Origin of the sequence: Streptomyces sp. NPDC050315 (genome assembly GCF_040655775.1) — a bacterium.
Lineage (GTDB): Bacteria > Actinomycetota > Actinomycetes > Streptomycetales > Streptomycetaceae > Streptomyces.
Window position 1 is genome coordinate 1 of sequence record NZ_JBFAKN010000009.1, and the last position, 55891, is coordinate 55891.

The window sequence follows — 55891 nt, forward strand, 5'->3', positions numbered from 1 at the left end:
GGCGCGGACGCCATCCACCCCGGCTACGGCTTCCTCTCCGAGAACGCCGAATTCGCCCAGGCCGTCCTGGACGCCGGACTGATCTGGATCGGCCCCCCGCCGCAGGCCATCCGTGACCTGGGCGACAAGGTCGCCGCCCGGCACATCGCCCAGCGCGCCGGCGCCCCGCTGGTGGCGGGCACCAAGGACCCGGTCTCCGGCGCCGAGGAGGTCGTCGCCTTCGCCGAGGAGCACGGCCTGCCGATCGCCATCAAGGCCGCCTTCGGCGGCGGCGGCCGCGGCCTGAAGGTCGCCCGCACGCTGGAGGAAGTACCGGAGCTGTATGACTCGGCGGTGCGCGAGGCCGTCGCCGCCTTCGGCCGCGGCGAGTGCTTCGTCGAGCGGTATCTCGACCGGCCGCGGCATGTGGAGACCCAGTGCCTGGCCGACAAGCACGGCAACGTCGTGGTCGTCTCCACCCGGGACTGCTCGCTGCAGCGCCGCCACCAGAAGCTGGTCGAAGAGGCCCCCGCGCCGTTCCTCTCCAAGGAGCAGAACGCCGAGCTGTACCGCGCCTCCAAGGCCATCCTCAAGGAGGCCGGCTACGAGGGCGCCGGCACCTGTGAGTTCCTGGTCGGGCAGGACGGCACGATCTCCTTCCTGGAGGTCAACACCCGTCTCCAGGTCGAGCACCCGGTCACCGAAGAGGTCACCGGCATCGACCTGGTCCGCGAGATGTTCCGCATCGCCGACGGCGAGGAGCTCGGCTACGAGGACCCGGCGGTGCGTGGGCACTCCTTCGAGTTCCGCATCAACGGCGAAGACCCGGGCCGTAACTTCCTCCCGGCCCCCGGCACGGTGACCAAGTTCGAGGGCCCCAACGGCCCCGGCGTGCGCCTGGACGCGGGCGTGGAGTCCGGCTCGGTCATCGGCCCCGCCTGGGACTCGCTGCTCGCCAAGCTCATCGTCACCGGCGCCACCCGCCAGCAGGCGCTGCAGCGCGCCGCCCGTGCGCTGAACGAGTTCACCGTCGAGGGCATGGCCACCGCCATCCCCTTCCACCAGACGGTCGTGAAGGACCCGGCGTTCGCGCCGGAGCTGACCGGCTCGGCCGAGCCGTTCCAGGTGCACACGCGCTGGATCGAGACCGAGTTCGTCAACGACATCAAGCCGTTCACCGCGCCCGGCGCGGACGAGGCCGAGGCGGACACCCGCGAGACGGTCGTGGTCGAGGTCGGCGGCAAGCGCCTGGAGGTCTCCCTCCCGGCCTCGCTCGGCATGCCGCTGGCGCGCGCCGCGGTCGCCGGCGGCGCCAAGCCCAAGCGCAAGGCATCCAAGAAGTCCGGCTCCGCCGCCTCCGGCGACGCGCTCGCCTCGCCCATGCAGGGCACCATCGTGAAGATCGCGGTGGAGGAGGGCCAGGAGATCAAGGAGGGCGACCTGGTCGTCGTCCTGGAGGCGATGAAGATGGAGCAGCCGCTGAACGCGCACCGCTCCGGCACCGTCAAGGGGCTGACCGCCGAGGTCGGCGCCTCGCTCACCGCCGGCGCCGTCATCTGCGAGATCAAGGACTGAACGGGCGACCGGTCCGCCGACCGGTCTCAGAGGCTCCCGCACCCACCGGTGCCGGGAGCCTCTCCCGTACCGGGGCACTCGCGTCGTACGGACAGTGGCATCCTGGACCCATCACAGCAGGGAGGACGGCGATGGCGACCGACACGGCGCAGGACACGGCCGCACGCCCCATGCGTGCCGACGCGCGCCGGAACTACGAGCGGCTGCTGGCGGAGGCCCGTACGGCCTTCACCGAGCGCGGCACGGACACCTCTCTGGAGGACATCGCGCGCCGCGCCGGCGTCGGCATCGGGACGCTCTACCGCCACTTCCCCAACCGCACCGCGCTGATGGGCGCCGTCTTCCAGGGGGAGGTGGACGCCCTGCTGTCCCGCGCGCGGGAGCTGGGGGACGCGCCGCAGCCCTGCGCGGCGCTCGTGGAGTGGCTGCGCGCGATCATCACGCACGCCAGTACCTACCGCGGCCTGTCGCGCGCGCTGATGGCGGCGCCGGCCGACGAGAGCTCCGGGCTGGCGCGGTGCAGCCGACCGATGCGGGAGGCGGGCGATGTGCTGCTCACCCGCGCCCAGCGGTCCGGTGCCGTACGGCCCGATGTGGACATCCGCGACCTGATGCAGCTGACCAACGGCATCGCGCTGGCCGCCGAGGAGTCACCGGACGACCCGGAACTGGCCGACCGGCTGCTGACACTCACCCTGACCGGCCTGAAGGCCGGCCGGTGAGCGACGGCGTACGAACTCTGCTGTGAGCGGCGTGCGCATTCGGTTGTGAGGCGGCAGCGCGTGCCGAGCGGCTGGGACCCCGCGGTTCCCAGTGCTCAGCGCCTGCGCGGTGCCAGGTCGGCGACCCGGCCGCCTTGTGGATCGGCGGTCAGTGGGGCCGAGCGCAGCTGTGGCGCGGCGCCGGGCCCCGCCGTCGGATGGCTGCGGCGCTGACCGGGCAGTGGTACCTCCCTTCTCGGCCCCCGGCGGTCGGCCGCCGGGGTACCCTCCGCGCCTCCCTGGCCCTGGGCGGCCGCGGCCGCGGCCCCGCCGGCCACCGTGATCTGTACGCCCTGGTCGGCCAGGGCCTGCAGTTCGGTGGCGGCACGGTCGTCGTGGCCGGGTGGCTCGTCGGTCACCAGGCGGGTGATGACATCGGTCGGCACGGTCTGGAACATGGTGTCCGTGCCGAGCTTGGTGTGGTCGGCGAGGACGACCACCTCCGCCGCCGCCTGCACCAGCGCTCTGTCGACGCTGGCGGAGAGCATGTTGGAGGTGGAGAGTCCGCGCTCGGCGGTCAGGCCGCTGCCCGACAGGAAGGCACGGGACACCCGCAGCCCCTGAAGGGACTGCTCGGCGCCGCTGCCGACCAGCGCGTAGTTGGAGCCCCGGAGCGTGCCGCCGGTCATCACGACCTCGACGCGGTTGGCGTGCGCCAGGGCCTGGGCGACCAGCAGGGAGTTGGTCACCACGGTCAGCCCCGGGACCCGGGCGAGCCGGCGGGCCAGCTCCTGTGTGGTCGTCCCCGCGCCGACGACAATGGCTTCGCCTTCTTCGACGAAGCCCGCGGCGAGATCGGCGATGGCCGTCTTCTCCGCGGTTGCTAGATGGGATTTCTGCGGAAAGCCGGATTCGCGGGTGAAGCCACCCGGCAGCACCGCACCGCCGTGCCGGCGGTCGAGCAGTCCTTCGGCCTCCAGTGCCCGCACGTCCCGCCGTACGGTCACTTCTGAGGTCTGGACGACACGGGCGAGCTCACGGAGCGAAACCGCTCCGTTCGCTCGCACCATTTCAAGGATCAATTGGCGACGTTCTGCAGCGAACACGAAACTGACAGTAACGCCAACGACCGTCTGTTTTCAGCAGGTTGCACCAATTATCGGAAGTTGTTCGTCTGCGGTACCCGCGAGTGATATAGGGCGGGCGTCCGTGCGAATGTGTTCGCGACGGACGCCCGGACTCACTCCCCGGCGCTCTTGCGTGTGTGCAACTGCCGTGCGACCTCGGCTATCGAGCCGGAGAGGGAGGGGTAGACCGTGAAGGCGCTGGCGATCTGCTCGACCGTCAGGTTGTTGTCGACCGCGATCGATATCGGATGAATCAGTTCGCTCGCGCGCGGTGATACGACCACACCGCCCACGACGATGCCCGTGCCGGGGCGGCAGAAGAGCTTGACGAAGCCGTCGCGGATGCCCTGCATCTTGGCGCGCGGGTTGCGCAGCAGCGGCAGCTTCACGACGCGGGCGTCGATCTTTCCGTTGTCGACGTCGGCCTGGCTGTAACCGACCGTGGCGATCTCCGGGTCGGTGAAGACGTTCGCGGAGACCGTCTTGAGGTTCAGCGGGGCCACCGCGTCGCCGAGGAAGTGGTACATGGCGATACGGCCCTGCATGGCGGCGACCGAGGCGAGCGCGAAGACGCCGGTGCAGTCGCCGGCCGCGTACACGCCGGGCGCCGAGGTGCGGGAGACCTTGTCGGTCCAGATGTGGCCGGAGTCCTTGAGCTTGACGCCGGCCTCCTCCAGACCGACGCCGGCGGTGTTCGGGATCGAGCCGACGGCCATCAGGCAGTGCGTGCCGGAGATCGTCCGACCATCCGAAAGGGTGACCTCGACGCGGTCGCCGACGCGCTTGGCGGAGGCGGCGCGGGAGCGGGACATGACGTTCATGCCGCGGCGGCGGAAGACGTCCTCCAGGACGGCGGCGGCGTCCGGGTCCTCGCCCGGGAGCACGCGGTCGCGGGAGGAGACGAGGGTGACGCGGGAGCCGAGGGCCTGGTACGCGCCGGCGAACTCGGCGCCGGTCACACCGGAGCCGACCACGATGAGCTCCTCGGGGAGCTCGTCCAGGTCGTAGACCTGCGTCCAGTTCAGGATGCGCTCGCCGTCGGGCAGCGCGTCGGGGATCTCGCGCGGGTGGGCGCCGGTGGCGATCAGTACGGCGTCGGCGGTGAGCGTCTCCTCCGTACCGTCGGCGGCGGTCACCGTGACCTTGCGGGAGCCGTCCGTGGCCTGGCCCGGCTCCAGCCGTCCGCGGCCGCGCACGACCCGGCCGCCCGCACGGGTGACGGAGGCGGTGATGTCGTGGGACTGGGCGAGCGCGAGGCGCTTCACACGGCGGTTGACCTTGCCGAGGTCCACGCCGACGACGCGCGCGGGGCGGTCGATGTGCGGGGTGTCGTCCTCGACGATGATGCCGAGCTCTTCGTACGACGAATCGAAGGTGGTCATCACCTCGGCCGTCGCGATCAAGGTCTTAGAAGGCACGCAGTCGGTGAGCACCGATGCGCCGCCGAGGCCGTCGCAGTCGACGACGGTCACCTCCGCGCCGAGCTGGGCGCCCACCAGCGCCGCCTCGTAGCCGCCAGGTCCGCCACCGATGATCACGATCCGAGTCACGTACTCCATTGTCTCGCACGCTCCTCTCGCGGTCAGCGTGGGGGCCGCCGTACGGACCGCGCGCCTCATGACCGCAGGCCGGACGCGGTGGCCCCGGCGGATCCACGGGACGCGGCCCGCCCTCCCGTACTCTCTGACCCATGTCGCTCTACGCCGCCTACGCCGGCAACCTCGACGCGCGGCTGATGTCCCGCCGCGCTCCCCACTCACCACTGCGCGGCACCGGCTGGCTGAACGGCTGGCGGCTCACCTTCGGCGGGGAGCAGATGGGCTGGGAGGGCGCGCTCGCCACGCTCGTGGAGGCGCCGCGCTCCCAGGTCTTCGTCGCGCTGTACGACATCGCTCCGATGGACGAGGAGTCGATGGACCGCTGGGAGGGCGTCGGGATGGACATATACCGCCGGATGCGGGTGCGGGTGCACACCCTGGACGGCGACGAGGCGGCCTGGCTGTACGTCCTGAACGGGTACGAGGGCGGGCTGCCCTCCGCCCGGTACCTCGGTGAGATCGCCGACGCCGCGGAATCTGCCGGCGCGCCCCACGACTACGTGATGGAGCTGCGGAAACGGCCTTGTTGAGGGGCTGACGGGGCCCGGTTCATAGGAAGACACAAAAGGGACCACCGCAGGTCCGTGACGAGACACATCTACGCGCGTAGGCGATTACCGGCTACTCTCGTCCGCGTGAACGCATCAGTTACCCCGGACCTGGCGAGCGACCCCCGTACCGCCGCCGCAGACGCCGCCGACCGCCTCCGCGAGCTGACCGGCGCCGAGACCCACGACGTTGCCCTGGTCATGGGCTCGGGCTGGGCCCCGGCCGCCGAGGCGCTGGGCGAGCCCGAGCACGAATTCCTCGTCACCGAGCTGCCGGGCTTCCCGCCCCCGGCCGTGGAGGGCCACGGCGGCAAGATCCGCTCGTACGCCCTCGGCGACAAGCGCGCACTGGTCTTCCTCGGCCGGACGCATTACTACGAGGGCCGCGGAGTGGCGGCGGTCTCGCACGGCGTCCGTACCGCCGTGGCCGCCGGCTGCAAGACCATCGTGCTCACCAACGGCTGCGGCGGCCTGCGCGAGGGCATGCGCCCCGGCCAGCCGGTCCTCATCAGCGACCACCTGAACCTCACCGCCACCTCCCCCATCGTCGGCGCGAACTTCGTCGACCTGACCGACCTGTACTCGCCGCGGCTGCGCGCGCTGTGCAAGGAGGTCGACCCGACCCTGGAGGAGGGCGTCTACGCCCAGTTCCCCGGGCCGCACTACGAGACCCCCGCCGAGATCCGCATGATCCGTACGCTGGGCGCCGACCTGGTCGGCATGTCCACCGTGCTGGAGGCCATCGCCGCACGTGAGGCGGGCGCCGAGGTGCTGGGCCTGTCCCTGGTGACCAACCTCGCCGCGGGCATGACCGGCGAGCCGCTCAACCACGAAGAGGTGCTCCAGGCCGGCCGCGACTCCGCGACCCGCATGGGCAGCCTGCTCGGCCAGGTGCTCACCAAGATCTGACCCGTTCGGCACGGGACCGGCCGGTGTGGCCGGTTCCCGCCGTCCGCACCGGGCGCGGGGTATGGGTGACGAACCGGGGCACGCGCCGCCCCGTACGCCTTGGGCACGCGCCGCCCCCGTACGCCTGGGCGCGCGCCGTCCCCGTACGCCTGGGTACGCGCCGCACGCGGGTATCCCCGGAAGGGAACCAGGGCGCACGCCGGCCCGTCCGTAGGGCACGCACGCCCCGGCCCCGTACCGCACCCGCACCGCACCCACAGGCACCCCTCACGCACCCACAGGCAGGAGCATCACCGTGGCAACCGTCCCCGAGGAGCTGGCCGGCCGGGCGAAGGTCTGGCTGGCCGAGGACCCCGACCCGGAGACCCGCGAAGAGCTGGCCAAGCTCATCGCGACCGAGGACACCGACGAGCTGGCGGAGCGGTTCGCCGGCACCCTGCAGTTCGGCACCGCGGGGCTCCGCGGCGAGCTGGGCGCCGGCCCGATGCGGATGAACCGCGCCGTCGTCATCCGCGCCGCGGCCGGGCTCGCCGCGTACCTCAAGGACCAGGGCCGGGGCGACGGCCTGGTCGTCATCGGCTACGACGCGCGCCACAAGAGCGCCGACTTCGCCCGGGACACCGCCGCGGTGATGGTGGGCGCCGGCCTGAAGGCCGCGCTGCTCCCCCGCCCGCTGCCCACCCCCGTACTCGCCTTCGCGATCCGCCACCTGGGCGCGGTGGCCGGCGTCGAGGTCACCGCCAGCCACAACCCGCCCCGCGACAACGGCTACAAGGTCTACCTCGGCGACGGCTCGCAGATCGTGCCGCCCGCCGACGGCGAGATCGCGGCCCGCATCGCCGCGGTCGGCCCGCTCGCCGACGTGGCGCGCCCCGAGGACGGCTGGGACGTGCTCGGCGAGGACGTCCTGCGGGCCTACCTGGCCCGTACGGAGGCGGTCCTGACCCCCGGCACGCCGCGCGACACCCGCGTCGTCTACACGCCGATGCACGGCGTCGGCCGCGACGTCCTGGTGGCCGCGTTCGAGCGGGCCGGATTCCCGGCACCGGTGGTCGTGGCCGAGCAGGCCGACCCCGACCCGGACTTCCCGACGGTCGCGTTCCCCAACCCCGAGGAGCCGGGGGCGATGGACCTGGCCTTCGAGACGGCCCGTACGGCCGCCCAGGCCCCCGACATCGTCATCGCCAACGACCCGGACGCGGACCGCTGCGCCGTCGCCGTACCGGCCCCGGAGACGCCCTCGGGCTGGCGGATGCTGCGTGGCGACGAGGTCGGCGCGCTGCTCGCCGCCCACGTGGTCGGCTCGGGCGCCCAGGGCACGCTCGCCACGACGATCGTCTCGTCCTCGCTGCTCTCCCGGATCGCCGCGGCGGCCGGCCTGCCGTACACCGAGACGCTGACCGGCTTCAAGTGGCTGGCCCGCGTCGACGGCCTGCGGTACGCGTACGAGGAAGCCCTCGGGTACGCGGTCGACCCCGCCGGGGTGCGGGACAAGGACGGCATCACGGCCGCCCTGCTGATCACCGAGCTCGCGGCCGTCCTCAAGCGGGACGGCCGCACGCTGACCGATCTGCTGGACGACCTGGCCGTGCAGCACGGGCTGCACGCCACGGATCAGCTCTCCGTACGCGTCGAGGATCTGTCGGTGATCGCCGATGCGATGCGCCGACTGCGCGAGCAGCCGCCGACCACGCTGGGCGGCCTCGCGGTGTCCGCGGCGGAGGACCTGTCCCAGGGCACGGACGCGCTTCCGCCGACGGATGGGCTCCGGTACACGCTGTCCGGGGCGGGCTCCGTCGCCGCAGGCCGAGTCGTCGTCCGGCCCAGCGGGACCGAGCCGAAGCTCAAGTGCTACCTGGAGGCTGTGGTCCCGGTCGCGTCGCGGGAGGACCTCCCGGAGGCGCGCCGCACGGCGGACGCGGCGTTGGTCGCGGTGAAGGCGGACCTGTCGGCGGCCGCCGGGCTCTGATCGCCCGGGGGGGGCGGGCCGCCGGGTTTTTCTCCCCGGCCCCGCCCCTTCCCGAAAACCGGGGGCGCTGCCCCCGGACCCCCGGTCCTCAATCGCCGGACGGGCTGGAAAATCCAGCCCGTCCGGCGCTTGAGGACGAGCCCGCAGGGCGATCAGGGGGGTCCAGGGGGCGAAGCCCCCGGTTTCGGGAAGGGGCGGGTCCGGGGCACATTTCCCTCCCGCCGCGCCTACAGCGCGACCAGTACCGCCAACGCGACCCCGCCGACCACGATCGGCGCGATGACCTCGTACGCCCAGCGCACCGAGACGGCCCCCCGTGGCGCCTCCCCAGACGCGCCCCGCTCCCGCAACTCCCGCAGCTCATCCAGCGCCTGATCCGCCGAAGCCCGCCGCACCTCGACCGGCTCCCCGCCGCGCCCAGCGGCCCCCGCGGCCTTCGCAGACGCGCGATTCGCCCGCTTGCGCTGCCGCAGCGAGACCGGGATCGACCACAGCTGGTACTTCGTATCCGCCGTGAAGACCTCACACGAGAAGGACGCGCGCAGGTCCTCGACGGCGCCCCAAGGCAGCACGATCGTACGGAACGGATTCCGCACCGTGAGCCGCTCCTCGTTCGCACGGACCACCGGCCGCAACGTAAACGCGGCCACCAGCGGCACCGCAAACACCAGCCCCGCCACCGCCAACAGCCGGGTGCGCCCCGCGCCATGCACCAGCGCGTCAATGCCCAGCCAGGCGAGCAGCGCAAGCAGCAGGACGCCGCCGACAAGCGCGGCGGGCGACCGGTAACTGCGGTCCGCGTAGGACTGCGCGGGCGTACTGGAGGAGTTGTCCGGGCTCGTCATAGAGGCGATTGTGCCCGAGAGTCCGGCATTCGGACGTTGCGGTCCGGCATCGATGCACAACGGCCCCACGGCGGGGGTGTCCTGTCACTACGCGCGTAGATATGCTCCCCTCGTGACCATGCCCACCACAGTTCCCGCATACGGCAAAGAGGCCGCGGGGCGTCTGGCGACGATGGCGGACGTGACCGCCGACGACCGGGCGCTGCGCCGCTTCCTGCACGGACTCCCCGGCGTCGACGCGGTAGGGCTCCAGGCCCGCGCCGCCGCGCTCGGTACCCGCTCGATCAAGAACACGGCGAAGGCGTACGCCATCGACCTCGCCATCTCGATGATCGACCTGACGACGCTCGAAGGAGCGGACACCCCGGGCAAGGTCCGGGCCCTGTGCGCCAAAGGCGTCAGCCCCGACCCCACGGACCGCACGGTGCCGCAGGTCGCCGCGATCTGCGTGTATCCGGACATGGTGGCGACCGCCAAGGACGCGCTCGGCGCCTCCGGCATCCATGTCGCCTCCGTGGCCACCGCGTTCCCCGCGGGCCGCGCCGCGCTGCCGGTGAAGCTCGCCGACACCCGGGACGCGGTCGCGGCCGGCGCCGACGAGATCGACATGGTGATCGACCGGGGCGCGTTCCTCTCCGGCCGGTACCTGGAGGTCTTCGAGGAGATCAAGGCTGTCAAGGAGGCCTGCGTCCGCGCGGACGGCAGCGCCGCGCACCTCAAGGTCATCTTCGAGACCGGCGAACTCCAGACGTACGACAACGTCCGCCGCGTCTCCTGGCTCGCGATGCTCGCGGGCGCCGACTTCATCAAGACCTCCACCGGCAAGGTGGGCGTCAACGCCACTCCCCCGGTCACCCTGCTGATGCTGGAGGCCGTACGCGACTTCCACGCCCAGCTCGGGGTGCAGGTCGGCGTGAAGCCGGCCGGCGGCATCCGCACGTCCAAGGACGCGATCAAGTACCTGGTCATGGTCAACGAGACGCTGGGCGAGGAGTGGCTGACCGCGGACTGGTTCCGCTTCGGCGCGTCCAGCCTCCTCAACGACCTGCTGATGCAGCGCCAGAAGCTCAGCAGCGGCCGGTACTCCGGCCCCGACTACGTGACGGTGGACTGAGAGCCATGGCAATGGACAAGCAGATTTTTGAGTACGCGCCCGCGCCCGAGTCCCGCGCGGTCGTCGACATCGCCCCGTCGTACGGCCTGTTCATCGACGGCGAGTTCGCCGAGGCGGCCGACGGCAAGGTCTTCAAGACCGTCTCGCCCGCGAACGAGGAGGTCCTCTCCGAGGTCGCGCAGGCCGGCGCCGCGGACGTCGAGCGCGCCGTGAAGGCCGCGCGCAAGGCGTTCGAGAAGTGGTCCGCGCTGCCCGGTGCCGAGCGCGCCAAGTACCTCTTCCGGATCGCGCGCATCATCCAGGAGCGCTCGCGCGAGCTGGCGGTGCTGGAGTCGCTGGACAACGGCAAGCCGATCAAGGAGTCGCGCGACGCCGACCTGCCGCTGGTCGCCGCGCACTTCTTCTACTACGCGGGCTGGGCCGACAAGCTCGGCCACGCGGGCCTCGGGCCCGACCCGAAGCCGCTGGGCGTGGCCGGGCAGGTCATTCCCTGGAACTTCCCCCTCCTCATGCTGGCGTGGAAGATCGCCCCGGCGCTGGCCTGCGGTAACACGGTCGTCCTGAAGCCCGCCGAGACCACCCCGCTCTCCGCCCTCTTCTTCGCGGACGTCTGCCGCCAGGCGGGGCTCCCCAAGGGCGTCGTCAACATCCTGACCGGTGACGGCTCGACCGGCGCCGAGCTGGTCGCGCACCCGGACATCAACAAGGTCGCCTTCACCGGCTCCACCGAGGTCGGCAAGGCCATCGCCCGTACGGTCGCGGGCACGGACAAGAAGCTCACCCTGGAGCTGGGCGGCAAGGCCGCGAACATCGTCTTCGACGACGCGCCGATCGACCAGGCGGTCGAAGGGATCGTCAACGGGATCTTCTTCAACCAGGGCCATGTGTGCTGCGCGGGCTCCCGGCTGCTGGTCCAGGAGTCCGTCCAGGACGAGGTACTGGACGCGCTCAAGCGGCGTATGCAGACCCTCCGGGTCGGCGACCCGCTGGACAAGAACACCGACATCGGCGCGATCAACTCCGCCGAGCAGCTCGGCCGCATCAAGGAGCTGGCCGCAGCGGGCGAGGCCGAGGGCGCCGAGCGCTGGGCACCGGCCTGCGAACTGCCCGGCGAGGGGTACTGGTTCGCGCCGACCCTGTTCACCGGCGTCACGCAGGCGCACCGCATCGCGCGCGAGGAGATCTTCGGCCCGGTGCTGTCGGTGCTGACCTTCCGTACGCCCGAGGAGGCCGTGGCCAAGGCGAACAACACGCCGTACGGCCTGTCGGCGGGCATCTGGACCGAGAAGGGCTCCCGCAGCCTCTGGATGGCGGGCAAGCTGCGCGCGGGCGTCGTCTGGTCCAACACGTTCAACAAGTTCGACCCGGCCTCGCCCTTCGGCGGCTACAAGGAGTCCGGTTTCGGGCGTGAAGGCGGTCGGCACGGTCTGGAGGCTTACCTCGATGTCTGATCGACTCTCAGTTCTCAAGACCTACAAGCTGTACGTCGGGGGCAAGTTCCCCCGGTCCGAGAGCGGGCGGGTGTACGAGGTGACCACAGCGACATCAGCCACTGACGCGGCGGGAAAGGGCAAGTGGCTCGCCAACGCCCCGCTCGCCTCCCGCAAGGACGCCCGCGATGCGGTGGTCGCCGCCCGTAAGGCGTTCGGCGGCTGGTCCGGCGCCACCGCGTACAACCGCGGGCAGATCCTGTACCGCATCGCCGAGATGCTGGAGGGCCGCCGCGAGCAGTTCGTCGCGGAGGTCGCCGACGCCGAGGGGCTGTCGAAGTCCAAGGCGGCGGCGCAGGTGGACGCGGCGATCGACCGCTGGGTCTGGTACGCGGGCTGGTCCGACAAGATCGCCCAGATCGCGGGCGGCGCCAACCCGGTCGCAGGCCCGTACTTCAACCTCTCCACGCCCGAGCCGACCGGCGTGGTGGCCGTCCTCGCGCCGCAGGAGTCCTCGTTCCTGGGGCTGGTCTCGGTGATCGCGCCGGCGATCGTCACCGGCAACACCGCCGTGGTGGTGGCGAGCGAGCAAGCCCCGCTCCCCGCGCTCTCCCTGGCCGAGGTGCTGGCCACCTCCGACCTGCCGGGCGGCGTGGTGAACGTACTGTCGGGCCGTACCGCGGAGATCGCCGGGCCGCTGGCCGCGCACCAGGACGTCAACGCGATCGACCTCGCGGGCGTGTCCGGCGACGCGACGGAGGCGACCGCGCTGGAAACCGCCGCGGCCGACAACCTGAAGCGCGTCCTGCGTCCACAGGCTGTGGACTGGTCCGCAGACCCCGGCACCGGCCGCATGCTGGCCTTCCTGGAGACCAAGACGGTCTGGCACCCGATGGGCGTCTGAGGACGCCGCACGGCGCACGTGAGGCGCCCGCAGCCGTACGTACGTACCGACGGCTGCGGGCGCCCTTTCGTGTAAGCCGCCGGGCTATCCCGGCAGGGCCTGCGTCAGCTGGCCCACCACGGGCAGCTGGCTCAGCGACGCGCCACTGGCCAGCGGGGCGGTCAGGACTGCCGTGCTGATCGGCTTGAAGTCGGCGATCTGGGTGCCGACGGCGTTGTTCAGCGGGTCGGTGCCGGTGCCCGCGAGGGGGTTCAGACGGAGGTTCTTGACCGTGCCCAGGCCGCTCGCGGTGGCCTGGTTCAGCGCGCCGACCGTGGATTTCGTGGCCGCCCGGATGTCCTCCAGGCTCGCCGGGTCGGACTTCCCGTCCCCGTCGGCGGCGGTGGCGGACGGGGCGGCGACGGCGAGTGCGGCGCCCGCCACGGACACCGCCAGCCCGGCGCGCAGCAGCAGCCCGCGCGCGGTGCGGCTCTGGTGGGGAGGACGTGCGTGAGAGGCCATGAGCACCTGCCTGGGGATCGCGTGGCGGCGGCGATGCCGACCACCGCACCGCCGCCGGTGTCCTGATCGTACGTAATGGGTCGGATGCGCAGAGTAGTTGACGGATGTGTCCACATTCCACCTTGTGCGGCCGGGGTAGCTCACACGGGCGAATGCGGGACAATGAGTGCCCGTGAGCTTTCTCCTCGGTGAACCGTGCGCGCGCGTCATCCTGCTGACCGGCCCCTCCGGCTCCGGAAAGTCCTCCCTCGCCGCCCGCACCGGCCTGCCCGTGCTGCGCCTGGACGACTTCTACAAGGAGGGCACGGACGCCTCCCTGCCGCAGCTCCCGGACGGCGGCGGCGCCGACTGGGACTCGCCGCTCTCGTGGGACGCGGCCGCCGCGCTCGCGGCCGTCGAGGAGCTCTGCCGTACGGGCCGCACGGCCGTCCCCGACTACGACCTCGCCAGCAGCTCCCGGGTCGGCGAGGGCAAGCTGGAGCTCGCGGGGGCGCCGCTCTTCATCGCCGAGGGCATCTTCGCGGCGGAGATCGTCGCGGGCTGCCGGGCGGCGGGCGTACTGGCCGACGCGCTGTGCCTGCGCGGCAGGGCCACCACGACCTTCCGGCGGCGGCTGCTGCGGGACCTGCGCGAGGCCCGCAAGCCCGCGGGGTATCTGGTGCGCCGGGGGCTGCGGCTGCTGCGCGCCGAGCGGTCGGTGGTGGCGCGGCAGACCGCCCTGGGCGCGTACGCCTGCGCGAAGCCCGAGGCGCTGGCCCGGATAGCGGCGGCGGACGGGGCCGACGCGCGGGCGGCGTAGGGCGCAGGCCATCCAGCGGACAGCATGAAAGAGCGGGAATCGGCAGACCCCCCGACTGCCGGTTCCCGCTCCTTCTTCCCCCGTGTTCTCCCCCGTTTTCCGGCCCCCCTCGGGCCGGTCCCTCAGGCCACCAGCTCGCCGAAGGACTCCTCCTGGTCGCGGCCGAAGCTGAGGACCTCGTCCTCGCGCAGCCGCCGCAGCGAACGCCAGATGCTCGACTTCACCGTGCCGACGCTGATGTTCAGTATGTCGGCGATCTCCGGGTCCGTCCGGCCCTCGTAGTAGCGCAGGACGAGCATCGTGCGCTGCGTCTCGGGCAGCTTGGCCAGCGCCTGCCACAGCACGGCGCGCAGCTCGGTGCCGCGCATCGCGTCGGTGTCGCCGGCCGTCTCCGGCAGCTCCTCGGTCGGGTACTCGTTCAGCTTCCGCCGACGCCAGGCACTGATGTGCAGGTTGGTCATCGTGCGGCGCAGGTACCCGCCGACCGCCCCCTTGTCGCTGATCCGGTCCCACGCCCGGTAGGTCGAGAACAGCGCGCTCTGCAGCAGGTCCTCGGCCTCGTGACGGTCGCCGGTCAGGTGGTAGGCGGTGGCGTACAGGGAGGCGCGGCGCTCCTGGACGTAGGCGGTGAACTCGGCTTCGCTGTCCACCGCCGGCGACGCGGCGCTCCGCTCCTCCGTGACCTCCCCGTACGCGCTTCCCCCGTCGCTTCCCCTGTCATTTCCCCCCACGACGGTGTCAACGGCCTCGACCGGCGTCACGAAGAACGCGGTCTGGCGCTGACGTCCGGTGCCGCGAGCGCACCCCCGCCCGATCGCGGCACCGGACTTCTCCCCGGCCCGTACGACATCGTGGAGCCGCGTGATTACTGCGCTGTTGGCGGTGCTGTGCAGTGTGTTCATCTCGCGCCCCCCGTCGGTAGAGCCGGCTCGTTCAGCTGCGTCCCGGGCCGTCTTTCCCACCCGGTGCCAGAAACTCTGCCGCGGCAGTTTCATCGCGTTGTCCGCCGACTGTCACAGCCCTGTCACAGGGAGCCGCGCGAGGTTCACAACGCCCGCTTCCGGCGTACGCCGGTGCAGGTGGGGCGCCTGTGCGGCGGTGCGGGGGCCGCCGCCGGTCGAAGTCCGGCCTTGCCATGCGCCAGAATGGCGCACGTGCCTTTCCTGTTGCTGATCGAGGACGACGACGCCATCCGCACGGCCCTCGAACTCTCGCTGTCGCGCCAGGGTCACCGTGTGGTGACCGCGGCGACGGGCGAGGACGGCCTGAAACTGCTGCGCGAGCAGCGCCCCGACCTGATCGTCCTGGACGTGATGCTGCCGGGGATCGACGGTTTCGAGGTGTGCCGGCGGATCCGCCGTACGGACCAACTGCCCATCATCCTGCTGACCGCACGCAACGACGACATCGATGTGGTCGTCGGACTGGAGTCCGGCGCCGACGACTATGTCGTCAAGCCGGTGCAGGGGCGGGTGCTGGACGCCCGCATCCGGGCGGTGCTGCGCCGCGGCGAACGCGAGTCGAGCGACTCGGCGACGTTCGGGTCGCTGGTCATCGACCGTTCGGCGATGACCGTCACCAAGAACGGCGAGGACCTGCAACTGACGCCGACCGAGCTGCGGTTGCTGCTGGAGCTGAGCCGCCGGCCCGGGCAGGCGCTGTCCAGACAGCAGCTGCTCCGCCTGGTGTGGGAGCACGACTACCTCGGCGACTCGCGCCTGGTGGACGCGTGCGTGCAGCGGCTGCGCGCCAAGGTGGAGGACGTACCGTCCTCGCCGACGCTGATCCGCACGGTCCGCGGGGTCGGTTACCGGCTGGACACCCCGCAGTGAGCGAACCGGCCCCGGGCCGGCTGCGCGGTGTCGCCTCGGGCCTGCTGCGCTGGACGAGCCTGCGGCTGCGGCTGGTCGTGGTCTTCGCGCTGGTGGCGCTGACCGCCGCGGTCTCGGCGTCCGGCATCGCGTACTGGCTCAACCGCAACACCGTGCTGGACCGCACGCAGAACGCCGCGCTGAAGGACTTCCGCACCCAGCTCGCGGAGCGCACGCGGTCGCTGCCGCTCCACCCGGCCTGCGAGGAACTGCGGGACGCCGCGCGCCAGATGGCCGCGGGGCCGCAGAACTACGCGGTACTGCTGATCGCGGAGGACGGCACGGGCAAGCCCTGCACCGCCACCACCGACAAGGAACTGCTCAACCTCACGACCGTGCCGAAGTCGCTGCAGAAGGCCGTGGAGCAGCGCCGGCCGGTGGACGCGTCGAACAAGTCGGCGTACCACCTGTACTGGCAGCGGCAGGAGATCGACGACAACCCGTACTTCGTGGCCGGGGCGAAGCTGAACGGCGGCGGCCCGACCGGTTACATGCTGAAGTCGCTGGCCACGGAGCGCCAGGACCTCAACTCGCTCGCCTGGTCACTGGGGGTGGCGACGCTGCTCGCGCTGGTCGGCTCGGCGCTGCTGGCGCAGGCCGCCGCGACGACCGTGCTGCGGCCCGTGCAGCGGCTCGGGACGGCCGCGCGGGAGCTGGGCGAGGGCAAGCTGGACACCCGGCTGCGGGTGACCGGCACCGACGAGCTGGCCGATCTCTCCCGTACGTTCAACCGGACCGCCGAGCGGCTGCAGCAGCGGGTGGAGGAGCTGAGCGCCCGGGAGGCCTCCTCGCGGCGGTTCGTCGCGGACATGTCGCACGAGCTGCGGACGCCGCTGACCGCGATCACGGCCGTGACGGAGGTCCTGGAGGACGAGGCCGACGCGCTGGACCCGATGATCGCGCCCGCGGTGCAGCTCGTGGTCAGCGAGACCCGGCGGCTGAACGACCTGGTGGAGAACTTGATGGAGGTCACCCGCTTCGACGCGGGGACGGCGCGGCTGGTCCTGGACGACGTCGACGTCGCCGACCAGGTGACCGCGTGCATCGACGCGCGGGCCTGGCTGGACGCGGTGGAGCTGGACGCCGAGCGCGGCACCATGGCGCGGCTGGACCCGCGCCGCCTGGACGTGATCCTGGCGAATCTGATCGGCAACGCGCTCAAGCACGGCGGGTCGCCGGTACGGGTGGCCGTCCGTACCGAGTCCCGCGCGGACGGGGACTGGCTGCTCGTACGGGTACGGGACCACGGGCCCGGCATCCCCGAGGAAGTCCTGCCGCACGTCTTCGACCGGTTCTACAAGGCCAGCGCCTCCCGGCCGCGCTCGGAGGGCTCGGGCCTGGGCCTCTCCATCGCCATGGAGAACGCACACATCCACGGCGGCGAGATCACGGCCGCCAACTCCGAGGAGGGCGGGGCGGTCTTCACACTGCGGCTTCCTCGGGACGCGTCGCGGCTGACGGCGGATGGGGACGGGAAATCCGGCTCCGGCTCCGGAGCGTCCGCCGAGCGGAAGCAGCCGGACGACGACGGCGGTACGGCTGCGGAGGGTGAGCGATGAGGCGGGCCACCGGGCGACCGGTCCGGCGGGCCGCCGCGCTCCTGGCGCTCGCCCTCACGGCCGCCGGCTGCGGCATCCGCGGCACGACGGTGCCGGTGGACGCGGGCGGCGCGCCCTCGCGGGTGAGCTGCCGGGCCGAGGAGCCGGCCGGGGTGCCCGAGGTGCCGGTCGGCGACCCGGTCCGGATCTACCTGGTGTGCAGCTCGGCGCTGGTCCCCGTGGAGCGGACCGTGTCGCTGCCCAAGGGCGGTACGTCCGAGGACCGGCCGGAGGTGGCCCGTACGCTCCTGGACGAGCTGCGGCAGCGGCCCGCGCCCGGCGAGGAGGACGCGGGCTTCGACACGGCGGTACCGGACGATCTGGCGGTCTCCGGGCCGCGTGCGGACGACCCGGACGATGCCCTGCGGCTGAACATCCGCCCCGAGGACCTGCCGTCGTTCGCGCTCGCACAGCTGGTGTGCACGTACGGGACGCGGCTGCCGGTGGACGGGAAGCGGGCCGCGGTACTCGGCGGCCCGGACGACGCGACGCCGCGCCACTACGACTGCTCCGACGCCGTCCTCCGCCACCCGGACATCACCCAGCACACCGACTGGGGCAGCCCGGTGTGACCTCCCGCACGGAACCGCCGCCGCCGGTCACGGCGTCTGGGCGGGTGTGCAGCGTCATGGCCCCGGCGGGATGGCCGGTTTCCGTATGCGCGCCGCGGGCTTCGTCCTCCTTCTGGCGCACCTGTCGATCGTCTACTCGGTGATGCTGCGTCCACGCGCGGTGCCCTGGGTACCCGCCGCCAATCTCCGGCCCCTGGAGACGATCCGCGCCGCGCTGGCGCTGGGGCCCTGGGAGGCCGTGCACCAGCTGGGCGGCGCGGTGCTGCTGATGGCGCCGCTGGGCGTGCTGCTGCCGCTCGCGGGCGGCCGGCTGACCGCCTCGGCGCTGGGCTCCTTCACCCGTACCGTCTTCACGGGCGCGATGATCGCGTTCGCCGTGGCGGTGCTGCAGAGCACGGTGCCGGGGCGGGTGCCGGACGTGGACGTGGTGCTGCTGAACACGCTGGGGGTGGCGTTGGCGCACCTGTTGGTCGTCCCTGTGGTCAGGGCCCGGCTCCGCCGTCGGGAGTACGCGGGGGCGGGGCCGACCCCGAGGATCGCCAGGGTCGGTCTCGCTCCGCAGGCCGACGCCCTGTCGGGCTCGCGGACCTAGCGTGGAGATATCGGGTCGCACCGGAAGCGGACCCGGAAACCGAGCAAGGAGTCGAGCCCCATGGCCGCCGCACTGGTCCGCCCCCGCAACAACAGGATGATCGCCGGAGTCTGCGCGGGTCTGGCCCGGCGCTTCGGCACGACCCCCACCACGATGCGCGTGATCTTCGTGCTGTCGTGTCTGCTGCCCGGCCCGCAGTTCCTCGTCTACCTCGCGCTGTGGATCTTCCTCCCGACGGAGAAGAAGTACAGCGAAGCCTGGTGATCCGCGCGCCGGCCCGCCGCTACGGCCGGCCGCGCGCCGCAGTACCCGGGCAGAGCCGCGCCCCGGTCCGTACGGATGCGTACGGACCGGGGCGCGGTGCGTGGCGGTGCCTCAGCCGCCGAGGGGGAGGCCGCCGCCCAGCCCCTTGGTGACGCCGCCGGCCGGCAGTCCGCCGAGGAGGTTGCCCTTGGCGTTCGTGGTGCTCTTGGTGCTGCCGTCGCCGGAGGACGGCGCGGCCTGGCCCGTGAGGCTCTGCAGCGGGCCGTTGGCGGCACCGGTGACCGGCTCGGCCACGGAAGCGGCGGAGGCGGTGCCGGCCGCGGTGGCGGCGAAGGCCGCTCCGAGGGCCGCGGCACCGATGATCTTGACGGTTCCCTGCTTCATCAACTTTTGTCCTCGTGACGGGGTTTTGTCCGGCACTTGACGCTAAAGACATGATCGCCCAAGCCGCAAACATCCCACATGCCCGGTTCGGCGCCTCGACGGGCATCCCGAACTCCCCGCCCCAGCACCTCACTCAGCGTCAGGACGCCCAGCTCACGCGGACCCCGCGAGGCCCTTCGGGAAGAGCCATTCCGACTTCAGTTCGGCGTAACCGGGCTTGATCACGTCGTTGATCATGGCCAGACGTTCATCAAAAGGAAGGAACGAGCTCTTCATCCCATTGACGGTGAACCACTGCATGTCGTCGAACGTGTAGTGGAACGTCTTGACCAGGTGCTCGAATTCGCGCGACATGCTCGTGCCGCTCATCAAGCGGTTGTCCGTATTGACCGTCAGCCGGAACTGCAGCCGGCGCAGCAGCCCGATCGGGTGCTCGGCGTACGAACTGGCCGCGCCCGTCTGGAGGTTGGAGGTCGGGCACATCTCCAGCGGGATGCGCTTGTCGCGTACGTACGACGCCAGCCGGCCCAGCTTCACGCCGCCGTCGTCGTCGACCTGGATGTCATCGATGATCCGCACGCCGTGCCCGAGCCGGTCGGCGCCGCACCACTGCAGCGCCTGCCAGATGGACGGCAGCCCGAACGCCTCGCCCGCGTGGATCGTGAAGTGGTTGTTCTCGCGCTTGAGGTACTCGAACGCGTCCAGGTGGCGGGTGGGCGGGTAGCCGGCCTCGGCGCCCGCGATGTCGAAGCCGACCACGCCCAGGTCGCGGTAGCGATTGGCCAGTTCGGCGATCTCCAGGGCGCGCGCGGCGTGCCGCATCGCGGTGAGCAGGGCCCCGACGCGGATGCGGTGGCCGTTGGCCCGCGCCCGCCGCTCGCCCTCCCGGAAGCCCTCATTCACCGCCTCGACGACCTCTTCGAGGCTGAGCCCCTTCTCCAGGTGCTGCTCGGGCGCGTACCGGACCTCCGCGTAGACGACGCCGTCGGCGGCCAGGTCCTCGGCGCACTCGGCGGCCACCCGGGCCAGCGCGTCACGGGTCTGCATGACGGCGCAGGTGTGCGCGAAGGTCTCCAGATAGCGCTCCAGCGAGCCGGAGTCCGCGGCCTCGCGGAACCAGATGCCGAGCTTCTCGGAATCCGTCTCGGGCAGGCCGTCGTACCCCGTCTCACGGGCGAGTTCGACGATCGTGGCGGGACGCAGACCGCCGTCGAGGTGGTCGTGGAGCAGCACCTTCGGCGCGCGGCGGATCTGCTCTGCGGTCGGGAGATTGCTGGTCTGGCTCGTCATTGCGGCACTGTAGCCCCTACGCGCGTAGAACGCACTAGCGATTCGGCCGCGTCTTGGTGGCCCCTCGGCCCGCCTCCGTACGGCGCACGGCCGTGCCCGGCACCGATACGGAACAGTGACCCGTACACGGGGTGGGCCACCGACCCCCGGTCTGCCATCGTTCTGCTCATGGATGGGCAATCGTTGTCCGGGCGCACGGCCCGGCTGGGGAAACGACTGGGAGCGGGCACGGGACCGGCGGGCGGCGCGGTGAACGCGGTCGCCCTCTTACTGCCCGAGGGCGGCGAGACGGGCACCGGGCGCCTCTCGCCGGTGGCCACACTGACGGCCCGCGCGCTGGCCACGGGGCTGGCGCGGGCCGGCCGCAGGGACGGGCTGACCACCCACGTCCTGCACTTCCGCTGCCGCGGCTGGAACGGGGACGCGGCGCACCCCGCGCGGGACGCGGAGTGGGCGGTGGCCGAGATCGTCCGCCGCTACGGTGACGTACCGCTCTGCCTGGTCGGTACGGGCACGGGCGCCCGCGCCGCGCTGCTCGCCGCCGGCCACCCGGCGGTCAACTCCGTACTGGGCATCGCCCCCTGGCTCCCGGCCGGCCCGTCGGCTGCCCCGCCCGACCCGGTGAAACAGCTCGTCGGCCGCCGCGTACTGCTCGTACACGGCACCAACGACGAACGCGTCGACCCCGACCTGTCCTACCGCTACGCCGAGCGCGCCAAGAAGATCAACCGCGACACCTGCCGCTTCGAGGTCCACACCGATGGCCACGGCCTCCACCAGTACCGCTCCGAAGTCCGCTCCCTGGCCGCCGACTTCGTACTCGGCTCCCTCTTCCACCGCACCTACTCCCGCCCCGTCCAGGACGCCATGGCCGCACCCCCACCACTGGGCCTCCGAATGCCCTTGGCCGCGGGCTTCGGGGCGACACTGCAGGGGTGAGCCGGCTCGGGCCGGATTGTCAGTGGTGCGCGGTAACTTCGGGAGCAGTGTGGCGGAGGTGGGGGAGGGACCTCGTCACCGGGCTCCCGGGGCGCTGTCCCTCGCGGGGAGAGGGAGGGGCCCTGCCAGGAAACAAGCGAGCCGCCCCCACCGCCCCTCCCCCGTCGCCCCTCCCCCGCCCCACCCTCAATCCAGCAACTGCCCCCGTCGGCTGAGCAAGAACTTCTTGAAGGCAGCTACCGGCGGGGTGTCCACGTGGCCGTCGAGCCACGCCACGCCGATTTCGCGGACCGCGCGTGGGGCCGTGACGGTCAGTTCGACGACGCCCGGGCGCGGGACCGGTGGGGGTGGGAGCAGGGCTACGCCCAGACCCGCGGCGACCAGGCCGCGCAGGGTCTCGGCCTCCTCGCCCTCGAAGGCGACCTTCGGGGTGAAGCCGGCCTCGGCGCACAGCGCGTCGGTGATGCGGCGCAGCCCGAAGCCCGCTTCGAGGGTGACGAACAGCTCGTCGGCCGCCTCCGCGAGGCGGATGCGCTTGCGGGTGGCGAGGGGGTGGTCGTCGGGGACGACGAGCCGCAGCTTCTGTTCGTCCAGGCGGCGGGCGACCAGCTCGGGCGCGTCCGGCACCGGCGAGGTCAGGCACAGGTCCAGATCACCCGCCCGCAACCGGTCGAGCATCGCCTCGCCGTAGGTCTGTACGAGCTGGAAACGGACCTTGGGGTGGTCGACGCGGAAGGTGCGCAGCAGGCCCGGTACGGTCTCGGAGCCGAGGGTGTGCAGGAAGCCGAAGGCGACCTTGCCGGCGGTCGGGTCGGCGTCGGCGCGTACGGACTCCGCGGCCCGTTCGATGTCGGTCAGGGCGCGCTCGACGGAGCCGAGAAAGGCGCGGCCCGCCGGGCTGAGGGAGAGCGTACGGCCGTGCCGGGCGAAGAGGGCGACGCCCAGCTCCTCCTCCAGGCGGACGATCGCGCGGCTGAGGGTCGGCTGTGGCATGCCCAGTTCGTACGCGGCGCGCGTCACATGTTCGTGGCGCGCGACGGCCTCGAACTGGGCGAGGCGTGGCGCGAGAGCGAGCGCCCAGGACGAATCGGGGATGTCTTTTCTGTTGCGAAGCTGCAACAGGGGCCGCTGTGAGCTGTGATCATGCCGCATGGAATCGATTATCGCGTTTCTATGCATTGGACGCATGAAACTGATCGCCGTACGTTCGAGCCATGCCTCCTGCTGATACCAGGGCGTCCGCCGAAACCCGCGCGGACGCCTCTGCCCAGTCGTCCACCACTGCCGATTCCGCCGCCACCGCTGCCGACCCCGAGGCCGGCAAGCTGCGGCCCGGGGGCCCCGGCTATCGCCGGATGAGCTTCGCCCTCTTCGCGTCCGGCATCTCCACCTTCGCCCTCCTGTACTCCACGCAGGCGCTGCTGCCCGCCATCTCCGACGACCTCGGGGTGACGCCGGACCAGGCCAGCTGGACCGTGTCGGCGGCGACCTTCGGACTCGCGCTCGCGGTGCTGCCGCTGAGCGCCTGTTCCGAGCGGTTCGGCCGGCGCACGATGATGACGGTCTCGTTGAGCGTCGCCGCCGTGATCGCGATGCTCGTGCCCTTCGCGCCCTCCCTCGGGGCGCTGATCGCGCTGCGCGGCCTCCAGGGCGTGGCGCTGGCCGGCGTCCCGGCCTCGGCGATGGCCTTCCTGGCGGAAGAGGTACGGGCCAAGGCGCTGGTTGCCGCGGTGGGCCTGTTCGTCGCGGGCAACAGCATCGGTGGCATGTCGGGCCGGATCGTGACCGGCTGGGTGGCGCAGGCGTGGGGCTGGCGTGCGGCGCTGGCCGCGGTCGGGCTGCTGGCCGTGGTGTGCGCGGTAGTCTTCCGGATGCTGGTGCCGAAGGCGCGGCACTTCGTACCGAAGGCGGTCGGCCCGAAGGCGCTCGGCCGGACCATCCTCGGCCACCTCTCCGACCCGCTCCTGTGCCGTCTGTACGCCATCGGCGCGCTCTTCATGACGGTGTTCGGCGCGGTGTACACGGTGATCGGGTACCGCCTCGTCGGCGAGCCGTTCTCGCTGCCGCAGGGCATCGCGGGCTCGGTCTTCCTGGTGTACCTGGTCGGTACGGTCTCCTCGGCCGCGGCGGGCCGCCTGGTCGGCCGCCTGGGCCGGCGCGGCGCGCTGTACCTGGCGGTGGGCACGACGGCCACGGGCCTCCTCCTCTCCCTCGCCGACGTCCTGGTCCTGGTCGTCCTCGGCCTGGTCCTGATCACCGCGGGCTTCTTCGCGGGCCACGCGGTGGCGTCCTCGGCGGTCAGCCGCACGGCCAAGACGGCCCGCGCGCAGGCGTCGGCGCTGTACCAGAGCGCGTACTACCTCGGCTCCAGCGTGGGCGGCGCGCTCGGCGCGGCCGCCTTCCACGCCGGCGGCTGGCCCGCCACGGTCGCCCTCGGCCTCCTGGCCATGGTCGCGGCGGCGTCGGTCACCCTGTACGCGACCCGCAAGGCAGTCGCGGAGCGACGCGTACTGCACATGCAGAAGGCCGCGTAACGGCGCGCAAGCGCCACCTCAAGCCCGAAGGGGCCGCCCCGCCACCTGTCCTGGCGGGACGGCCCCTTCGTCTTCGGTACCCGCGGTCAGTCACCGCCGAAGGGGAACAGGCTGGTGTCGATGGTGAGGTCGAAGGGGGCGGGAAGGCGGACGGACTCGCCGAACTTCACCTTCTGGAGCTCGCGATAGACGTTGCCCTGCGGATCCCCGAAGAGCGTGACGGTCGGCCCGGGCGGGGCGAAGCGATCGATGAGGAGGTACAGCGGGACTGCTGCCTGCGCATAAGCAGCCGCCTTGTTGATCCGGTCGTAGCTCGCGTTGGGCAGCGAGGTGACCTCGACGACCAGTTCAGCAGCCGTGAGCGGTACGGCGTTGCCCCCTTCCACCTCGTCCACGGCGGCATGAGGGACCACGACAAGGTCTGGGATGTAGAGGCGCCCGTACGGGGGATGTGCGACCCCGAGAGTCTCGTAGGCCCCCCAATCCGCAGGCAGCACTGTGTACATCAAGCGATGGAGCGTCTCGGCAATGCGGTTGTGCGGCGCAGCGGGCGGTGGTGACACAACGATGATCCCCTCGATGATCTCCACCTTGCTGCCCTCGGGCCAGTCCGACTCCTCCCAGAAGCGGAGAAGCTCGTCCCAGCGCCGGCCCGGAGCAGGGTCGACGGGGAGTGCACTCATGGCGGTCTCCTAACTCGGTGCGTCACCGATCCCAGCATGCCGAACAGGACCCGAACCGGTCCACCGATCCCGTTCACCCGTACGAGGAAACCGCAGGTCAGGCGATACGTTCCAGCACGACGGAGGCCGGCGTGGCGGGGGGCGCCTCGGGGGCGATCAGTACGCCGCCGTCCAAGGCCTCGATGGCGGACGGGAACTTTTCCGGGGTGTCCGTGTGGAGGGTGAGGAGGGGCTGGCCGGCCCGGACCTCGTCGCCCGGCTTGGCGTGGAGTTCTATGCCTGCGCCGGGCTGGACCGGGTCCTCCTTGCGGGCGCGGCCGGCGCCCAGGCGCCAGGCGGCGAGGCCTACCGCGTAGGCGTCGAGGGTGGTGAGGACGCCGGAGGCCGAGGCGTTCACAACGTGCTGTTCGCGGGCTACCGGGAGGGGCGCGTCGGGGTCGCCGCCCTGGGCCTGGATCATGCGGCGCCATACGTCCATCGCGGAGCCGTCGGCGAGCGCCTTGGCGGGGTCGGCATCGCCCAGACCTGCCGCGTCCAGCATTTCGCGGGCCAGGGCGAGGGTGAGGTCGATGACGTCGGAGGGGCCGCCGCCCGCCAGGACCTCGACCGACTCGCGGACTTCGAGGGCGTTGCCGGCCGTCAGGCCCAGTGGCGTGGACATGTTGGTGAGGAGGGCGCGGGTGCGTACGCCGTGGTCGGTGCCGAGTTCGACCATCGTGGCGGCGAGTTCGCGGGCGTCGGTGAGGTTTTTCATGAAGGCGCCGGAGCCGACCTTGACGTCCAGGACCAGGGAGCCGGTGCCCTCGGCGATCTTCTTGGACATGATGGAGGAGGCGATGAGGGGGATCGACTCGACCGTGCCGGTCACGTCGCGGAGGGCGTAGAGCTTTTTGTCGGCGGGGGCGAGGCCCGCGCCTGCCGCGCAGATGACGGAGCCGACATCCCCAAGGATGTCCAGCATCTCGGGGTTGGTGAGCGACGCGCGCCAGCCGGGGATCGCCTCCAGCTTGTCCAGCGTGCCGCCGGTGTGGCCGAGGCCGCGGCCGGAGAGCTGGGGTACGGCGGCGCCGCAGGCCGCGACCAGGGGGGCCAGCGGGAGGGTGATCTTGTCGCCGACGCCGCCGGTGGAGTGCTTGTCGGCGGTGGGGCGGGGCAGGGAGGAGAAGTCCATCCGCTCGCCGGATTCGATCATCGCCGCCGTCCAGCGGGCGATCTCCTTGCGGTTCATGCCGTTGAGGAGGATCGCCATGGCGAGGGACGACATCTGCTCGTCGGCGACCTCACCGCGGGTGTAGGCGTCGATGACCCAGTCGATCTGGTCGTCGGTCAGCTCGGCGCGGTCGCGCTTGGCGCGGATGACGGAGATGGCGTCCATCGGCGTCCTTTCACAGCGGAAACGGTCAGCGGGACAGGTGCTCAGGGCCGAAGGCGTCCGGGAGGAGTTCGGAGAGCGGGCGGATGCCGGACTCGGTGTCGATGAGGAGGTCCGGGCCGCCGTGTTCGTACAGGAGCTGGCGGCAGCGGCCGCAGGGGATGAGGACCTTGCCGTACCGGTCGACGCACGCGAACGCGGTGAGCCGGCCGCCGCCGGTCGCGAACAGCTCGGAGACCAGGCCGCATTCGGCGCACAGGCCGAGGCCGTAGGAGGCGTTCTCCACGTTGCAGCCGGTGACGGTGCGGCCGTCGGCCACGAGGGCCGCCGCACCGACGGGATAGCCGGAGTAGGGCGCGTAGGCCCGGGACATCGCGTCCCGGGCCCGTTCGCGCAGCTTCTCCCAGTCGGGAGTCACGTACGCCGGCCCCCTCGGGTTCCACAGACCTCGTTCGTCACTTGCCCTGGCCCCTTCGGTACGCCTTGCCGATGGCTTTCGGTGCCCGCAGCCGCTGTGCGGCCAGCGACAGGACCAGCAGCGTAGCGATGTACGGCGCCACGGAGACGATTTCCAGCGGGACCGTGTCGGTCGTGGCGTACCAGACCGCCAGCAGGGCCGCGACGGCGATGCTGGCGATGCCCTGGATGCGGTGGCCGCCGCGCAGCTTCCAGATCGCGAGGCCGACCAGCAGCACCGCGAGCAGGAGGAGCAGCGCGTGCACGGTCGTGCCGCCGCCGCGCAGCTGGAAGGCGTCCATGAAGCCGAAGAGGCCCGCGCCCATGGCGACGCCGCCGGGCCGCCAGTTGCCGAAGATCATGGTGGCGAGGCCGATGTAGCCGCGCCCGCCGGTCTGGCCGTCCTGGTAGATGTGCACGTAGATGGCGAGGAACGCGCCGCCGAGGCCGGCCAGCGCGCCGGAGACGATCACCGCCGCGTACTTGTACGTGTACACGTTGACGCCCAGCGACTCGGCCGCGACCGGGCTCTCGCCGCAGGAGCGCAGCCGCAGTCCGAAGGACGAGCGCCACAGGACGAAGAAGCTGAGCGCGAAGACGGCCGCGGCCAGTACGGCGAGCCAGGAGACATTCGTGACCAGCGAGCCGAGGATGCCGGCCAGGTCGGAGACCAGGAACCAGTGGTGCTTCTCGATGGACAGCAGCCAGTCGGAAAGGCCGGGGACGGTGAAGGTCGGCATGTCGTCCATCGGCGGGGACTGCTTGTCGTTGCCGCCCGCCTGGGCAGCCGCGCTGCCCTCGGCGCCGAACCACAGCTTGGCCAGGAACTGCGTCAGGCCGAGCGCCATGATGTTGACGGCGACGCCGGAGATGATGTGGTCGACGCCGAAGGTGACGGTGGCGATCGCGTGGATCAGGCCGCCGAGCGCGCCACCGAGGACGCCGGCCAGCGCCGCCGCCCAGGGCCCGTACTCCCAGCCGACGAAGCCGGCGGAGAACGCGCCGAGCATCATCATGCCTTCGAGGCCGATGTTGATGACGCCGGAGCGCTCGGCCCACAGGCCACCGAGGCCCGCGAGGCCGATCGGTACGGCGGCGTTGAGGGCGGCCGTGTACTGGCCGGAGCCGGTGAGGTCGGTCGCGCCCGTGACGGTGCGCAACACCGAGAGCAGGACGAGGGCGCCCGCGATGATCAGCAGGACCTTGGGGTAGGTCAGCTTCGCGCGGGCGGCGGCGAGCTTGCCGCCCTTGCCGCCGGGGTCCTTCGCGACCGGGGCCGTGAGGTTCTGGCTCACGCGGACACCTCCGCCTTGTCGGTCTTGCGGGCCTGCGCGGCGAGTTCCTCGCCGACCTTGCGCTGCTGGATCCGCAGGCCGTAGCGGCGTACGACTTCGTAGGCGATGACCACGCACAGCACGATGACGCCCTGCATCACGCCGACGATCTCCTGCTCGTAGTCCTCGAACTCCAGCTGGGTGCCGGTGCGTTCCAGGAAGCCCCAGAGCAGCGCGCCGGCGGCCATGCCGAGGGGGTGGTTGCGGCCGAGCAGCGCGATGGCGATGCCGGTGAAGCCGATGCCGACGGGGAAGTCGGTGCCGTAGTTGTACGAGACGCCGAGCAGCGTCGGCATGCCGATCAGGCCCGCGGCGGCGCCGGACAGCAGCATGGACGTGATGACCATGCGCTTGACGCTGACGCCGCCGGCCTGCGCGGCGGACTCCGACCGGCCGACCGTACGGAGGTCGAAGCCGAAGCGGGTGCGGCCGAGCACGAACCAGTACGCGACGCCGACGACGGCCGCGACGACGAGGAAGCCGTCGAGCGGGTCGGGCTGGGTCGGGATGGTGAAGAAGTGGCTGGAGGCCGGGATGTTCGGGGTGTGGAAGAGGTTGCCGTCCTTCACCGCGAGCCGGCCTTCCTGGAGGAAGTAGCCGATCACGGCGGCGGCGATGGAGTTCAGCATGATGGTCGTGATGACCTCGCTGACGCCGCGGGTGGTCTTCAGTACGCCCGCGATGCCCGCCCAGACCGAGCCGACCAGCATCGCCACGATGATGATGATCGGGATCTGGAGGAAGCCGGGGAGGGTGAGCGCGCCGCCGACGACCGCGGCGAAGAAGGCCGCGATGCGGTACTGGCCGTCCACGCCGATGTTGAAGAGGTTCATCCGGAAGCCGATGGCCACGGCCAGCGCGGAGAGGTAGTACGGCACCGCCTTGTTGATGATCCAGACCTGGCTGTCGCTCTTGGAGCCGAAGTCCACCATCACGGCGTAGGCGTGCAGCGGGTCCTTGCCGGTGGCCAGGATGATCACCGAGGTGATGACCAGGGCGGCGACGATGGCGAGGACCGGGGCCGCGATGCCCAGCGTCAGCTTCGTACGGTCGATCTTCTTCACTCCCGCTCGCCCCCTTCCGCGTCCTCGGCGTGCTCCAGGTGGCCGCTGGCGGCGCCGGTCATGGCCGAGCCCAACTCCTCGGGGGTGATGGTGGCGGGGTCCGCGTCCGCGACCAGCCGGCCGCGGAACATCACCCGCAGGGTGTCGGACAGGCCGATCAGCTCGTCCAGGTCCGCGGAGATCAGCAGTACGGCCAGGCCCTCGCGCCGTGCCTCGCGGATCTGGTCCCAGATCTGCGCCTGCGCGCCGACGTCCACGCCGCGCGTGGGGTGCGCCGCGATCAGCAGCTTGGGGTGGTGGCTCATCTCGCGGCCGACGATCAGCTTCTGCTGGTTGCCGCCGGAGAGCGAGGCCGCGGTGACCTCGATGCCGGGGGTGCGCACGTCGTACTCGGCGACGATCCGCTCGGTGTCGGTGCGGGCGGCCTTCAGGTCCAGCAGCTTGCCCTTGGAGTTGGGCTTCTCGGTGACATGGCCGAGGATGCGGTTCTCCCAGAGCGGGGCCTCCAGCAGCAGGCCGTGCCGGTGCCGGTCCTCGGGGACGTAACCGATGCCGTCCTCGCGCCGCTTGCGGGTGGGCGCGTGGCTGATGTCGGCGCCGTCCAGGGTGATGGTGCCGCCGTCGGGGTCGCGCATGCCCATGATGGCCTCGACCAGTTCGGCCTGGCCGTTGCCCTCGACGCCGGCGATGCCCAGGACCTCGCCCTTGTGGATGGTGAAGCCGATGCCGTCCAGGACGGCGCGTACGACGCCGTCGGGGTCGGTGGCGCTCAGGTGCAGCCCGTCGACCGTCAGCATCGGGGTGTCGGTGACGGTGGACTCGCGGGTCTCCGGGGAGGGCAGTTCGCTGCCGACCATCAGCTCGGCCAGCTGCTTGGGAGTGGTGTCCGCCGGCGCCACGGAGGCGACGGTGGTGCCGCGTCGGATGACGGTGATGTCGTCGGCGACGGAGAGCACTTCGCCCAGCTTGTGGGAGATGAAGATGACGGTGAGGCCCTCGGCCTTGAGCTCGCGCAGGTTGTCGAAGAGCGCGTCGACCTCCTGCGGGACCAGTACGGCCGTCGGCTCGTCGAGGATGAGCGTACGGGCGCCGCGGTAGAGGACCTTGAGGATCTCCACGCGCTGCCGGTCGGCGACGCCGAGGTCCTCGACCAGCACGTCGGGGCGTACGTTCAGCCCGTACCGGTCGGAGACCTCGATGACGGCCGCGCGGGCCGCCGCGCCGATGCCGTGCAGCTTCTCGGCGCCCAGGACGATGTTCTCCAGGACGGTGAGGTTGTCGGCGAGCATGAAGTGCTGGTGCACCATGCCGATGCCGCGCGCGATGGCGTCGGCGGGGCTCGCGAAGCTCACCTGCTCGCCGTCGATCGCGATGGTGCCCTCGTCCGGCTTCTGCATGCCGTAGAGGATCTTCATCAGGGTGGACTTGCCCGCGCCGTTCTCCCCGACCAGGGCGTGCACGGTGCCGCGCCGGACGGTGATGCCGATGTCGTGGTTGGCGACGACGCCGGGGAACCGCTTGGTGATGCCGCGGAGTTCGACGGCAGGGGCCGCGGCGGGGGCGCGCTCTGCCGTGGTGCTGCTGGACGCTGTGATGGCGCACTCTCCTCGGAGAGAAGGAGCGAGGGCGGGGCGGAGCAGGGCCCCGCCCTCGGACACAGGCTCGTGGAGCTCTTACTTGGCGGGGTTCTCGGCGACCTTGACCTTGCCGTCGACGATCCGCTTCTTCGCCGCGTCCAGCTCGTCCTTGAGGTCGTCGATGTGACCGCCGGAGGTGGCCAGGCTGACGCCGTCCTGCTTCAGCGTGAGGTGGACGGTGCCGGTCAGCGGCTTGCCGTCCTTCACGCTCTTGATCACGTCGTAGACCGCCACGTCGACGTTCTTCACGACGGAGGTCAGGATGTGGTCCTTGTACTTGGCCAGGCCCGGCTGCGCGTACTGGTCGGAGTCCACGCCGATCGCCCAGGCGCCCTTCTTGCCGGCGACCATCTCGATCGCGCCGGCGCCGGACTGGCCCGCCGCGGTGTAGATGACGTCCTTGCCGTCGTCGAGCATGCCCTTGGCCTTGCCCTTGGCGGCCGCCGGGTCGTTGAAGCCCTTGTCGTCGTTGGCGTAGAGGTACTGGGACGTGACCTTGACCTTCGGGTCGGTGTCCTTGACGCCCTGCTCGAAGCCGGCCTGGAACTTCTGGATCAGCGCGTTGTTCACACCGCCGATGAAGCCGACCTTCTTGGTCTTGGTCTTCAGGGCCGCGGCCACGCCGGCGAGGTAGGAACCCTCGTTCTCGGAGAAGTTGATGCCGTAGACGTTCTTGGCGGTGGACCCGGAGTCCACCACCGCGAAGGTGGTCTTGGGGAACTTCTTGGCGACCTTGTTGATGGAGTTGCCGTAGTTGAAGCCGACGCCGATGACGGGGTTGAAGCCGGCCTCGGCGAGGGAGGTGAGCCGCTGCTCGCGGTCGGCCTCCGTCTCGCCGTTCTTGGCGGTCATGAGCTTGGACTTCACGCCCAGCTCTTTCTCGGCCTTGTCGGTGCCGCGGGCGGCGGCCTCGTTGAACGAGTGGTCGTCCCGGCCGCCGACGTCGAAGGCGAGGCCGACGCCCTTGTTCTTGCCGGCGGCCTCGGTGGACGATTCACCGCATGCGGTGAGCGAGAGAGCGAGGGCCGCGGAGGCTATACCCGCGGCAGCGATCTTGGTTACCCGGCGCACGAGGGGTCCCCTTCGGCTCGTAGCGCCTCCTACGGCGCTGATTCCGCCGCATCGTAACGCGCGTAGATGCCAGATAAAGGGGCGTCTGGAAGCCGTTATCGGATCGTCGCGAAGCGCGGCCGACGGCTGGGTTTACAGCACGTTCCGGTCCAGCAACGCGGCGGCCGTGAACAGCTCGACGCCCACCCGGATCGCCTCTTCGTCCACGTCGAAGTCGCCCTGGTGCAGGTCGCGTCCGATCGGGTCGCCGACCGGCTTCACACCCAGCCGCGCCATCGCGCCCGGCACCTTCTCCAGGTACCAGGAGAAGTCCTCGCCGCCGAGGGACTGCTCGGTGTCCTCCACCGACTCGGGGCCGCGGCGGGCCGCCATGGCGTTCTGCAGGAGCGAGGTGGTCATCGGCTCGTTGACCACCGGCGGGACCCCGCGCACGTACGTGATCTGGGACTTGGCGCGGTGCAGCGTGGCGATCTCGTCGATCGCGGCGTAGACCAGGTCCGGCGCCTGCCGCCAGGCCTCCAGGTCCAGGCAGCGGACCGTGCCGGACAGCTCGGCGCGCTGCGGGATGACGTTGCACGCGTGACCGGTCTCCAGGCGGCCCCAGGTCACGGCGAGCCCGGCCCGCGCGTCGACCCGGCGCGCGATCAGCGACGGCACGTCGACGGCGACCCGCGCGGCGGCGGTGACCAGGTCCGTGGTCAGATGCGGGCGGGCCGTGTGGCCGCCGGGGCCCTCCAGCGCGACCTCCAGCCGGTCGCAGGCGGAGGTGATCGGGCCCGTGCGCAGCCCGATCCGGCCCACCTCGACCTTCGGGTCGCAGTGCACCGCGAGGATGCGGCCGACGCCCTCCAGGACGCCGCAGTCGATCGCGTCGGTGGCGCCGCCGGGCAGCACCTCCTCGGCGGGCTGGAACAGCAGCCGTACGGGCCCTGGCAGCAGGCCCTGCGCCGCGAGGTCGGCCAGTACCAGCCCGGCGCCGAGCACGACGGTGGTGTGCACGTCGTGGCCGCAGGCGTGGGCGCGGTCGGGCACCGTGGAGCGGTAGTCGACGGTCTTGGTGTCCGGGATGGGCAGCGCGTCGATGTCGGCCCGCAGCGCGAGCATGGGGCGCCCGGCGGCCGGTGTCGTACCGGGGTCCCTGCCGATGTCGCAGATCAGCCCCGTACCGGTGTCCAGTACGCGGGGTGCGAGGCCGGCCTTCTCCAGCCGCGCCCGGAGCGCCGCGGTGGTCCGGAACTCCTGGTTCCCCAGCTCCGGGTGCATGTGCAAGTCCCGCCGGAAGGCGATGAGTTCGGCGCGCAAGTCCTCGGTGAGCGCTCCGGGCAGGGAACCGGGTACGGGGCTGGCATCGGCTTCGGGTCCGCGGGACATCAGTTGGTTCACCCGCTGAAGGTTACGGGGCCGAGCGGGGCAACTGTCCGTCGATCAACAAAAGTTCAGCCCGTTAGGGGAAGACAATCTAGGCCGCCCGGCGCATGGACAGGTCATCGAGGGGGTATGACGAAGGGTTTCACGTATCGGCGAAACCCAAACCCCGGTCCTGTCCGCGGCACCCCGCCCGGCGACCGTCAGCCGGTCGCCGCGTAGGTGAGTCGCTGCACGTCACGGGCGGTGCCGGTGACGCCGGAGAGGAATCCCTGGGCGCGCGGGGACGCCTTGGTGGTGAGCCAGGCCGGGTCCACGTCGCACACCGCGACCTTCACGCCCGTGCCGACGAGTGCGAGCGGCAGGGTGTGCACCACGGTGGACGGGAAGCTGAGGATCGTGCGGCCGATCGGGCCGCGCCGGGCGATCAGTTCGAGCGGCAGGTCGGGCCGGACGATCTCCAGGCCGGTGGCCGCGGCCAGCGCGTGCAGCTTGTCGGCGCTCTCCCGGCGGTGCGCGAAGTAGCGGGTGGCGCCGTGCGTACGGGCCAGGGCGCGGACGGCCGCGAGGTAGTGGTCCGGGTCGACGACGCCGGTCTCCACCAGGGAGGTGCCGACGATGTCGGTGCCGCGGGTGAGTCTGGGCGGGCCGAAGCGGGCCCGGGTCCAGGAGAAGTCGTTGGCGGTGACCGTCACGCCCGGCGGGGGCTCGACGGGCATCGAGGAGAAGACGCCGACGGAACGGCGGTCGCTGTCGGGTACGGGGGTGAGCCGGCGGCGTGCGGTGGCGGAGAACGGCGCGAAAACGAGGTCGCGCGCGCCCCGGCTGCCGCCGCTGCGGTGCCAGCGCACCAGCCGCTCGCCGCGCGCCAGCTGGGAGATGAACTCCATGGTGGCGGTGCCGTCGTCGACCACGACGAGGTCCCGCGCCTTCCCGATGGTCAGCAGCAGCTGGACGTACCGGGAGAACGGGTCGCCGATGACGATGCGGCGCGCGCGGCGCAGCAGCGGGGCCAGGCCCCCGATGGTCCGCAGGGGGGCGGCCGCGCCGCCGCGGGCCTCCTCCCAGCGGACCGTGCATCCCTCGTCCCGGGCCAGCTCCGCCATCCGGCGCAGCTGGCCGCGGGTCATCGGGTCGTGCGGGGAGAGCACGACGACGGTGAGCGCACCGTCCTGCACCACACTCTCGGTGTGGGCCCATTCCAGGACGTTGAGCAGCTGTACGGGGCTCTCGACGAAGGCGAGGGTGGCCCCGGCGGCGTCCGAGTTCCGCCGGGACGCCCTCCAGGGGCGCCGGGCCCCCTCTGCTGCGCTCACGGTGTCGTCGCGCTTTCTGCTCAGACCGAAGCCGGCTCGCGGTCGGCCTCGGCGGCCTCGGTCTCGGCGACGACGCCCGCGACGCGGCGGAGCTTCTTCATCGGGCCGAGCTCGCTCTCGTACACCTTCTTGACGCCGTCACCGAGGGACTCCTCGATGGTGCGGATGTCGCGGACCAGGCGGGACAGGCCGCCCGGCTCGACGGAGGCGGCCTGGTCGGAGCCCCACATGGCGCGGTCGAGGGTGATGTGGCGCTCGACGAAGGTGGCGCCGAGGGCGACGGCGGCGAGGGTGGTCTGCAGGCCGGTCTCGTGGCCGGAGTAGCCGATCGGGACGTTCGGGTACTCGTCCTGCAGGGTGTTGATCATCCGCAGGTTCAGCTCCTCGGCCTTGGCCGGGTAGGTGCTGGTGGCGTGGCAGAGCAGGATGTTGTCGCTGCCCAGGACCTCGACCGCGTGGCGGATCTGCTTCGGGGTGGACATGCCGGTGGAGAGGATGACCGTACGGCCGGTGGCGCGCATGGCCTTCAGCAGCTCGTCGTCGGTCAGCGAGGCGGAGGCCACCTTGTAGGCCGGGACCTCGAACTTCTCCAGGAAGTCGACGGACTCGACGTCCCACGGGGAGGCGAACCAGTGGATGTTGCGCTTCTTGCAGTAGTCCGAGATGGCGCGGTAACCGTCCTCGTCGAACTCCACGCGGTGGCGGTAGTCGATGTAGGTCATCCGGCCCCAGGGGGTGTCGCGCTCGATCTCCCACTGGTCGCGCGGGGTGCAGACCTCGGGGGTGCGCTTCTGGAACTTCACGGCGTCGCAGCCGGCGTCCGCGGCGGCGTCGATCAGCGCGAACGCGTTCTCCAGGTCGCCGTTGTGGTTGATGCCGATTTCACCGGTGACGTAGACGGGGTGGCCGGGGCCGACGAGGCGGTCACCGATGGTACGAACGCGGTTGTTGCTGGTCATGGAGGAGAGTTCCTTCGTTGTTGAGAGTGTCTCTCGGAGAGACAGGGACGACGGTTGCCTCCGGGGAGGCGATGAGTCTCAGAGAGACGGGCCGAGGAGCCAGGAGGCGATCTCGCGGATCGCCCCGCTGCCCCCGGGAGTCGAGGTGACGGCGCGGGCAGCGCCGCGTACGACGTCGTGTGCGCTCGCGACCGCCACGGGCCAGCCGACGAGGCCGAAGCACGGGAGGTCGTTGACGTCGTTGCCGACGTAGAGCACGCGCTCGGGCGCGATGCCCTGGTCCTCGCACCACTGCTTCAGCGCGAGGTCCTTGCGGTCGATGCCGTGCAGGACCGGGATCTGCAGCTTCCGGGCCCGCGCGGCGACGACCGGGTTCTGTTCCGTGGACAGGACGAGCAGCTTCAGCCGCTCCGACTTGCGCAGGGCCGCGATGCCCAGGCCGTCGCCGCGGTGCACGGAGACGAATTCCCGTCCGTCGGAGTCGATCAGCACCCGGTCGTCGGTCTGGGTGCCGTCGAAGTCGAGTACGACCGCGTCCACGTCGTCCACCGTGGGGAGCGCCCCGGGGCGGGGAGCGTCCAGGAGGGGCGCGAGGGCGCGGGCGCGGGCCAGGTCGTGCGGGTCGTCGACCTCCAGCACGCGGGCCGGGTCGGTGCGCACGAGCTCCGTACGGCCGAAGAAGCGGTGGCCCGCGGTGCGGAAGCCGGCCGCGTCCATGGCGTACGCGGCGCCGGTCTCCAGGAGGTCCTGGGGACGGTCCTGGCGGCGCGGCCGGAAGGACTTGTCGTGGTTGACGCCGTAGCCGCCCTCCGTGGTGGCGACGGTGGCCACCGGGGCGTCCGGCCCGTCCGCCGTCCGCGCCTCGCGGCCCTCGCCGATGCCCGAGGAGGCGTCGTCCGCCGCGTCCCGCCACACGAAGCCGTGGAAGGGGGCGACGGTCAGCGCGGAGTCGGCGCCCTGCTCGACGACCGCGGACGCGACGCCGTCGATGTCCTCGCGGGCGATGAAGGGGCTGGTGCACTGGACGAGGAGGACCGCGTCGACGGCGGTGCCGTGCTCGGTCTCGTACGCGTCCATGGCGTGCAGGACGGCGGCCTCGCTGGTCGCGGTGTCGCCGGCGATGGCGCCGGGGCGGCGGACGATCACGGCGCCCGCGCCGCGCGCCGTGGCGGCGATCGCGTCGTCGTCGGTGGAGACCACGACATCGGTGATCAGGCGGGACGCCAGGCACTCGCGCACCGCGCGGGCCACCAGCGGCACGCCGCCGACGGCGGCGAGATTCTTGGCGGGCACGCCCTTCGATCCGCCTCTGGCGGGGATGACGGCCACCACGGTGGGCCGGTCGGTCTGCGGCATCTCAGGCTCCTTCCGGAGACCGGTAGAGGGGGAGTTCACAGCTGGCCCCAGCGGCGGATGGCGGGGGCGACGCGCTGGACGCCGTGCCGGTAGGCGCCGCGGGCCGCCTCACGGACGGTGTCGCGGGCCACCCGGCGCAGTCCCGTCGGCTCCGCGGCCTCGGTCGCGTAGCCGGGCAGCGGCTCGCCCGTCGCGTCCAGGCCGTGCCGGGCGAGGATCCCGGGCAGATAGCCGGGGGCCGTACGGGGCGTGTAGTACGGGGCGAGCGGCGGCAGCGTGTCCGCGTCGAGCAGCTCGGTGACTCGGGCGCCGGCCGCGTCGAAGGCGTTCTCGTACGAGCCGTCGGCACAGACACCCTGGGCCGCGACCCACTCCGGGTCCGGCTCGGGCAGGTATCCGGCGTCCAGCTCGTCCCAGGAGGCCAGGCAGCCGGAGCCGAGGAAGTGGTGGTTGCCCAGCGCCTCGCGGATGCCGAGGTCCGTGAGGACGGCGGTGGGGACGCCGCGGTGCAGGGACTCCAGCGCGGCGGTCGAGGAGACCGTGACCATCAGGTCGGTGCGGTCCAGGACCTCGCCCATGTTCCCGTACACCAGGCGGCAGTTGGCGGGCAGGCCGCCGGGGATGCGGGCCGCGAGCTTCTGGTACGGCAGTTCCTCGATGTGCGTGGTGTGCTCGCCCGGCTTGCTGCGGAGCTTGATGAGCACCTCGCGGCCGGGGTGCCGGCGGGCGTGCTCGGCGGCGCGGCGCAGCAGGTAGGCGCGGTCGTTGCGGTTGTCCGGCACGGAGGGCTGGACGGCGAAGACGACGGTGCGCACCTCGCTGCCGCCTTCGTGCCGGGCGCCGCCCAGGAAGGGCAGCGCGCACTCGACCACGCTGCGCTCGTCCGCGTTCACGCCCCGGTACACCGCGCGGAAGCGGTCCGCGTCGTGCCGGGAGTTGGCGAGCACCACGTCGGCGCCGTGCCGCAGCAGCAGCCCGTCGGCGAGCTTCTCGTAGACCACGCCGACGTAGCCGGTGACGACGACGGGGCGGCGGGCGCTGCCCTCCCAGGCGTGGGCCAGGCCGTGCAGCATCGCCTGCACCGCGCCGCCCACGCAGGACAGCAGGACGACGTCATAACCAGTACGGTCGATGGACCGCACGAAGTCGACCCCGCGGATCTCGCGCAGCGCGTCCGCCCGGGCGCCGACCTCGTCGAGCTGGCGGACCGTGGGCGTGGCGCGGCCGCGGAGCAGAAAGCCGTCGAGCCGGCAGCCGGGCTGGAGACGGTGCGCCGTGAGGGCGCCCCATTTCCACCGGGTGTCCGAGTCGGCGAGCACCGCGACCCGCGGCTGAGAAGGTGTACGTGATGGCACGTCGAAGACGCTAGGAAGGCATTTCGATTCGCGGGCCAACTGGTGCGCAACAAAGGGTTAACAGCACATCGACGAACGGCGAACCGGCAGGCCGGAAAGGGCGGTTAACCATTCCGCCATTCTTCGTTCACCCAAGCGCCCCCATACGGCAAAGACGAATGCCGGAGCCGCACCTAACGTCTCCTGAGTGGTTAAGCTCTCCGTCATCGTGCCGTTCTACAACGTGCAGACATACGCGCCCGACACCCTGAGAAGTCTCGCGGCCAATGCCCGTGACGACTTCGAATTCCTGCTCGTCGACGACTGCTCTCGCGACGGGACGCCGCAGATTCTGGAGCGCGCCGAGCGCGAGCTCCCGGGCGCCCGGCTGCTGCGGCACGAGCAGAACGGCGGCCTGGCCACCGCCCGGAACACCGGCCTGGACGCGGCCCGGGGTGAATACATCACCTTCCTGGACGGCGACGACTGGCTGGCGCCGGGTTATTACCAGGAACTCCTCGGCGCGATCGAAAGCCTCGGCTGCGATTTCGTCCGCACCGACCACGTGCAGTGCACCGCGCGGGCACGCTCCGTGCACCGGGTGCCGTACGGCCGCCGCAACGTCGTCCTGGACCCGCGCGAGCTGATCCTGCCCGCCGACCGCTCCACCTCGGTGGACTACGCGTTCGCCTGGGCCGGGATGTACCACCGGCGGCTGCTGGACGACGGGGTGCTGCACTTCCGTCACGGGCTGCGCACGGCCGAGGACCGGCCGTGGATCTGGCGGCTGCACCGCGAGGCGGAGTCGATGGCGGTGCTCGGGATGCTGGGCGTGTTCTACCGGCGCGGCGTGGCCTCCTCGCTGACCCAGATCGGCGACGTCCGCCAGCTGGACTTCATTCGCGCATTCGACCAGGTCATCGATGAGACGGCCAAGGACCGGGACGCCGATGTGCTGCTGCCGAAGGCGGTCCGGACGTATTGCGCGATCATTTCCCACCACCTCGGTTCGATCGACCGTTTCGAGCCGCAGGTGGCCCGTAAATTGCGTTCGATGAGTGCCGCGGCATTGAAGCGAATGCCGCAGGACGTTTTGAAGGAAGCCCTCGATTCCATGGATGTACAGCGCGCTTCCCGGCTGCGTCGGCTCCGCCGCAAGCCGGTCCCGGCGGAGGTGGCCGCCTGATGTCCGCCGCCGGATTCTCCGCGTGGTCCGCCGGGCCGCGTACGCAGATCTTCTTCGCGTCCACGCTGTACGGCGCCGCCACGCTGGCCGCAGCCCTGGACGCCGACCGCTTCGAGCCGGCCGACCGCCGGATCCTGCTGGTCAGCAACAATGCCGCGATTCCGGAGACCACCCCGTCGGTGGACACCATGCCGGGCTTCGAGCGGCTGCGCGGCCGCTTCGACGAGGTGCGGTCCTGGAACGAGGCGATCAGCCCGTTCCACCCCGGCGGCTGGTCCCCGCGCGGCGACGACGCGCCCCTGTGGGAGCGCCATCTGCGCCTCCTCTGGGACCTCGGCGACTCCCCCGTCGAGCTGATCGTCGAGTCCATCCAGGTCAACCCGGCCCTGGCCCTCTGCCAGATCTTCCAGGGCGCGCCGGTCGAGGTCTACGCCGACGGCCTGATGAGCTACGGCCCGACCCGCTCCAAGCTCGACCCGCTGGTCGGCACCCGCATCCGGCGGCTGCTCCACCTGGACCTCGTATCGGGCCTGAAGCCGCTCCTCCTCACGGAGTTCGGCGTGCCCGCCGAGACCGTGCCCACCGAGCCGTTCCTCGCGGTCCTCGCCGAGCTGGCCGAGGCGGCGGACCAGGGCAGTACCGCAGTCGTACCGGCCGAGGGCGGCGCCCTGCTGCTGGGCCAGTACCTCTCCGCGCTCTCCATCCTCACCCCCGAGGAAGAGGAGGAGCTGCACGTCCAAATGCTGCGCGGGGCCGTTGATCTGGGCCACCGTCAGGTGATCTTCAAGCCGCACCCGACCGCGCCCGCGCGCTGGTCGCGCGTCCTGGAGGAGGAGGCGGAGCGGCTCGGCGCCGAGCTGACCGTGCTGGACACTCCGCAGCTCGCCGAGGTCCTGTACCAGCGCCTCAAGCCCGCACTGGTCGTCGGCTGCTTCTCCACCGCGCTGCTGACCGCCACCGCGTTCTACGGCTTGCCCGCCGCCCGCATCGGCACCGACCTGCTGCTGGAGCGGCTCGCCCCGTACCAGAACAGCAACCGCATCCCGGTCACGATCGTCGACGCGCTGCTGCCCCCGCTGTCCGACGCGACCGCGGTGGCCCGCTGGACGCCGCCCACCGAGAGCGAGGTCGCGCGCGACCTGACCGGCCTGGTCAAGGCGGTCGGGTACGCGATGCAGCACCAGATCTACCCGAACCTCCGCCCGGCCGCCGAGCGTTACCTCTCGGCCCACCTGGACGAGACGACCTGGCGCTACTTCAAGCGCCGCCGGCTCACCGCGCTGGCGCTGCCCGGCGGTGTCCCGGTCCAGTTGGCGTTCATCCCGCGCAACGCCACGGTACGCAGGGTCGCGAGGCGCGCCCGCTCCGTGCAGCGCAGGCTGAAGAAGCGGGCCGCGTTCGGATGACCACCGCACCGGCTCCCCCCACGCTCCCCCGCACCACGGGAGCGCCTGCGCCTTCCACCGCCGTTCCGCCGCGCGCCGCCGGCCCCACCCGGCTGCGCGCCCTGGACGGACTGCGCCTGCTCGCCGCCCTGATGGTCGCCGCGTACCACTACGGCGGCCGGGACGGCGAGATCGGCGACGCCTGGGGCAGTTCGCCCGCCTACCAATTCCCCACCGCCTCGGGGTACTTCGCGTACGGCTGCCTCGGCGTCCAGATCTTCTTCGTCATCAGCGGCTTCGTCATCTGCATGAGCGGCTGGGGCCGCCCACTACGCGCGTTCTTCGCCTCGCGCGTCTCGCGCCTGTTCCCGGCGTACTGGGCGGCGGTCATCCTCGTCACCGTGGTCTTCGCCCTCCCCTGGGTCGCATACGAGGCGGTCTCCCCCACCGACGCCCTGACGAACCTCACCATGCTCCAGATGCCCCTGGGCGTGGACCGCGTCCTCGGCGTCTGCTGGACCCTCTGGGCCGAGATGCGCTTCTACGCGCTCTTCGCCCTCTGCGTCGTCCTCCCGGGCGCCACCCGCAGCCGCGTGGTGCTGTTCTGCGCGGGCTGGACTCTTGCGGCAGTCATCGCCGAGGCGGCGAACAACTCCCTCCTCGACATCGTCCTGATGCCCGAATACGCGCCGTTCTTCATCGGCGGCATCGGCTTCTACCTGATCCACCGCTACGGCAGCCGGGACACCGCCGGCTGGGCGATCGTCGCTGTCAGCTGGCTGCTCGGCCAGCACTACGCGGTCACCCGCCTCTGGCACCCGGCGGACATGCCGGACGCCTTCTCCTACCGCCCCTCCCTCGGCATCGTCGCGGTCATCACCCTCGGCTACCTCCTGATAGCGGCCATCGCCCTCGGCAAACTCCGCTGGGCGAACTGGCACTGGCTGACCGTCGCAGGCGCCCTGACCTACCCCTTCTACCTGATACACGAACACCTGGGCTGGGTAGCCGTACAACTCCTCCACCAGGACCTCGGCCTCCCCGCCGCAGCCACATTCCCCCTGGTCCTGACCCTGATGCTCACCCTGGCCTGGTGCCTGTACCGCTTCGTGGAACGCCCACTGACACCCCGACTGAAGCGCGCGATCATGGGCTGAGCGGTTCGCCGGCACATGCGTAAGGGCCGTACGGGCGGGGTGCCCGTACGGCCCTTCGGGGTTACTGGTGGCGCGGCTACAACACCAGTGACAGCAGCAGCACGACCACGATCGAGACGACGGAGATGACCGTTTCCATCAGGGACCAGGTCTTGATCGTCTGGCCGACGTTCATGCCGAAGTACTCCTTCACCAGCCAGAAGCCCGCGTCGTTGACGTGACTGAAGAAGAGGGAGCCGGCGCCGACGGCGAGGACCATGAGGGCCGCGTGGGTGGGGGTCATGTCGGCGGCGAGCGGGGCGACGAGGCCGGCGGCGGAGACCGTGGCGACCGTCGCGGAGCCGGTCGCGAGGCGGATGGCAACCGCGATCAGCCAGGCCAGCAGCAGTGCCGGCAGGCCCCAGTCCTTGGACATGTCCAGGATCATCTGACCGACACCGACGTCGACCAGGGTCTGCTTGAAGCCGCCGCCCGCGCCGACGATCAGCAGGATGCCGGCGATGGGGGCGAGGGACTTCTCGACGGTGGAGGAGAGGCGGCCGGCGCTGAAGCCGGCGGCCTTGCCGAGGGTGAACATGCCTACCAGGACCGCTACCAGCAGGGCGATCAGCGGGGAGCCGATGACGTCGAAGACGCGCTGCACGTGCTGCTCGGGGTCGTCGACGATGATGTCGACCAGGGCCTTGGCGAGCATCAGGACGACCGGCAGCAGGACGGTGGAGAGGGTCGCGGCGAAGCTGGGGCGCTTTTCCAGGTCCTCGGAGGGGCGCTGGGGGATCATCTTCTCCGGCGGGGCGATGTCCACCCAGCGGGAGGCGAAGCGGGCGAAGACCGGGCCGGCCAGGATCGCGGTCGGGATGGCGACGAGCACGCCGAGGCCGAGGGTGAGGCCCAGGTTGGCCTTGATCGCGTCGATGGCGACGAGCGGGCCGGGGTGCGGCGGGATCAGCCCGTGCATGACGGAGAGACCCGCCAGCGCCGGGATGCCGATCCGCATCAGGGAGAAGTTGCCGCGCTTGGCGACCAGCAGCACGACCGGGATCAGCAGCACGATGCCGACCTCGAAGAAGAGCGGCAGACCGACGATCGCGGCGATCAGGACCATCGCCCACGGCATCATCCGCCGGCTGGACTTGGCGAGGATCGTATCGACGATCTGATCGGCGCCGCCCGAGTCGGCGAGCAGCTTGCCGAGGATCGCGCCGAGCGCGATCAGTACGCCCACGCCCGCGACGGTCGAGCCCAGGCCGTTGGTGAAGCTGGTGATCGCCTTGTCCAGCGGCGCACCGGCCGCCGCGCCGAGCACCAGCGAGCCGATGGTCAGAGACAGAAAGGCGTGCAGCTTGAATCTGGTGATGAGCAGGACGATGACGGCGATGCCGACGAGCACGGAGATGCCCAGCTGCGCGTTGCCGGCCGAGGTGATCGGCTCGACCGCGTCCGCTGCCATCATCTCGACGCTGAGATGGGTCACGGCTTTTCCTTCGGTTGGAGCCCGGTCTCACGATCGGAGCTCATGGGTACGGCTCGGGACCGGACCCCGTGGGAAGGGGCCGGTTCAGAGCTCGGGGATGCGGCTCCTGATCAGAGCTCGGTGGTGGCCGGAGCGGTGCCCTCGTCGAGCTGTCGCAGCGCGGCGACGGCCCGCTCGGTGATCTCTTCGGGGGTCCCGGAGACGTCCACCGCCACGCCCCGCTCGTCGTCGCCGAGCGGCTGCAGGGTGGCGAACTGGGAGTCGAGGAGCGCGGTCGGCATGAAGTGCCCCTTGCGCTCGGCCATGCGGCCCGCGATCAGCTCGCGGGAGCCGGTGAGGTGCAGGAAGACGATGCCGGGGGCCTCGGCCCGCAGCCGGTCGCGGTAGGCCCGCTTCAGCGCGGAGCTGCTGACCACCCCGCCCTTGCCGGCCCGGCCGTGCGCCCAGGCGCCGATGGCGTCGAGCCAGGGCCAGCGGTCGGCGTCGTCGAGCGGGGTGCCGGCGGACATCTTGGCGATGTTGGCCGGGGGATGGAAGTCGTCTCCCTCGGCGTACGGGACATCCAGCGCATCGGCGACGAGCGGTCCGATCGTCGTCTTGCCGGTGCCGGCGACTCCCATCACGACGATGACATGGGGGGTGCTCATCGCGGTCTACCTCGCTCGTTCGTCCTCATTGACTTGGCGTTCCGAGCCACCTGAGTGGCTCGAATGCATCGCCCTACTGAAACTCATTAGGTACGACGTATTCAAGAGCCTGTGACATAAAAGTCATACTTAAAGTGCCGGGACCCCGGGAACGTAGGCTTATCCCATGGAGAACACGGGGCAGGGGCTGCATGCCAGGGTGCTGGAGTCCCTCGGGCCGGAGATCACCGCGGGCGAGCACTGCCCGGGCACGGTGCTCCGCACCGACGAGCTGGCCCAGCGCTTCGACGTCTCCCGCACCGTCATCCGCGAGGCGATCCGGGTCCTGGAGTCCATGCACCTGGTGGAATCCCGGCGCCGGGTGGGCGTGACCGTACGCCCCACCGAGGAGTGGAACGTCTTCGATCCGCGGGTCATCCGCTGGCGGCTGGCCGGCGCCGACCGCCCCCGCCAGCTGCGCTCGCTCACCGTGCTGCGCTGCGCCATCGAGCCGGCCGCGGCGGGCCTGGCCGCCCGGCACGCCACGCCCGACCAGTGCGCGGCGCTCACCGAGCACGCCATGGGCATGGTCGCCACGTCACGCGGCCAGCAGCTGGAGGCGTACCTCGTCCACGACACGGCCTTCCACAAGACCCTGCTCACGGCCTCGGGCAATGAGATGTTCGCCCGGCTCAACGACGTGGTGGCGGCGATCCTGACCGGCCGCACCCACCACCACGTGATGTTCACCGACCCGGACCCGGCGGCGGTCACCCTGCACGTCCAGGTCGCGGAGGCGGTACGCACGGGCGACGCGGCCCGCGCGGAGGAACTGACGCGCGAGATCACCGTCGGCGCGATGGCCGAGCTGGACATTCTCGCGCCGTAAGCGCCGTAAGCGCCGTAAGCGCCGTAACAAGCTCAGACCGCGCCCGCCGCCCGTAAAGCTTCAGAACAGCGGCTGCTGCCCCGGGAACGGCGGCTCCTCCGGGTCGAACAGCTTCTCCGCCGGCGCCATCATGGGCGCCATCCGCCGCGAGCCGGGGCAGGAGATGAGCTCCAGCCCCGTACGCCGCCCCGGCGGGTCGTGCCGGGCGAACCGCCCGCCGACCACGGCGATCTCTCTGGTGCAGACGGGGCAGGTGCGGCGCGGTGACGACATACGAACAGTTTGACGCAGGGCGCGGGCGACATCGCCCGCGCCCACTCATTCACAAAGCAGGCTCGCTCAGAAGGCGTCCGTCGGGACGTAAGCCCCCCACACCTCGCGCAGCGTGTTGCAGACCTCGCCGACCGTCGCCTTGGCCTTCAGCGCGTCCTTCATCGGGTACAGGACGTTGTCCGTGCCCTCGGCGGCCTTCTTCAGGTCGGCCAGCGCCGCGTCCACCGCGGCCTGGTCCCGCTCGGCGCGCAGCTTCTTCAGCCGCTCGGCCTGCTGCGCCTCGATGGCCGGGTCGACGCGGAGCGGCTCGTACGGCTCCTCCTCGTCGAGCTGGTAGCGGTTGACGCCGACCACGACGCGCTCGCCCGAGTCGGTCTCCTGGGCGATGCGGTACGCGCTGCGCTCGATCTCGCTCTTCTGGAAGCCGTGCTCGATGGCGGCCACCGCGCCGCCCAGCTCCTCGACCTTGCCCATCAGTTCGACGGCCGCGGCCTCGACGTCGTCGGTCATCTTCTCGACGACGTAGGACCCGGCGAACGGGTCGACGGTGGCCGTCACGTCCGTCTCGTACGCCAGCACCTGCTGCGTACGGAGCGCCAGCCGCGCGGACTTGTCGGTCGGCAGCGCGATGGCCTCGTCGAAGGAGTTGGTGTGCAGCGACTGCGTGCCGCCGAGGACCGCACCGAGGCCCTGGACGGCGACGCGGACGAGGTTCACCTCGGGCTGCTGGGCCGTCAGCTGCACGCCCGCGGTCTGCGTGTGGAAGCGCAGCATCAGCGACTTGGGGTTCTTCGCGCCGAACTCCTCCTTCATCACCCGGGCCCAAATGCGGCGCGCCGCACGGAACTTGGCGACCTCTTCGAGGATGGTCGTGCGGGCGACGAAGAAGAACGACAGCCGGGGCGCGAAGTCGTCCACGTCCATGCCGGCCGCGACGGCGGTCCGTACGTACTCGATGCCGTCCGCGAGGGTGAAGGCGATCTCCTGCGCGGGCGAGGCACCGGCCTCGGCCATGTGGTAGCCGGAGATCGAGATGGTGTTCCACTTCGGGATCTCGGCCTTGCAGTACTTGAAGATGTCCGCGATCAGCCGCAGCGACGGCTTGGGCGGGAAGATGTACGTGCCGCGGGCGATGTACTCCTTCAGCACGTCGTTCTGGATGGTGCCGGTGAGCTTCGCGGGGTCCACGCCCTGCTCCTCGCCGACGAGTTGGTACAGGAGCAGCAGCAGGGCGCCGGGCGCGTTGATGGTCATCGAGGTGGAGACCTTGTCCAGCGGGATGCCGCCGAACAGCACCCGCATGTCCTCGATCGAGTCGATCGCCACGCCGACCTTGCCGACCTCGCCGCTGGCGATCGGCGCGTCGGAGTCGTGGCCCATCTGGGTCGGCAGGTCGAAGGCGACGGAGAGGCCCATCGTGCCGTTCGCGATCAGCTGCTTGTACCGGGCGTTCGACTCGGCGGCCGTACCGAATCCGGCGTACTGGCGCATCGTCCAGGGGCGTCCCGTGTACATCGTCGGGTACACGCCGCGGGTGTACGGGTAGGCGCCGGGCTCGCCCAGCTTCTCCGCCGGGTCCCAGTCGCCGAGGGCGTCCGGACCGTAAACGGGCTCGATGGGCAATCCGCTCTCGGTGTGTCGAGAGCTGCCGGACTCGCGCGCCATGGTGCCTGCCTCCCGCTGTACTGCTGCTCAGTAACGCTGGACAACTACTCAGTGGACTACTACTCAGTAATGAAGTGCCTTCGCGACGGACTGTAGCGGCGACCGTGCGCCCCGTGGAGGGGCGCAGGCTAGGACCTTGCTCACAGCATGACTCCCAGCATGGCCGCAGGTTCGGCGGGCCGCAGCGCCGGGAAGCATGGGGAGGGGCGGGTGAGACCACAGGGGTGGGATATGCGTCGCATGTGTCGCAGGCGCCGTGGACGCCGTGGGCGTCGCAGCAGGACGGTCCGCGCGCTGGCCGGGACGCTGGTGCTGACCGCCACGCTGTCGGTGACGACCGGCTGCAAGGAGATGCGGGTACGGATCGACGACGGCAAGGGCGCCGCGCCTGCGCCGAGCGCCTCGCTCCCGACGACACCGGCCGCGCCGCCGTCCACGCACGCGCCCGCGACCCGGCCGCCGACGACGCCGCCGAAGCCGGTGCTCGCGCCCGGGGCCCGCAGCGAGCGAGTACGCGAACTGCAGGCCCGCCTCCGCCAGTTGAAGCACTTCGACCGCAACCCGACGGGGTACTACGGCTCCGTCACGGCCGCCGCGGTCACGGCCTTCCAGCGCGCCCAGGGCCTCCCCCGGACCGGCAGCGTGGACGCGGCAACGCTGAGCGCCCTCCGCGTACGGACGCACTCTCCGACGCGCGACGAGCTGTACCCGCCCACGAGCCGGCCGGTCGCGGCTCCCGACAAGCGGTGCCTGACGGGCCGGGTGATCTGTATCAGCAAGAAGAGTGACACGCTGGCCTGGATGGTTGACGGCAAGGTCGTCTCGGCGATGGACGTGCGCTTCGGCTCGCAGTACACCCCCACCCGCGAAGGCACCTTCGGCATCACCTTCAAGAGCCGCCACCACGTCTCGACGATCTACGACACACCCATGCCGTACGCCATGTTCTTCAGCGGCGGCCAGGCGATCCACTACTCCAGCGACTTCGCCGCCCGCGGCTACACGGGCGCGTCCCACGGCTGCGTCAACGTCCGCGACAAGAAGAAGATCGCGGACCTGTTCCAGCAGGTCAGCCCGGGAACGAAGGTCGTCATATACAAATAACCCAGCAGCTCAAACAGCAACCATCAATTGAGCAACCACAACGGCGAGAACCACATCCGCGAGAGCGGCGCCGGCTTAGGCGCAAAAAAGGGCGCGAGCGGGGCCGGGGGAACGTGCCCCGCTCGCGCCGAACGCGCGGTGCCGTAGGTACGGGGGGAACCCCGGCTCCCGCGCAGCCGATGACCAGTCGGCTTCAGTACGTACAGCGTCACCGGCTCGAAAAACGTCACACCCGATGGTCAGGAGGGGTGTCAGCCGACCGGGGACGGTGTGGTGGAGGGGGTCGGCGTGGTGGTGACCGGAGCAGTCGTGGGGCTCGGGGAAGTCGTCGTCGGGGCGACTTCTGGGTGGCTTTCGTCGTCGCCCGTCTTGCTGTCGTCGCCCGAGTCGCGGCCGTCGGAGGAGTCGTTGCCGCCGGAAGTGCCGCCGTCTTCCGTGGAGCCGGAGCCTCCGGTGAGGCCGGAGTCGGGGGTCGGGTCCGAGCTGCCCAGGCCGCCCGTGAGGCCGTTCTGCTGGAGGTACTGCTTGCAGAAGGTGTGCAGCTTTTCCGCGCCGCCCATCGTCCGCTCCAGGCGCTGGCGGTCCTTGGGCGACGTGCGGCCCGCTTCGTAGTCGCGGCAGAGGGCGAGCATCGCCGCCCGGCGCTTCGCCTTGTCGGTGTTCAGGCCGCCGCCTCCGGGAGTGAGCTCCGGCAGCGGGAGCGTCGAAGAGTCCCCGGTGCCCTCACGGCCGGGCGTCGACCCGCCGTCCGACGCGTCGGGGGACGTGGGCCTGGCGGGCGACGAGGAGTCCGGGCTCGCGTCGGGGGACTGCGCGGCGTCGTCCGAGGAGTCCGCATCGGGGCCCTGGCTCTCCAGGAGGCTGGGCGTGGCGGCCGACGTGACGCTCGGCGACGGGCCGGGGTGGCCGCCTTGAAAGGGAGAGGGGAGGACGCCCGTACCGGCGGCCACCGCGACGCCGCCGAGCGCGCAGCCGGCGAGGGCGACGGCGAGGCCGCGCCGGAACGGGCGGCCGAAGCGAGCGCGTTCAGCGGTGCGGGACGCGCCGCCGCGCGGCACGGACCGCACCACGGGTATGCCGTCCTCCGCTGAGGCCCGCGCCGCGCCACCGGCCGCGGCAGTGTCGCGCGTAGACCTTCCCGACGAAACCTGGCGGAACGCGGCGACCGCGGCCTCCTCGCCGGGCAGCGGGGCCTCCGCCGACGGGCGGGTACCGGCCACCGCGGCGGCGCTCAGCAGGTCGTTCAGCTCGTCCGCGCCGAAGCCGCCGGCGGCATCGACCCGTTCGCCGCGCAGCAAATTCTCCGCGGCGTTCTTGTCGAGCCAGCTGTACCGGTCGTCGGCCATCACATGTCCTTCTGCGTCCGTGCAGCCGTTTCCGTCACACCTGGTACGTACGATTCCGTTCCGCCGGTCCGGCAGCCGCGGCGCGGGAAGGGCACCCCTCCCACGGGCCCGCCGGCCGGCCTGCTCCCTGGTACAGGACGGTCCGGAAGCCCTTCCGGTTGCTCCGGCGCGGCCTCTTCACGGGCGGTCGGATCGTCGTCGCGGTCGGTGATCAGTTCGGCGAGCCGGCGCAGTCCGCGGTGGGCGGCCGTGCGGACCGCGCCCGGGCGCTTGCCGAGCACCCCGGCCGCGCTCTTGGCGTCCAGCCCGACGACCACGCGCAGCACGACCGCCTCGGCCTGGTCCTGCGGGAGCTGGCCGATCAGCCGGAACGCGCGTCCCGTACCGAGCGACTCCAGCGCCTCGTCGACCGTGTCGGACGGGCTCGGCTTCTCTGTGAGCTCGCTCTCGTCGCCGCCGATGGCCGGGCGGCGGCCGCGCATACGGATGTGGTCGAGCGCGCGGTTCCTGGCGATGCGGGCCGCCCAGCCGCGGAAGCGGTCGGCGTCGCCGCTGAAGCGGGCGAGGTCCCGGGTGATCTGCAGCCAGGCTTCGGAGGCGACGTCCTCGGCGTCCGCTTCGCCCACCAAGGTCCGTACATATCCCAGCAGACGGGGATGTACAGCCCGGTAGACGGTACGGAAGGCCGTCTCGTCACCGTCCTGTGCCGCCTGTACGGCGACCGTCAACCGGCTGTCGTCCGGCTGAGTGTCGTCCCCTTGCACGGGTCCATCCTGTCGCACGCGGAGCATCCGCCGCCCGGTCGTTGCTGCCTACGTCTGCTGCCGGCATCCGGCTACCGCAGGTAAAGGAACATCTTCTGGCGCCGACGGTATCCCGTGGTGCCCCCTACGCCGAAGTAAGTACGCCTGGCTCTCGTCCACCGGACCCGCAGGGCCGCCGCAGGACGCGTGGCAAGCGCACCGACCGGCGCGGACCTGCACGTTACGGGCATCGGCCGCTCTGCGTCCAGAGTCGCCGGGATGCGGGCACCCGTACGGCGCGTGACGCCACTGTGACGCTTTTGGACCCGGCGGCGCTGTAGATGATGAGGGCCCGGTGCGGCCCTCCCTCGAACGACGGCCGGGGCCTCTCCTGTGGGGGGTGGCGGCCCCGGCCGTCCCCCTTTTCTTCTTTATTTGTTCGCCTTGGGCGCGTGCGGCGCCTTTTCCCGATGGGGCTGCGGGGGCTTCGCCTTGCCGTGGTGGGGCTTCGGGGGCGTCTTCTTTTCCTGCTGAGGCTTCGGCGGCTTGCTCTCCTTCGCCCCCGGCCCCGGCTTCGGCTTGGGCTGCGGCTTCGGCCTGTCGTGGTGACTGGGCTTACCGGGCCCGTCGGGCGTCCGCGGTGCATCCGGCGAGGCGTCCGGGGGCCGGAGCAGCGGGACGGTCGGACGCGCCGGGAGGGTCGGGCGGTCGGAGGGTGGTACGGCGTGAGCGGGTGCCGTGCGGGACGGGGCGGGGCGGTCCGGAGTACTGCCGGAGAACGCGCCCATCGACGCGGCCGCCACGCCGCCGAGCATCACCGACGCCAGCAGCGTGCCGAGCGCGGCGCGCACCGGCAACCCGGTACGCCTCGGGCGCCGGCTGCCCCGCAGCCGGCCGCCCCACAGCCGGGCACCCGCCGTCGACGCCCGCGCGTCCCGCGCCGCGCGGAACGCCGCGACCGCCCGCTCCTCCCCCTCAGGCGTCGCGGCCGAGTCGGCCCGCACCGTGACGCCGAGTAGTTCGGCCAGCTCGGAGAGGCCGCCCGTGTCGTCTTCTCCGGACGCCGCACCGGCGTTCCTGGAACCGCCGCCCATGCGTGGCTTCCTCACCTTCGCCTCTTGTCCATCGTTCCGCTTCGTTCTTCCCCGTTCCGCCGTACTCCCAGCTGTTCCGCCGGCCGCTGCAGTCCGCGGTGGGCCGACGTGCGTACGGCGCCGGGCCGCTTGCCCAGGACGCGGGCGGCGGCCGGGCCGTCGAAGCCGACCACGACGCGCAGCAGTACGGCCTCGCCCTGGTCGCGCGGGAGTCCCGCGATCAGGGTCGGCACCCGTTCGGTCGAGAGCGTCTCCAGGGCCTGCTCGGAGGTGCTGTGCGGGCCCGGGAGCTCGACCGGGTCCGGCTCGAACGCGGCAGCGCGCGGCCGTACCTTCTGGCGGCGCAGCAGGTCCAGCGCCCGGTGCCGGGCGATGGTCGCGGTCCGGCCGCGGAACCCGGCCCAACCCCGTTGTCCTCTTCTCGGCGGATCCGCGGCGGTCGCGGCGGCGCGGCACGGATCAGGGCACCTGTGCCTCCACAGTCATCAGCGTCCGAGCGGACGGAAATGTCACAGTAGACGGAAATGGCGCAGCGGACGCGAATGTCACAGTGCGGCGGCATGGACGCGCTGACCCAGTCGAGCGCGGGTGTGCCCGGCGCGAACGAGTCCGGCGACCAGTGGGGCGCCGCGACCGCCTGGGGCGACCTGAATGGCGACGGCCACGCGGACGTGGCGCTCAACTACCGCGACACGGGCCTCGTCGGCCGCGTCGTGTGGTTCAAGGGCGGCCCGACCCGGCTCGGTACGCCGACGGGCGCCCGGCCGGGGCAGCAGCTGACGCCCTGATCCGGTAATCCGGCCCGCTGATCAGGCGGCGCCGCGTGCCTGCCGCGAGACCACCGCGCGCAGCACGCGGCGCCCCTCGGCGGAGATCTCCACCGCCTGCCGCAGGCCCGCGGGGCCGTGCCCGGCCAGCAGCTCCAGGATCGTCGTCTGGCGCCGGAGCTCGGCCTCGACCAGCGGGGTCATGCCGTCCGTACGGCCCGCGCGGCGGTCCTCCAGGGTCTCCGCGCCCTCGTACGGCTTGCCGGCGGCGTCCAGCAGGTGGTGGACGCGGAGTGCCGCCTGCGAGCAGTCGTCGGCCCAGGCGCGGACCGCGCCCTCGTCGGAGCGGTCGGACGGCGCGCCGTCCGCCATCCGGCGGGCCAGCGCGGCCGGTTCCTCCTCGTCCGGCGACGCCTTGGGCAGCAGGGCCCGTACGGCGGTCAGCTCGATGCCCCACTCGGCGCCGTCCGCCGTCAGGCTCGCCCACAGCGGGCGCAGCGCGTCGTCGTCCGCGCCGAGCAGCGGCAGGCAGCGGTCCAGGCAGGCGAGGCCGCTCGCCGCCAGCCCGCGCGCATCAGCACGCGCGACCAGTTCCACCAGGCTCATGACGTACGCCTTCCCCTTCGCACCGGGCACTTCCCTTGCTGCGCCGTACAGCGTGCCGGAGCGCGGGAACGTCACAGCGGACCGTGACATACCGGGGTGAAGGCGTACGTCCGTACCACTCCTCCGTACCGCTCAGCGCGCGGGCGCCACCGTCGCCGCGCGGGTCTTGAAGTCCGTCCAGGACAGCGACGGCTTGCGCGGGTCCCAGACCTTCTGGGAGAGCGCGGCGAGCGGCAGCCGGATGCCGCGGGCGACCTGCTCGGTGGTCTGGGACTGGGCGAGGTCGCACCAGACGCCGAAACGCGCGCCGGGGATGCGGTCGGGCCCGGCGAGCGAGGCCGGGACCGGCTTGGTGCCGCGCAGCACGGCCGGGGTCCACTCCTTGTAGATCCGCTCGCCGGTCGGGTAGGTGAAGTCGTTCGGCTGGCCGAGGACGTAGTACAGGTATTCGTCGTTGAGGTTGACGACCCTGCGGCCCTCCTTCAGGAACGCGGCCGGGTCGTTCGCGCCGATCTCCTTGCCGGTCCAGTACGCGACCGTGCGGTCCTTGTCCGGGGTGACCACTTTGGAGTCGTGGAAGCCGTCGTTCCACGCCTCGACGTGCTGCACGCCCGCCTTCCGCAGGGTCTTCTCGCGGTCGTTGAGCCAGCCGGTCGTCAGGTCCTGGACGGTGGCCTGCGCGCCGTACTTCTTGGTGGCGGCGCGCGCGAGCTGCGGGTAGGTGGCGCCGGGCGACTTCACGGTCAGGGCGCGGTACTCGTCGCCGCCCAGGTGCCAGCGCGGTCCCGGCACGCCCTCCTCGGCGAACAGCTTGGCGTACTCCTTCAGCAGGTCGTCGACGATCTGCGCGGCCTTGGGCTGCGAGATGTCGATCGCGCCGCGCTGGGACACACCCGCGGCGCTGCGCAGCTGGAGCTCGGGGTGCTTGTCGATCACCGCGCCGAGGTGGCCCGGCGAGTCGATCTCGGGGATGACGGTGATGTGCAGCTCGCGGGCGAGCTTCACCAGGTGCCGGACCTGGTCCTTGGTCAGATGGTCCTTGGAGACGATCTCCGGGTGACTGGAGCTCTCGATGCGGAACGCCTGGTCGTCGGAGAAGTGCAGCTGGAGCTGGTTGAGCTTGAGATCGGCCATCTCGCGGATGCGCTTCTCCAGCCAGTCCGCGCTGAAGTGCTTGCGCGCGGTGTCGACGAGCAGGCCGCGCTGGGCCCGGTCGGGGCGGTCCTGGACGGTGCCCTCGGGGACGCCGCCGGAGGCCCGTACGGACTGCACGACCGTGCGGGTGGCGTTGAAGATTCCGGTGTCGGTGGGCGCGGTCAGGGTGAGGCGGGTGTCGCGTGCGGTGATCGTGTACGCCTCGTCGGAGGTGCTCGCGGGGGCCGCGTTGTTCTCGCCCGCCGCCTTGCCCTTGCCCGAGAGCGTCAGCTCGACGTCGCCGGGGCGCGCGTCGTCCTTCCAGGACAGTTTCAGGCCGCCGAGGTCGGCGGCGAGCCGGCGGGCCTCGTCGGCGACCGGGCTCTGCTGCCCGGCCGGGACGACGACGCGGGCGTTCTTCGAGACGCGCCAGCCGGTGCCGTCGGCCGCCTTGAAGCCGCGGACGGCGGGGATCGTGCGCGGGGGCCCCTTGACCGCGGCCCAGCGGGGTGTGGGCGCCGCGGAGGACGCCGCGGACGTGGGCGACTTGGAATCCTGCTCTCCAGCGCCGCTGCCGCCGCCGTGCTGCGCGGAGCCGTCCGAGCAGCCGGTGATGGCCAGGGCCGAGGCGGCCAGTGCCACCCATGCCGTCAGCTTCCTCATCTACGCAAACCTCCCTTTCCAGGGCGAAGTATGGCCAGCTAGAGAAATGTCCCGTCCACTACGCGCGCGAAAGCTCTCTCATCCGGGTGAAATTCGCGCATCCGTCGGACAGAAGACGGCTTGCGTCGTTACGGTGACGTCTCATCTGCCTCCCCTTTCCCGGAGCCCTCGCCGCCCCCGACGGCGCGCAGGCTCTATCGGAGTCGTCCCGGTCCGCGCCCCATGCGCGTAGTCCCCTGTTTCCCGAGGAGATCACGCTGACCAGCGAGCCCCCGGCCGCCCCGCCGACCACGCTGCACGCTCCCCGTTCCGGCATACCTTCGCAGAAGTGCCGGCCGCGGCGGACGCTGCCCGACGGCGCGTCCGGACTCGACCGCTTCAATTCGGCCGCCGCGGGCGCCGCCGAGGCCGCGCTGCTCGGCTGCTGCGGCAGCCACCGCTGGGCCCGCCGGATCGCCGCGCACCGCCCGTATCCCGACCTGGAAGCGCTGCTGGCCGCCGCCGACGAGGCCAGCTACGACCTCAGCCCGGGCGATCTCACCGAGGCGCTCGCCGAGGAGTCCCTCTCCCCGCAGCCGCTCGCCGGTGCCCGCGGCCGCGGCACCCTCGCGGCGCACACCGCGCTGCGCGCCGCGCACGCCGAGTACGAGCGCCGCTTCCGGCACGCCTTCGTGATCTGCCTGGACGGGCTGCGCGAGGACGAGCTGCTGGACCGCGTGCTGAGCGGGATCAGGGACCGGCTGGGACACGAGCCGGACGAGGAGCGCGCCATCGCCGCCGACGAGCTGCGCCGGATCGCCCGGGGGCGCCTTGCCCACCTTGCGGGCGAACACCTTGCGGGCGATCACCTTGCGGGCGAAAGTCCGTGATGATCGCCTTTCTCCCCGTGCGTTAGGCCGTCCGATCGCCCGTCCGTGCTTGATTGATCACACATGAGGACCCCGGCGGGAGGAACCGACAAGTCGTCGCTACGATGGCCAGGGCCGGTGGACCGTACCCGGCCGGGCCAGACCGACAGTGAAGCCGGCCGGCCCCAGTCCCCGCTCCCGGAGGGTTTTTCCGTGCCGGCTGGAACGCTGTATCGCGGCCGGGAAGGTATGTGGTCCTGGGTGGCTCATCGAGTCACCGGCGTCCTCATTTTCTTCTTCCTGTTCGTGCACGTGCTCGACACCGCTCTCGTTCGTGTCTCCCCGGAGGCCTACGACGACGTCGTCGCCACGTACAAGACGCCTCTCGTCAACGTGATGGAGTACGGCCTCGTGGCCGCCATCCTCTTCCACGCGCTCAACGGCCTGCGCGTCGTGGCCGTGGACTTCTGGTCCAAGGGCACGAAGTACCAGAAGCAGCTGCTGTGGACCGTTGTCGGTGTCTGGGCCGTCCTGATGGCCGGCGCCTTCTACCCCGTGCTGCAGCACACCCTGCGCACGCTGTTCGGGAGCTGATGAAGCGCGATGTCCTCTGCTGAGACGACTCCTGTGAACGACTCCGTGTCCCTGTACGACGTGGACAACCCGGCTCCCGTCATCGAGCCGCCCCGCGCCCGTACGAAGAAGACGCCGAAGTCGACCCGGACCAACTTCGAGCTGTACGGCTGGCTGTTCATGCGGCTGTCCGGCATCGTGCTGGTCGTCCTGGTCCTCGGCCACCTGCTGGTCCAGCTGGTGCTGGACGGCGGCGTGAGCAAGATCGGCTTCGCCTTCGTGGCCGGTCGCTGGGCCTCGCCGTTCTGGCAGGCATGGGACCTGATCATGCTGTGGCTGGCGATGCTGCACGGCGCCAACGGCCTGCG

General features: G+C 71.5%; 54 protein-coding genes and 1 pseudogene (1 of these 55 cut by a window edge). 25 read left to right on the forward strand and 30 right to left on the reverse strand.

Features of this window, described 5'->3' with window-relative positions; all coding sequences use genetic code 11:
• Window positions 1–1554: biotin/lipoyl-containing protein (locus tag AB0I82_RS29140; RefSeq protein ID WP_363260387.1), on the forward strand; the 1554-nt coding region annotated here is incomplete at its 5' end.
• Between the two features lie 170 nt (window positions 1555–1724).
• Window positions 1725–2276: a helix-turn-helix domain-containing protein gene (locus tag AB0I82_RS29145; protein ID WP_363260696.1), complete on the forward strand. Its 552-nt coding sequence runs from the start codon at window positions 1725–1727 to the stop codon at window positions 2274–2276.
• A gap of 95 nt (window positions 2277–2371) precedes the next feature.
• Here AB0I82_RS29145 and AB0I82_RS29150 read toward each other — a convergent pair whose 3' ends face one another.
• The gene (locus AB0I82_RS29150) at window positions 2372–3361 is read right to left on the reverse strand and encodes a DeoR/GlpR family DNA-binding transcription regulator (protein WP_351590913.1); all 990 of its coding nucleotides are present in this window, start codon (window positions 3359–3361) and stop codon (window positions 2372–2374) included.
• A gap of 134 nt (window positions 3362–3495) precedes the next feature.
• Window positions 3496–4941 carry an NAD(P)H-quinone dehydrogenase gene (locus AB0I82_RS29155; protein ID WP_363260388.1) on the reverse strand — a complete coding sequence of 482 codons (1446 nt, stop codon included), beginning with the start codon at window positions 4939–4941 and terminating at the stop codon, window positions 3496–3498.
• 131 nt (window positions 4942–5072) lie between these two features.
• Between AB0I82_RS29155 and AB0I82_RS29160 the strand changes: the two genes are divergently transcribed.
• The 3 genes from AB0I82_RS29160 (at window position 5073) to AB0I82_RS29170 (ending at window position 8406) form a co-directional block, all read left to right on the forward strand.
• The gene (locus tag AB0I82_RS29160; RefSeq protein WP_030254019.1) at window positions 5073–5510 is read left to right on the forward strand and encodes a gamma-glutamylcyclotransferase; all 438 of its coding nucleotides are present in this window, start codon (window positions 5073–5075) and stop codon (window positions 5508–5510) included.
• Between the two features lie 105 nt (window positions 5511–5615).
• Entirely contained in the window at window positions 5616–6437 is an 822-nt protein-coding gene (locus AB0I82_RS29165; RefSeq protein ID WP_363260389.1) for a purine-nucleoside phosphorylase, read from the forward strand.
• Window positions 6438–6732: 295 nt separating this feature from the next.
• A complete protein-coding gene (locus AB0I82_RS29170) occupies window positions 6733–8406 on the forward strand; it encodes a phospho-sugar mutase (RefSeq protein ID WP_363260390.1) in 1674 nt (557 codons plus the stop codon).
• A gap of 227 nt (window positions 8407–8633) precedes the next feature.
• Here AB0I82_RS29170 and AB0I82_RS29175 read toward each other — a convergent pair whose 3' ends face one another.
• Complete coding sequence (locus AB0I82_RS29175) at window positions 8634–9251, reverse strand: PH domain-containing protein (protein WP_363260391.1); 618 nt, start codon at window positions 9249–9251, stop codon at window positions 8634–8636.
• Window positions 9252–9369: 118 nt separating this feature from the next.
• Here AB0I82_RS29175 and deoC point away from each other — a divergent pair, with 118 nt between their 5' ends.
• From deoC to AB0I82_RS29190, 3 genes are read left to right on the forward strand one after another with little or no spacing between them, the layout of a single operon-like run.
• On the forward strand, window positions 9370–10365 hold the full coding sequence (gene deoC / locus AB0I82_RS29180) for a deoxyribose-phosphate aldolase (RefSeq protein ID WP_363260392.1): 996 nt from the start codon (window positions 9370–9372) through the stop codon (window positions 10363–10365).
• Window positions 10366–10376: 11 nt separating this feature from the next.
• Window positions 10377–11816 (forward strand): aldehyde dehydrogenase family protein, encoded by a 1440-nt coding sequence (locus AB0I82_RS29185; RefSeq protein WP_363260697.1) that lies wholly within the window; start codon window positions 10377–10379, stop codon window positions 11814–11816.
• The gene (locus AB0I82_RS29190; protein ID WP_363260393.1) at window positions 11809–12699 is read left to right on the forward strand and encodes an aldehyde dehydrogenase family protein; all 891 of its coding nucleotides are present in this window, start codon (window positions 11809–11811) and stop codon (window positions 12697–12699) included. The genes AB0I82_RS29185 and AB0I82_RS29190 overlap by 8 nt, the downstream gene beginning before the upstream one ends.
• A gap of 84 nt (window positions 12700–12783) precedes the next feature.
• Here AB0I82_RS29190 and AB0I82_RS29195 read toward each other — a convergent pair whose 3' ends face one another.
• On the reverse strand, window positions 12784–13200 hold the full coding sequence (locus AB0I82_RS29195) for a hypothetical protein (RefSeq protein WP_363260394.1): 417 nt from the start codon (window positions 13198–13200) through the stop codon (window positions 12784–12786).
• A gap of 172 nt (window positions 13201–13372) precedes the next feature.
• Here AB0I82_RS29195 and AB0I82_RS29200 point away from each other — a divergent pair, with 172 nt between their 5' ends.
• Window positions 13373–13999, forward strand: a complete 627-nt coding sequence (locus AB0I82_RS29200; RefSeq protein WP_363260395.1) for an ATP-binding protein — start codon at window positions 13373–13375, stop codon at window positions 13997–13999.
• 122 nt (window positions 14000–14121) lie between these two features.
• On the opposite strand, the gene AB0I82_RS29205 is transcribed toward AB0I82_RS29200, so the two are convergent.
• Window positions 14122–14901 (reverse strand): SigE family RNA polymerase sigma factor, encoded by a 780-nt coding sequence (locus AB0I82_RS29205; protein WP_363260396.1) that lies wholly within the window; start codon window positions 14899–14901, stop codon window positions 14122–14124.
• 252 nt (window positions 14902–15153) lie between these two features.
• On the opposite strand from AB0I82_RS29205, the gene afsQ1 reads away from it, so the two are divergent.
• From afsQ1 to AB0I82_RS29230, 5 genes are all read left to right on the forward strand, one after another.
• The gene (afsQ1, locus tag AB0I82_RS29210) at window positions 15154–15831 is read left to right on the forward strand and encodes a two-component system response regulator AfsQ1 (RefSeq protein WP_131124765.1); all 678 of its coding nucleotides are present in this window, start codon (window positions 15154–15156) and stop codon (window positions 15829–15831) included.
• Entirely contained in the window at window positions 15828–17429 is a 1602-nt protein-coding gene (locus AB0I82_RS29215; RefSeq protein ID WP_363260397.1) for a HAMP domain-containing sensor histidine kinase, read from the forward strand. The genes afsQ1 and AB0I82_RS29215 overlap by 4 nt, the downstream gene beginning before the upstream one ends.
• Entirely contained in the window at window positions 17426–18040 is a 615-nt protein-coding gene (locus tag AB0I82_RS29220; protein ID WP_363260398.1) for a hypothetical protein, read from the forward strand. Before AB0I82_RS29215 ends, AB0I82_RS29220 begins: the two co-directional genes overlap by 4 nt.
• 85 nt (window positions 18041–18125) lie before the next feature.
• Complete coding sequence (locus AB0I82_RS29225) at window positions 18126–18632, forward strand: VanZ family protein (protein ID WP_363260698.1); 507 nt, start codon at window positions 18126–18128, stop codon at window positions 18630–18632.
• 60 nt (window positions 18633–18692) lie between these two features.
• Window positions 18693–18896 (forward strand): PspC domain-containing protein, encoded by a 204-nt coding sequence (locus AB0I82_RS29230; protein ID WP_030254046.1) that lies wholly within the window; start codon window positions 18693–18695, stop codon window positions 18894–18896.
• Between the two features lie 111 nt (window positions 18897–19007).
• Here AB0I82_RS29230 and AB0I82_RS29235 read toward each other — a convergent pair whose 3' ends face one another.
• Window positions 19008–19280 (reverse strand): hypothetical protein, encoded by a 273-nt coding sequence (locus tag AB0I82_RS29235; RefSeq protein WP_363260399.1) that lies wholly within the window; start codon window positions 19278–19280, stop codon window positions 19008–19010.
• Window positions 19281–19433: 153 nt separating this feature from the next.
• A complete protein-coding gene (locus tag AB0I82_RS29240; protein ID WP_363260400.1) occupies window positions 19434–20570 on the reverse strand; it encodes an adenosine deaminase in 1137 nt (378 codons plus the stop codon).
• A 168-nt stretch (window positions 20571–20738) separates the two neighbouring features.
• On the opposite strand from AB0I82_RS29240, the gene AB0I82_RS29245 reads away from it, so the two are divergent.
• Window positions 20739–21509, forward strand: a complete 771-nt coding sequence (locus AB0I82_RS29245; protein WP_363260401.1) for an alpha/beta hydrolase — start codon at window positions 20739–20741, stop codon at window positions 21507–21509.
• A 186-nt stretch (window positions 21510–21695) separates the two neighbouring features.
• On the opposite strand, the gene AB0I82_RS29250 is transcribed toward AB0I82_RS29245, so the two are convergent.
• Window positions 21696–22661 carry a LysR family transcriptional regulator gene (locus tag AB0I82_RS29250; protein WP_037959097.1) on the reverse strand — a complete coding sequence of 322 codons (966 nt, stop codon included), beginning with the start codon at window positions 22659–22661 and terminating at the stop codon, window positions 21696–21698.
• A gap of 62 nt (window positions 22662–22723) precedes the next feature.
• On the opposite strand from AB0I82_RS29250, the gene AB0I82_RS29255 reads away from it, so the two are divergent.
• Window positions 22724–24043 carry an MFS transporter gene (locus AB0I82_RS29255; protein WP_363260402.1) on the forward strand — a complete coding sequence of 440 codons (1320 nt, stop codon included), beginning with the start codon at window positions 22724–22726 and terminating at the stop codon, window positions 24041–24043.
• 86 nt (window positions 24044–24129) lie between these two features.
• Here the strand turns inward: AB0I82_RS29255 and AB0I82_RS29260 are convergent, their stop codons facing one another.
• From AB0I82_RS29260 to AB0I82_RS29315, 12 genes are all read right to left on the reverse strand, one after another.
• Entirely contained in the window at window positions 24130–24726 is a 597-nt protein-coding gene (locus AB0I82_RS29260) for a Uma2 family endonuclease (protein ID WP_363260403.1), read from the reverse strand.
• Window positions 24727–24823: 97 nt separating this feature from the next.
• Window positions 24824–26101 (reverse strand): thymidine phosphorylase, encoded by a 1278-nt coding sequence (locus tag AB0I82_RS29265; RefSeq protein ID WP_363260404.1) that lies wholly within the window; start codon window positions 26099–26101, stop codon window positions 24824–24826.
• A 25-nt stretch (window positions 26102–26126) separates the two neighbouring features.
• Window positions 26127–26471 carry a cytidine deaminase gene (locus AB0I82_RS29270; protein ID WP_363260699.1) on the reverse strand — a complete coding sequence of 115 codons (345 nt, stop codon included), beginning with the start codon at window positions 26469–26471 and terminating at the stop codon, window positions 26127–26129.
• An 82-nt stretch (window positions 26472–26553) separates the two neighbouring features.
• Window positions 26554–27849, reverse strand: a complete 1296-nt coding sequence (locus tag AB0I82_RS29275; RefSeq protein WP_363260405.1) for an ABC transporter permease — start codon at window positions 27847–27849, stop codon at window positions 26554–26556.
• Entirely contained in the window at window positions 27846–28952 is a 1107-nt protein-coding gene (locus AB0I82_RS29280) for an ABC transporter permease (RefSeq protein ID WP_363260406.1), read from the reverse strand. Before AB0I82_RS29280 ends, AB0I82_RS29275 begins: the two co-directional genes overlap by 4 nt.
• Window positions 28949–30547: an ABC transporter ATP-binding protein gene (locus AB0I82_RS29285; RefSeq protein WP_363260700.1), complete on the reverse strand. Its 1599-nt coding sequence runs from the start codon at window positions 30545–30547 to the stop codon at window positions 28949–28951. Before AB0I82_RS29285 ends, AB0I82_RS29280 begins: the two co-directional genes overlap by 4 nt.
• Before the next feature lie 78 nt (window positions 30548–30625).
• Window positions 30626–31660: a BMP family ABC transporter substrate-binding protein gene (locus tag AB0I82_RS29290; protein WP_363260407.1), complete on the reverse strand. Its 1035-nt coding sequence runs from the start codon at window positions 31658–31660 to the stop codon at window positions 30626–30628.
• Window positions 31661–31792: 132 nt separating this feature from the next.
• Window positions 31793–33031 (reverse strand): amidohydrolase, encoded by a 1239-nt coding sequence (locus AB0I82_RS29295; protein WP_363260702.1) that lies wholly within the window; start codon window positions 33029–33031, stop codon window positions 31793–31795.
• A 197-nt stretch (window positions 33032–33228) separates the two neighbouring features.
• Window positions 33229–34341: a hypothetical protein gene (locus tag AB0I82_RS29300; protein WP_363260408.1), complete on the reverse strand. Its 1113-nt coding sequence runs from the start codon at window positions 34339–34341 to the stop codon at window positions 33229–33231.
• Window positions 34342–34361: 20 nt separating this feature from the next.
• Window positions 34362–35300 (reverse strand): N-acetylneuraminate synthase family protein, encoded by a 939-nt coding sequence (locus AB0I82_RS29305; protein WP_363260410.1) that lies wholly within the window; start codon window positions 35298–35300, stop codon window positions 34362–34364.
• Between the two features lie 78 nt (window positions 35301–35378).
• The gene (locus AB0I82_RS29310; protein ID WP_363260411.1) at window positions 35379–36656 is read right to left on the reverse strand and encodes an acylneuraminate cytidylyltransferase; all 1278 of its coding nucleotides are present in this window, start codon (window positions 36654–36656) and stop codon (window positions 35379–35381) included.
• 35 nt (window positions 36657–36691) lie between these two features.
• Window positions 36692–37975 (reverse strand): DUF6716 putative glycosyltransferase, encoded by a 1284-nt coding sequence (locus AB0I82_RS29315; RefSeq protein WP_363260703.1) that lies wholly within the window; start codon window positions 37973–37975, stop codon window positions 36692–36694.
• Between the two features lie 223 nt (window positions 37976–38198).
• Here AB0I82_RS29315 and AB0I82_RS29320 point away from each other — a divergent pair, with 223 nt between their 5' ends.
• Genes AB0I82_RS29320 through AB0I82_RS29330 form a run of 3 tightly spaced genes read left to right on the forward strand, consistent with a single transcriptional unit; the run spans window position 38199 to window position 41718 of the window.
• The gene (locus tag AB0I82_RS29320) at window positions 38199–39176 is read left to right on the forward strand and encodes a glycosyltransferase family 2 protein (RefSeq protein ID WP_363260412.1); all 978 of its coding nucleotides are present in this window, start codon (window positions 38199–38201) and stop codon (window positions 39174–39176) included.
• Complete coding sequence (locus AB0I82_RS29325; RefSeq protein WP_363260413.1) at window positions 39176–40582, forward strand: polysialyltransferase family glycosyltransferase; 1407 nt, start codon at window positions 39176–39178, stop codon at window positions 40580–40582. The genes AB0I82_RS29320 and AB0I82_RS29325 overlap by 1 nt, the downstream gene beginning before the upstream one ends.
• On the forward strand, window positions 40579–41718 hold the full coding sequence (locus tag AB0I82_RS29330) for an acyltransferase (protein ID WP_363260414.1): 1140 nt from the start codon (window positions 40579–40581) through the stop codon (window positions 41716–41718). Before AB0I82_RS29325 ends, AB0I82_RS29330 begins: the two co-directional genes overlap by 4 nt.
• Before the next feature lie 76 nt (window positions 41719–41794).
• Here the strand turns inward: AB0I82_RS29330 and AB0I82_RS29335 are convergent, their stop codons facing one another.
• Both AB0I82_RS29335 and AB0I82_RS29340 read right to left on the reverse strand, forming a co-directional pair.
• Window positions 41795–43192 carry a gluconate:H+ symporter gene (locus AB0I82_RS29335; RefSeq protein WP_363260415.1) on the reverse strand — a complete coding sequence of 466 codons (1398 nt, stop codon included), beginning with the start codon at window positions 43190–43192 and terminating at the stop codon, window positions 41795–41797.
• Window positions 43193–43302: 110 nt separating this feature from the next.
• The gene (locus AB0I82_RS29340; RefSeq protein ID WP_363260416.1) at window positions 43303–43839 is read right to left on the reverse strand and encodes a gluconokinase; all 537 of its coding nucleotides are present in this window, start codon (window positions 43837–43839) and stop codon (window positions 43303–43305) included.
• Between the two features lie 166 nt (window positions 43840–44005).
• On the opposite strand from AB0I82_RS29340, the gene AB0I82_RS29345 reads away from it, so the two are divergent.
• Window positions 44006–44707, forward strand: coding sequence for an FCD domain-containing protein (locus AB0I82_RS29345; RefSeq protein ID WP_363260417.1), 702 nt, complete (start codon window positions 44006–44008; stop codon window positions 44705–44707).
• Window positions 44708–44767: 60 nt separating this feature from the next.
• On the opposite strand, the gene AB0I82_RS29350 is transcribed toward AB0I82_RS29345, so the two are convergent.
• On the reverse strand, window positions 44768–44980 hold the full coding sequence (locus AB0I82_RS29350; protein WP_030254100.1) for a hypothetical protein: 213 nt from the start codon (window positions 44978–44980) through the stop codon (window positions 44768–44770).
• A 66-nt stretch (window positions 44981–45046) separates the two neighbouring features.
• Window positions 45047–46645 (reverse strand): methylmalonyl-CoA mutase family protein, encoded by a 1599-nt coding sequence (locus AB0I82_RS29355; protein ID WP_363260418.1) that lies wholly within the window; start codon window positions 46643–46645, stop codon window positions 45047–45049.
• Between the two features lie 231 nt (window positions 46646–46876).
• Here AB0I82_RS29355 and AB0I82_RS29360 point away from each other — a divergent pair, with 231 nt between their 5' ends.
• The gene (locus AB0I82_RS29360; protein ID WP_363260419.1) at window positions 46877–47749 is read left to right on the forward strand and encodes a L,D-transpeptidase family protein; all 873 of its coding nucleotides are present in this window, start codon (window positions 46877–46879) and stop codon (window positions 47747–47749) included.
• 251 nt (window positions 47750–48000) lie between these two features.
• On the opposite strand, the gene AB0I82_RS29365 is transcribed toward AB0I82_RS29360, so the two are convergent.
• The 4 genes and pseudogenes from AB0I82_RS29365 to AB0I82_RS29380 form a co-directional block, all read right to left on the reverse strand.
• Window positions 48001–49095: a hypothetical protein gene (locus tag AB0I82_RS29365; RefSeq protein ID WP_363260420.1), complete on the reverse strand. Its 1095-nt coding sequence runs from the start codon at window positions 49093–49095 to the stop codon at window positions 48001–48003.
• Complete coding sequence (locus tag AB0I82_RS29370) at window positions 49095–49859, reverse strand: RNA polymerase sigma factor (RefSeq protein ID WP_363260422.1); 765 nt, start codon at window positions 49857–49859, stop codon at window positions 49095–49097. Before AB0I82_RS29370 ends, AB0I82_RS29365 begins: the two co-directional genes overlap by 1 nt.
• Before the next feature lie 410 nt (window positions 49860–50269).
• A complete protein-coding gene (locus tag AB0I82_RS29375) occupies window positions 50270–50947 on the reverse strand; it encodes a hypothetical protein (RefSeq protein ID WP_363260424.1) in 678 nt (225 codons plus the stop codon).
• Window positions 50944–51333, reverse strand: a pseudogene (locus tag AB0I82_RS29380) (sigma factor-like helix-turn-helix DNA-binding protein); the annotation flags it as partial. The gene AB0I82_RS29375 and the pseudogene AB0I82_RS29380, both read right to left, overlap by 4 nt.
• Window positions 51334–51492: 159 nt before the next feature.
• Between AB0I82_RS29380 and AB0I82_RS29385 the strand changes: the two are divergent.
• Window positions 51493–51720: a hypothetical protein gene (locus AB0I82_RS29385; protein ID WP_363260425.1), complete on the forward strand. Its 228-nt coding sequence runs from the start codon at window positions 51493–51495 to the stop codon at window positions 51718–51720.
• Between the two features lie 21 nt (window positions 51721–51741).
• Here the strand turns inward: AB0I82_RS29385 and AB0I82_RS29390 are convergent, their stop codons facing one another.
• Entirely contained in the window at window positions 51742–52305 is a 564-nt protein-coding gene (locus tag AB0I82_RS29390; protein ID WP_363260426.1) for a hypothetical protein, read from the reverse strand.
• A 132-nt stretch (window positions 52306–52437) separates the two neighbouring features.
• On the reverse strand, window positions 52438–54102 hold the full coding sequence (locus AB0I82_RS29395; protein ID WP_363260427.1) for a glycoside hydrolase family 20 protein: 1665 nt from the start codon (window positions 54100–54102) through the stop codon (window positions 52438–52440).
• Between the two features lie 347 nt (window positions 54103–54449).
• Here AB0I82_RS29395 and AB0I82_RS29400 point away from each other — a divergent pair, with 347 nt between their 5' ends.
• The 3 genes from AB0I82_RS29400 to AB0I82_RS29410 all read left to right on the forward strand — a co-directional run.
• Entirely contained in the window at window positions 54450–54971 is a 522-nt protein-coding gene (locus AB0I82_RS29400; protein ID WP_363260704.1) for a 2-oxo-4-hydroxy-4-carboxy-5-ureidoimidazoline decarboxylase, read from the forward strand.
• 192 nt (window positions 54972–55163) lie between these two features.
• Window positions 55164–55544: a succinate dehydrogenase, cytochrome b556 subunit gene (gene sdhC, locus AB0I82_RS29405; RefSeq protein WP_030254126.1), complete on the forward strand. Its 381-nt coding sequence runs from the start codon at window positions 55164–55166 to the stop codon at window positions 55542–55544.
• Window positions 55545–55553: 9 nt separating this feature from the next.
• Window positions 55554–55891 carry the 5' portion of a succinate dehydrogenase hydrophobic membrane anchor subunit gene (locus AB0I82_RS29410; protein WP_363260428.1) on the forward strand. The gene runs 133 nt beyond the window's last position, so only the first 338 of its 471 coding nucleotides appear in the window; the start codon lies at window positions 55554–55556; its stop codon lies off the right edge, out of view.

Excerpts from the sequence above, each read along its gene's own strand:
- AB0I82_RS29145 (WP_363260696.1), top strand. The coding sequence starts at position 1,725 with ATGCGTGCCGACGCGCGCCGGAACTACGAGCGGCTGCTGGCGGAGGCC.
- AB0I82_RS29155 (WP_363260388.1), bottom strand. The coding sequence starts at position 4,941 with ATGGAGTACGTGACTCGGATCGTGATCATCGGTGGCGGACCTGGCGGC.
- AB0I82_RS29160 (WP_030254019.1), top strand. The coding sequence starts at position 5,073 with ATGTCGCTCTACGCCGCCTACGCCGGCAACCTCGACGCGCGGCTGATG.
- AB0I82_RS29175 (WP_363260391.1), bottom strand. The coding sequence starts at position 9,251 with ATGACGAGCCCGGACAACTCCTCCAGTACGCCCGCGCAGTCCTACGCG.
- deoC (WP_363260392.1), top strand. The coding sequence starts at position 9,370 with ATGCCCACCACAGTTCCCGCATACGGCAAAGAGGCCGCGGGGCGTCTG.
- AB0I82_RS29185 (WP_363260697.1), top strand. The coding sequence starts at position 10,377 with ATGGACAAGCAGATTTTTGAGTACGCGCCCGCGCCCGAGTCCCGCGCG.
- AB0I82_RS29190 (WP_363260393.1), top strand. The coding sequence starts at position 11,809 with ATGTCTGATCGACTCTCAGTTCTCAAGACCTACAAGCTGTACGTCGGG.
- AB0I82_RS29195 (WP_363260394.1), bottom strand. The coding sequence starts at position 13,200 with ATGGCCTCTCACGCACGTCCTCCCCACCAGAGCCGCACCGCGCGCGGG.
- AB0I82_RS29205 (WP_363260396.1), bottom strand. The coding sequence starts at position 14,901 with ATGAACACACTGCACAGCACCGCCAACAGCGCAGTAATCACGCGGCTC.
- AB0I82_RS29220 (WP_363260398.1), top strand. The coding sequence starts at position 17,426 with ATGAGGCGGGCCACCGGGCGACCGGTCCGGCGGGCCGCCGCGCTCCTG.
- AB0I82_RS29225 (WP_363260698.1), top strand. The coding sequence starts at position 18,126 with ATGCGCGCCGCGGGCTTCGTCCTCCTTCTGGCGCACCTGTCGATCGTC.
- AB0I82_RS29230 (WP_030254046.1), top strand. The coding sequence starts at position 18,693 with ATGGCCGCCGCACTGGTCCGCCCCCGCAACAACAGGATGATCGCCGGA.
- AB0I82_RS29235 (WP_363260399.1), bottom strand. The coding sequence starts at position 19,280 with ATGAAGCAGGGAACCGTCAAGATCATCGGTGCCGCGGCCCTCGGAGCG.
- AB0I82_RS29240 (WP_363260400.1), bottom strand. The coding sequence starts at position 20,570 with ATGACGAGCCAGACCAGCAATCTCCCGACCGCAGAGCAGATCCGCCGC.
- AB0I82_RS29245 (WP_363260401.1), top strand. The coding sequence starts at position 20,739 with ATGGATGGGCAATCGTTGTCCGGGCGCACGGCCCGGCTGGGGAAACGA.
- AB0I82_RS29250 (WP_037959097.1), bottom strand. The coding sequence starts at position 22,661 with ATGCGGCATGATCACAGCTCACAGCGGCCCCTGTTGCAGCTTCGCAAC.
- AB0I82_RS29255 (WP_363260402.1), top strand. The coding sequence starts at position 22,724 with ATGCCTCCTGCTGATACCAGGGCGTCCGCCGAAACCCGCGCGGACGCC.
- AB0I82_RS29260 (WP_363260403.1), bottom strand. The coding sequence starts at position 24,726 with ATGAGTGCACTCCCCGTCGACCCTGCTCCGGGCCGGCGCTGGGACGAG.
- AB0I82_RS29265 (WP_363260404.1), bottom strand. The coding sequence starts at position 26,101 with ATGGACGCCATCTCCGTCATCCGCGCCAAGCGCGACCGCGCCGAGCTG.
- AB0I82_RS29270 (WP_363260699.1), bottom strand. The coding sequence starts at position 26,471 with ATGTCCCGGGCCTACGCGCCCTACTCCGGCTATCCCGTCGGTGCGGCG.
- AB0I82_RS29295 (WP_363260702.1), bottom strand. The coding sequence starts at position 33,031 with ATGTCCCGCGGACCCGAAGCCGATGCCAGCCCCGTACCCGGTTCCCTG.
- AB0I82_RS29305 (WP_363260410.1), bottom strand. The coding sequence starts at position 35,300 with ATGACCAGCAACAACCGCGTTCGTACCATCGGTGACCGCCTCGTCGGC.
- AB0I82_RS29310 (WP_363260411.1), bottom strand. The coding sequence starts at position 36,656 with ATGCCGCAGACCGACCGGCCCACCGTGGTGGCCGTCATCCCCGCCAGA.
- AB0I82_RS29325 (WP_363260413.1), top strand. The coding sequence starts at position 39,176 with ATGTCCGCCGCCGGATTCTCCGCGTGGTCCGCCGGGCCGCGTACGCAG.
- AB0I82_RS29330 (WP_363260414.1), top strand. The coding sequence starts at position 40,579 with ATGACCACCGCACCGGCTCCCCCCACGCTCCCCCGCACCACGGGAGCG.
- AB0I82_RS29340 (WP_363260416.1), bottom strand. The coding sequence starts at position 43,839 with ATGAGCACCCCCCATGTCATCGTCGTGATGGGAGTCGCCGGCACCGGC.
- AB0I82_RS29345 (WP_363260417.1), top strand. The coding sequence starts at position 44,006 with ATGGAGAACACGGGGCAGGGGCTGCATGCCAGGGTGCTGGAGTCCCTC.
- AB0I82_RS29350 (WP_030254100.1), bottom strand. The coding sequence starts at position 44,980 with ATGTCGTCACCGCGCCGCACCTGCCCCGTCTGCACCAGAGAGATCGCC.
- AB0I82_RS29355 (WP_363260418.1), bottom strand. The coding sequence starts at position 46,645 with ATGGCGCGCGAGTCCGGCAGCTCTCGACACACCGAGAGCGGATTGCCC.
- AB0I82_RS29360 (WP_363260419.1), top strand. The coding sequence starts at position 46,877 with ATGCGTCGCATGTGTCGCAGGCGCCGTGGACGCCGTGGGCGTCGCAGC.
- AB0I82_RS29365 (WP_363260420.1), bottom strand. The coding sequence starts at position 49,095 with ATGGCCGACGACCGGTACAGCTGGCTCGACAAGAACGCCGCGGAGAAT.
- AB0I82_RS29385 (WP_363260425.1), top strand. The coding sequence starts at position 51,493 with ATGGACGCGCTGACCCAGTCGAGCGCGGGTGTGCCCGGCGCGAACGAG.
- AB0I82_RS29390 (WP_363260426.1), bottom strand. The coding sequence starts at position 52,305 with ATGAGCCTGGTGGAACTGGTCGCGCGTGCTGATGCGCGCGGGCTGGCG.
- AB0I82_RS29395 (WP_363260427.1), bottom strand. The coding sequence starts at position 54,102 with ATGAGGAAGCTGACGGCATGGGTGGCACTGGCCGCCTCGGCCCTGGCC.